The following is a 57,671-nucleotide window of genomic DNA, read 5'->3' as shown; positions in this document are numbered from 1 at the left end:
GGCGGGAGCGCGGAGGCCAGCAGGACGGCGGCCTGCCGGCGGACGACCTGCGGACCCCGCAGGGCGGTCCGCGCGAGCCGGAGCAGGCCGAGTGCGATGAACGCGTAGCTGTAGGCGGAGTGCGCGGCGAACAGCGGTCCGCCGATCATCTGCACCGCGCCGGCGGGCGCGGTGAGGTCGGTGCGGCCGAAGACCAGGTCGGTGGTCGCCGGCAGGCTGCTGCACACCGCCATCAGCAGCGGCTCGACGGCCACCAGGGCCACCGGCCAGCGACGCGGCCGCCACCCGGGGTCGGCCAGGACCCGGCTCAGCGCGAGGAAGCCGACGGCGGTGGCGCCCACGGCCAGGAAGATCGCCGGGAAGCCCACGGCCCGGACGGCCGGCGGGACGGGCGCCAGCACCAGCCCGACGGCCAGGCACCAGACGCTGACCCCGACGAGCACCAGGGCCAGGGCCCGGGCGGCGGGGTTGTCCCGGCGGCGTCGCCAGGCGACCAGGGCGACCGCGGCGGTGATGGTCGGGGCGAGGGCGAACACGAGCACCCAGACGGTCCCCCGCACCTGGCTCCCCCGTCCGCCGCCCGGTCGCGACGTCGGCCGGGGTCACCTCCTGCTTCGGCACCCCCGGGCCCGGCGGGGAGCCGGCGGTCGGCGGTCGTGACCCGGGCGGGTGAGGACCCGGGTCAGGGGCCGATCATGTCGTCGGTGACGACGGACTCGGTGTCCGGGATGCCCAGGTCCTTCGCGCGCTTGTCGGCCATCGCCAGCAGCCGTCGTATCCGGCCGGCCACGGCGTCCTTGGTCATCGGCGGGTCGGCCCGCTGGCCCAGCTCCTCCAGCGACGCCTGACCGTGCTCCAGGCGCAGCCGCCCGGCGACCAGCAGGTGCTCGGGGGCCTCGTCGGCCAGGATCTCCAGGGCCCGCTCGACCCGGGCGCTGGCCGCGACCGCGGCCCGCGCGGACCGGCGCAGGTTGGCGTCGTCGAAGTTGGCCAGCCGGTTGGCCGTCGCCCGGACCTCCCGGCGCATCCGCCGCTCCTCCCAGGTGAGCACGGCCTCGTGCGCGCCCATCCGGGTCAGCAGCGCGCTGATCGCGTCGCCGTCGCGGACGACCACCCGGTCGGCGCCGCGCACCTCCCGCGCCTTCGCCGCGATGCCCAGCCGGCGGGCGGCACCCACCAGCGCCATCGCCGCCTCGGGCCCCGGGCAGGTCACCTCCAGGGAGGAGGACCGGCCGGGCTCGGTGAGCGAGCCGTGGGCCAGGAACGCCCCGCGCCAGGCGGCCTCGGCGTCGTTGAGACCGCCGGAGACGACCGCCGGCGGCAGCCCGCGCACCGGCCGGCCCCGCTGGTCGACCAGGCCGGTCTGCCGGGCCAGGCCCTCGCCGTGCTTGGCGATGCGGACCAGGTAGCGGACGCCGCGGCGGATGTTGCCGCCGGCCAGCACGCTGACCCCGCTGGTGTAGCCGTAGACCTCGCTGATGTCGCGGCGCAGGCGGCGGGCCACGGAGCCGGTGTCCAGCTCGGCCTCGATGACCACCCGTCCGCCCACGATGTGCAGCCCGCCGGAGAAGCGCAGCAGCGCCGTCACCTCGGCCTTGCGCTCGGAGGTCTTCGTGCACTCCACCCGGGAGAGCTCGTCCTTCACCATCGCCGTCATCGCCATGCGCTGCCCCACTCCCCCTCGACCCGTCCGCCCCGCACCGGGCACGCGGGGTGCCTCGCGGTGGTGGCGGTGGGGACCGTCGATGTCCGATCCTGCCGCACCCGGGACCGGCGCGGCATCACCGGGCACCTGCTCCGGGAGCTCCGCGCAGCGCCGAGGCCAGCGCCCCGGTCAGCAGCTCCGGGTCGTGCCGGGGCGGTCCGTCCGCGGCCGCCACCGGCGCCAGCACCAAGGTCGCGCCGCATCCCTGCACAGCTGACAGCAGACCACGGCGGTCAACCACCGCATCCGCATCGGCGATGACCGTGTGCAACGGCACGCCCTGCAGGTGGTCCTGCAGCACCCGCAGGTGCTGCTCCGGGGAGAAGTCGTCCGTCTCGCCCGCCTGCGGTTCCAGGTTGAGCACGACCACCACCTGGGCCGAGCTCGCCGCCAGCGCGGCGCGCAGCCGCGGCACCAGCAGGTGCGGCAGGACGGAGGTGTACCAGGACCCCGGGCCCAGGCTGACGACGTCGGCGCGGGCGATGGCGGCCAGGACGTCGGGGTGCACCGGGGGGTCGGCGGGGGTGACCCGGATGGAGCGGACGCGGTCCGGGCTGGCCGCGATCGCCACCTGGCCGCGGATGTGCCGGGACCGCTGGGGGTCGTCGGGGTCCACGGTGTCCACGATCGCCACCAGGTCCAGCGGGACGTCGGCCATCGGCAGCACCCGTCCGCGGGCACCCAGGAGGTCGGCGAGGGTGTCCAGGGCCCGCACGGCGTCCCCGCCGTGCATCTCGGTCAGCCCGGTCAGCACCAGGTTGCCCACCGGGTGCCCGGCCAGCACGCCGCTGCCGCCCAGCCGGTGCTGCAGCAGGGTGGCCATCTCGCGGGTCCGGGGCTCGTCGCCGGCCAGCGCGGCCAGCGCCATCCGGAGGTCGCCGGGCGGCAGCACCGGCATCTCGCGCCGGATCCGCCCCGAGGAGCCGCCGTCGTCGGCCACGGTGACCACCGCGGTCAGCTCGCCGGCCAGCGGGCGCCAGGCGGCCAGCGCCGCCGCGAGGCCGTGCCCGCCGCCCAGCGCCACGACGGACGGCCCGGACGCCGTGGGTCCGGATGCCTCGGGGCCGGGCGCCGCAGCTCCCGGCGCGGCGGGTCCTGGCGCCGCAGGTCCCGGCCCGGTCGTCACTCGCGACCCAGGTCGCGGTGCCGGGCGTTGGCGGTGACGCCGTCGGCGGACAACCGCCGGGCGAACTCCTCGGCGATGGCCACCGACCGGTGCTTGCCGCCGGTGCAGCCGACCGCGAGGGTCAGGTACTTCTTGCCCTCCCGGCGGTACCCGGGCACCAGCAGCCGCAGCACGTCCAGGTAGCGGTCCAGGAACTCGGTGGCGTCGGCCGCACCGAGCACGTGGTCCCGGACGGCGGCGTCCTGGCCGGTCAGCGACCGGAGCTCGGGCACCCAGTGCGGGTTGGGCAGGAACCGGGCGTCCACGACCAGGTCGGCGTCCAGCGGCAGGCCGTACTTGAACCCGAAGCTGAGCACGGTGGCCGTCAGCTCCGGCACCGCGCCCTCGCTGAGGAAGGCCGCCTCCAGCGTGGCGCGCAGCTGGTGGACGTTCAGGTCGGAGGTGTCCACCCAGAGGTCGGCGTCCCCGGCGATGCCGGTCAGCAGCGCCCGCTCGGCGGCGATCCCGTCCGACAGCCGCCCGGAGCCCTGCAGCGGGTGCTCCCGCCGGTTGGACTCGTACCGGCGGACCAGCACCTCGTCCCGGGCGTGCACGTAGACCACCCGCGGCCGGTGGCCGGCGTCGGTCAGCGAGCGGATGGACTCGGCCAGGTCGCTGGAGAAGGCCCGGCTGCGCACGTCGACGACGGCGGCGAACCGGCGGACGTCGCCGCGGGCGCCCAGCTCCACCATCGGCGCCAGCAGGGCCGGCGGCAGGTTGTCCACCACGAAGAACCCGAGGTCCTCGAGCACCCGGCCGGCGCTGTTCTTGCCGGCGCCGGACAGGCCGGTGACCACGACGACCTCGAGCGGTCCCGCGGCGGCCGGGTCAGCGGGCGCGTCGGCGGCGGTCGGGGTGTCGGCGGCCGGGTCGGCGGCGGTCGGGTCGGCGTCCGCGGCGGGCAGCTCGGTCACGGGGCGGCTCCGGTGGTCTGCGGGACTGTCGAGCCGCCATCATCCCCAGTCGGGGTCGGGTCGGCGGCGGGGGGCTCCTCGCCCACCGCGGAGAGCACCGCCTCCGCCGTGCGCCGACCGATGCCGGGCACCCGGGTGAGGTCCTCGACGGAGGCGGCCCGCAGCCGCTTGAGCGACCCGAACTCCTTCATCAGCGCCTTCCGCCGGGTGTCGCCCAGCCCGGGCACGTCGTCGAGCAGCGACACCAGCATCCCGGCGGAGCGCTTCTGCCGGTGATACGTGATGGCGAACCGGTGGGCCTCGTCGCGGACGCGCTGCAGCAGGTACAGCGCCTCGGAGGTGCGCGGCAGGATGACCGGGTCGGGGTCGTCGGGGAGCCACACCTCCTCCATCCGCTTGGCCAGGCCGCAGACCGCGACGTCGGTGATGCCCAGCTCGGACATCGACCGCGCGGCGGCCGCCACCTGGGGCTGGCCGCCGTCGACGACCAGCAGGTTCGGCGGGTAGGCGAACCGGCGGGCCCGGCCCTCCTCGGCGGCGACGCCCTGCTCGTCGCGCCGGTCCTCCTCGTCCTTGAGGTGCCGGGCGAACCGGCGCCGGACGACCTCGGCCATGGCGGCGGTGTCGTCGGTGCCCTGCGCGACCTGGAACCGCCGGTAGTCGCTCTTCTTGGCCAGCCCGTCCTCGAACACGACCATGCTGGCGACCACGTTGGTGCCCTGCACGTGGCTGACGTCCATGCACTCGATGCGCAGCGGCGCGTCCGGCAGGTCGAGGGCCTCCTGCAGCTCGGACAGCGCCAGGGACCGGGCGGTGAGGTCGCCGGCGCGCTTGACCCGGTGCCGGGCGAAGGCCTCCTTGGCGTTGCGCTCGACGGTCTCCATCAGCGCCCGCTTGTCCCCGCGCTGGGGCACCCGCAGCGACACCCGGGACCCGCGCAGCTCGCTGAGCAGCTCGGCGTAGACGTCGGCCTCGGCCGGCAGCTCGGGCACCAGCACCTCGCGGGGCACCGCTTCGCCGGCCTCGCCGACCCCGGTCTGCTCGTCGACGCCGCCGTAGACCTGCAGCAGGAACTGCTCGACGAGCTCCCCGGTGCCGACGTCCTCGACCTTGTCCAGGATCCAGCCCCGCTGGCCGCGCACCCGGCCGCCGCGGACGTGGAACACCTGGACGGCGGCCTCCAGCTCGTCCTGGGCGAAGGCCACCACGTCGGCGTCCGTGCCGTCGCCGAGCACGACGGCCTGCTTCTCCAGGGCCCGGCGCAGCGCGCCCAGGTCGTCGCGCAGCCGGGCGGCGCGCTCGTACTCCATGTCCTCGGCCGCCTGCGCCATCTGCTTCTCCAGGCGGCGGGTGATCTGCTCGGTGCGGCCGCCCATGAAGTCGCAGAAGTCGTCGACGACGGCCCGGTGCTCCTCGGCGGTGACCTTGCCGACGCACGGCGCGGAGCACTTGCCGATATAGCCGAGCAGGCAGGGCCGGCCGATCTGGCCGTGCCGCTTGAAGACCCCGTTGCTGCAGGTGCGGGCGGGGAAGACCCGGGTCAGCGTGTCGAGGGTCTCGCGGATCGCCCAGGCGTGGGCGTAGGGGCCGAAGTAGCGGACGCCCTTGCGCTTGGGGCCGCGCATGACCTGCAGCCGGGGGTACTCCTCGTTGAGGGTGACCGCCAGCGAGGGGTAGCTCTTGTCGTCCCGGTAGCGGACGTTGAACCGGGGGTCGAACTCCTTGATCCAGTTGTACTCGAGCTGCAGCGCCTCGACCTCGGTGCCGACGACGGTCCACTCGACCGACGCCGCGGTGGTGACCATCTGCCGGGTGCGCGGGTGCAGCCCGGCGATGTCGGCGAAGTAGCTGTTCAGCCGCTGGCGGAGGCTCTTGGCCTTGCCGACGTAGATGACCCGCCCCGCGGGGTCGCGGAACTTGTAGACCCCCGGGGACTCCGGGATGCTGCCGACCGCCGGTCGGTACGTGGACGGGTCGGCCATGGCTCCAGGCTAGGTCGGGGGTCGGACATCGGTGGTGCTCCGCAGGCCCCCTCGGGGCCTGCGGAGCAGCGGGCCTCAGCCGACGACGACCTCGGTGACGGCGTCGGTCGCGGGCTGGGCGGCGGCGACCTTCTTGCGCGGCTTCTTCTTCGCGGCCGCCTCCATCCGCGCGGGGTCCAGGATGTTCGCGAGGAACTTCCCGGTGTGGCTCTCCGGGATGCCGGCGATGAGCTCGGGCGTGCCCTCGCCGACGACGGTGCCGCCGCGGAAGCCGCCCTCGGGACCCATGTCGATCAGCCAGTCGGCACTCTTGATCACGTCGAGGTTGTGCTCGATGACGATGACCGAGTTGCCCTTGTCGACCAGGCCCTGGATGACCAGCAGCAGCTTGCGGATGTCCTCGAAGTGCAGCCCGGTGGTCGGCTCGTCCAGGACGTAGATCGTGCGCCCGTTGGACCGCTTCTGCAGCTCGCTGGCGAGCTTGACCCGCTGGGCCTCGCCGCCGGAGAGGGTGGTGGCCGGCTGGCCGAGCCGGACGTAGCCCAGCCCGACCTCGGTCAGCGTGGTCAGGTACCGGGCGATGCTGTTGATCGGCGCGAAGAACTCCGCCGCCTCCTCGATGGGCATGTCGAGGACCTCGGCGACCGTCTTGCCCTTGTAGCGGACCTCGAGGGTCTCCCGGTTGAACCGGGCGCCCTTGCAGACCTCGCAGGGCACGTACACGTCGGGCAGGAAGTTCATCTCGATCTTCAGCGTCCCGTCGCCGGAGCACGCCTCGCAGCGGCCGCCCTTGACGTTGAAGCTGAACCGGCCGGGCTGGTAGCCGCGGACCTTGGCCTCCTCCGTGGAGGCGAACAGCTTGCGGATCGCGTCCCAGACGCCGGTGTAGGTCGCCGGGTTCGACCGCGGTGTGCGGCCGATCGGCGACTGGTCGACGCCCACGACCTTGTCCAGCTGCTCGAGGCCGGTGATGGTGCGGTGCCGGCCGGGGACCATGCGGGCGCGGTTGAGCTGGTTGGCCAGCACGGTGTAGAGGATGTCGTTGACCAGGCTGGACTTGCCCGACCCGGACACCCCGGTGACGGCGACCAGCATGCCCAGCGGGAAGGTGACGTCCACCCCGCGCAGGTTGTGCTCGCGGGCGCCCTTGACCACCAGCTCACGGCCCGGCGTGCGGGGTCGGCGCTGGGCCGGGATGACGATCTCCTTGCGACCGGACAGGTACTGGCCGGTGAGGGACCGCTCGCTGGCCAGCAGGTCCTCGTAGGTGCCCGAGACGACGACCTCGCCGCCGTGCTCGCCGGCCCCGGGACCGATGTCGACGATCCAGTCGGCCTGCTTGATGGTGTCCTCGTCGTGCTCGACGACGATCAGGGTGTTGCCCATGTCGCGCAGCCGGACCAGGGTCTCGATCAGCCGGACGTTGTCCCGCTGGTGCAGCCCGATGGAGGGCTCGTCGAGCACGTAGAGCACCCCGACCAGGCCAGAGCCGATCTGGGTGGCCAGCCGGATCCGCTGGGCCTCGCCGCCGGCCAGGGTCGCCGCGGGTCGGTCCAGGGAGAGGTAGTCCAGCCCCACGGAGACCAGGAACGAGAGCCGGGCCTGGATCTCCTTGAGCACGCGGTCGGCGATGGCCCGCTCGCGCTCGCCCAGCGTCAGGGCGGCCAGCCACTCGGACGCGTCGCCGATGGACAGGCCGGTGACCTCGGCGATCGACCGGCCGTCGAGCTTGACCGCCAGGATCTCGGGCTTCAGCCGGGTGCCGTGGCAGACCGGGCAGGGCACGTCGCGCATGTAGCCCTCGTACTTGTCCCGCATGAACTCGGAGTCGGTGTCCTCGTGCCGACGCTCCAGGAACGGCAGGACGCCCTCGAAGGCGGCGTAGTAGCTGCGCTCGCGGCCGTACCGGTTCTTGTAGCGGACGTGCACCTGCTCGGGGGAACCGTGCAGCACGGCCTTCTGCACCTTGGCCGGCAGCTTCTCCCACGGGTCCTTCATGGAGAAGCCGAGCTGGTCGGCGAGACCGCCGAGCAGCCGGGTGAAGTACTCATTGCTCATCGAGCCGGCCCAGGGCGCGATCGCGCCGTCGCCCAGGCTCTTCTCCGGGTCGGGCACGACCAGGTCGGGGTCGACCTCCTTGCGGGTGCCGATGCCGGTGCACTCGGCGCAGGCGCCGAACGGGGAGTTGAAGGAGAAGGAGCGAGGCTCCAGCGCCTCGAAGCTCAGGCCGTCGTCGATGCAGGCCAGGTGCTCGGAGTAGGTGCGCTCGCGGCCCGGGTCGTCCTCGTCGAGGTCGACGAAGTCCAGGAGCACCAGGCCGCCGGCCAGGCCCAGCGCGGTCTCGACCGAGTCGGTGAGCCGGCGCTTGGCGCTCTCCTTGACGGTGAGCCGGTCGACGATCACCTCGATCGTGTGCTTCTCCTGCTTCTTGAGCTTGGGCGGCTCGGTGAGGGAGTGCACGGTGCCGTCGACGCGCACGCGGGAGAAGCCCTGCGTCTGCAGCGAGGAGAAGAGGTCGACGTACTCGCCCTTGCGGGCGCGGATGACGGGGGCGAGCACCTGGAAGCGGGTGCCCTCGGTCATCTCCAGCACCTGGTCGACGATCTGCTGCGGGGTCTGCCGGGCGATCGGCTTGCCGCAGTTGGGGCAGTGCGGCTGGCCGGCGCGGGCGTAGAGGAGGCGCAGGTAGTCGTAGACCTCGGTGATCGTGCCTACGGTCGACCGGGGGTTGCGGTTGGTCGACTTCTGGTCGATGGACACCGCCGGGGACAGGCCCTCGATGAAGTCGACGTCTGGCTTGTCCATCTGGCCCAGGAACTGGCGGGCGTAGGCCGACAGCGACTCGACGTAGCGGCGCTGGCCCTCGGCGAAGATCGTGTCGAAGGCGAGGCTGGACTTGCCCGAGCCGGACAGCCCGGTGAACACGATCATCGCGTCCCGGGGCAGGTCCAGGTGGACGTCCTTGAGGTTGTGCTCGCGGGCGCCGCGGACGACGAGCCGGTCCATAGGGGTCCCTGTCTGTGTGGTCGCTGTCGGGGGGCGCAGCCGGAGCTGCCGTGCTGGCGCGGGCGAGGGCTCAGCCCGGGCCGGCGGGGTCGAAGACGGGGGCGTGCCGGCGCCAGGGATCGCGGCGCTCCAGCTCTGCCGCGAGCCAGAGTAGTCGCGTCTCGGCACCCGGGGGGCCGACGAACTGGACCGCCAGCGGGGTCCCACCGACCCGTCGCCCCGCCGGTAGGACAAGGGCCGGGAGGCCCGCCATGTTCCAGGCCGAGGTCCACGGCGCCCACCGCGCGTTGGCCGTCACGTTGGCCAGCCAGCCGCGTTCGTGCCAGGGCCGGGCGGCCAGCGGCGGGCCGGTGACGACCGGGGTGAGCAGCACGTCGACACCCGGGTCGGCGGACTCCGCCGAGCCGGCGAACCAGGCCGTCGACCGCTCCCGGAACGCCGCGGCGGTCGCCGGCCGGACCAGCCCGAGCCGGCGCACCAGCCGGCCCAGCCGGGCATGGGTGCGCGTCCGCGGTTCCAGGGCGTGCCGGTCGGCACCCAGGTGCTCGGCGTCGTCGGCGGCGCCGGCCACCCAACGGGCCAGGACGGCGAGCGCGGCCGCCGTCGGCACCGGCGGGTCCCGTCGGACGACGGTGTGGCCCAGGGCGCGCAGCTGCTCGACGACCGCCTCGACCGCGGCCCGGCCCTCGGCGTCCAGGCGGGTGCCGGGCACCGGGGACCGGGTGGAGACGGCGACCACCAGCGCGGCCCCGTCGTCGTCGACGGGCTCGGCGACCACGCCGTCGGCGAGCACCGCGTGCGCCACCGCCAGGTCGGCCACCGTGGTGGCCAGGGCGCCGTTCTCGGCCATGCCCGACCAGGAGTCGGCGCCGAGCCCGGCCGGCACCACCCCCGTCCCGGGCTTGAGGGTGACCAGCCCGCAGGCGGCGGCGGGCAGCCGGAGGGACCCCATGCCGTCGTTGCCGTGCGCCAGCGGCACCCCGCCGGAGGCCACGGCCGCGGCGCTCCCGCCCGACGAGCCGGCCGGCGACAGCGCGGTGTCCCACGGGTTGCGGGTGACCGTGCCGGGGCCGTCGGTGGCGGCGAACACGCAGAGCTCGGGCACCCGGGTGACCCCGACGACGACAGCACCGGCGGCCCGCAGCCGGGCGACCACGGGGTGGTCGGCCGGAGCGCCCACGGCCGGTGCCGCAGCGGTGCCGTCGGTCGCCGTCTCCCCCGCCACGGCCACGTTGTCCTTGACCGCCACCGGCACGCCGGCCAACGGCAGGCGCGCGCGGTCGGGCCGGGCGTCGACCTCGGCCGCCTCGGCCAGCGCCGCGTCGTGCCGGAGCACCCGGTAGGCACCGATCCGGGCCTCGACCGCGTCGATGTGCGCGAGGTGCGCCCGGACCACCTCGACAGCGCTCAGCTCGCCGCTGCGGACCCGGGCGGCGAGCTCGGTAGCGGGCAGCCCGACCAGCTGCCGGACGGGCTGCCCGGCGTCCGCGGGACCGGCCGTGGCAGAGGTGGCGTCCATGCGGTCGAACCTAGACGGGGGGTCCGACAATCCGCCGGGCCACCGACCGGCGCCCGGTCCGGCGGCCCCTCGACGTCCGCTACTCCTGCTGACCGCCCGCCGCGTCGTTAGCCTGGGCCGGCCCGCCGCACCGCCCGACCAGGAGGACTCCATGACCAGCGACTACACCGGCGACGTCGAGGTCGGCGGGCCCGCGCAGACCCGCGACCTGGGCGCGCTGACCGTCACCAAGCTCGCGGTCAGCGAGATGGCCAACAACGCCTACCTGCTCACCTGCACCGCCACCGGGGACGGCGTCCTGGTCGACGCCGCGGCCGAGCCCGACGCGCTGCGCGACCTGGTCGGCGACACCCGGCTGACCGCCGTGGTCACCACGCACGGCCACTGGGACCACCACCGCGCGCTGCCCGAGGTCGTCGCCGCCAGCGGTGCCGCGACCATGGCCCACCCGGCGGACGCGGCCGACCTGCCCGTGCCGGTCAGCCACCCCGTCGACCACGGCGACACGGTGGCCGTCGGCGACCAGGTGCTCGACGTCGTCCACCTGCGCGGGCACACCCCGGGCTCCATCGCCCTGGTCTGGCGCGGCGGCGAGGCCGGCACCCACGTGTTCACCGGCGACAGCCTCTTCCCCGGCGGCGTCGGCAACACGCAGAAGGACCCGGCGCGCTTCGCCCAGCTGCTGGACGACGTCGAGGCCCGGCTGTTCGGCACGCTGCCCGACGAGACCTGGGTCTACCCCGGGCACGGCAAGGACACCACCATCGGCGCCGAGCGCCCCCACCTCCCGGAGTGGCGCGAGCGCGGCTGGTGAACCGAGGCCGGGGCCGGCCGACGCCGGCCCCGGTCCGGCCTCAGCTGCGGTGCTGCAGGTACCAGTCGATGAGCGCCTTCGTGGAGGAGTCCTGGGACTCCAGCGCCGCGGCGTCGCCGGTGAGCGCCGGGGCGATCTGCAGCGCCAGCTGCTTGCCCAGCTCCACGCCCCACTGGTCGAAGCTGTCGATGCCCCACACCGCGCCCTGGGTGAAGGTGATGTGCTCGTAGAGCGCGATCAGCTGGCCGAGCACCGACGGGGTCAGCGACGGCGCCATGATCGAGGTGGTCGGCCGGTTGCCCGAGAACACCCGCGCCTGGACGACGTCCTCCGCGGTGCCCTCGGCCCGCACCTCCTCGGCGGTCTTGCCGAAGGCCAGCGCCTTGGTCTGGGCGAAGAAGTTCGCCATGAACAGCGCGTGCACGTCGGTGCCGCCGTCGGACAGCGGGTGCTGCGGCGTGGCGAAGGCCAGGAAGTCCGCCGGGATCAGCCGGGTGCCCTGGTGGATCAGCTGGTAGAACGCGTGCTGGCCGTTGGTGCCGGGCTCGCCCCAGAACACCTCGCCGGTGTCGGTGGTGACCGCCTCGCCGTCCCAGCGCACGGACTTGCCGTTGCTCTCCATCGTCAGCTGCTGCAGGTAGGCCGGGAACCGGTGCAGGTACTGGCTGTAGGGCAGCACCGCGTGGGTCTGCGCGCCCAGGAAGTTGACGTACCAGACGTTCAGCAGGCCCATCAGCAGCGGCACGTTGCGCTCGAGCGGGGTGGTGCGGGCGTGCTCGTCGACGGCGTGGAAGCCGGCCAGGAACTCGGCGAACCGCTCCGGCCCGATGGCCACGGCCAGCGAGGTCCCGATGGCCGAGTCGACCGAGTACCGGCCGCCCACCCAGTCCCAGAAGCCGAAGGCGTTCTCGGTGTCGATGCCGAAGTCGGCCACCTTCTCCAGCGCGGTGGAGACGGCGACGAAGTGTTTGGCGACGGCGGACCGGCGGGCCTCGTCGGCGTCCTCGACCGCGAGCCCGTCCCACAGCCACTGCCGGGCCAGCCGGGCGTTGGTCAGCGTCTCCAGCGTGCCGAAGGTCTTGGACGCCACGATGAACAGAGTGGTGGCCGGGTCCAGGTCCTTCGTGGTCTCGTCCAGGTCGGTCGGGTCGATGTTGGACACGAACCGGCAGGTCAGTCCGTCATGCACGTAGGCCTGCAGGGCCTCGTAGGCCATCACCGGGCCCAGGTCGGACCCGCCGATGCCGATGTTCACCACGGTCTCGATCCGCTGGCCGGTGACCCCGGTCCACTCCCCCGACCGGACCTTCTCCGCGAACGCGTAGACCTTGGCCAGCTCGGCCTGCACGTCGGCGTCGACGTCCTGGCCGTCGACGGTCAGCGGGTCCAGCCCGGCCGGCCGGCGCAGCGCGGTGTGCAGCACCGCCCGGTCCTCGGTGACGTTGATGTGCTCCCCGGCGAACATCGCCCGCAGCCGGTCCTGGACGCCGGTCTGCTCGGCCAGCTGGCGGAGCAGGTGCAGCGTCTCGTCGGTGACCAGGTTCTTCGACAGGTCGACGTGCAGGTCGGCGACGTCCAGGGTGAGCCGCTCGGCCCGGCCCGGGTCGGCGGCGAACCAGCCGCGCAGGTCGGGGGTCTGGGCGTCGCCGTGCGCCCCCAGCGCCGACCAGGCGGCGGTCGTGGTCGGGTCGTGCGAGGCGGCAGCCACGTCAGCTCCAGGGGGATCGGGGATCGTCGTCCCCGACGCTAGGGCAGGCCGGGATCAGCCGCGCGCGCGGCCGGAGCCCGACGCCGACCCGCGGCCGCCGGTGGCCGTGCGGAGGTCGCGCTGGATCTGCCGCAGCAGCTTCAGCTGCTCGTCCACGTCGGCGGCGAGCTCCTCCTGCTCCTCGTGCGTGAAGTCGTCGTGGGTGCGGATCACCACCGCCGCGATCCGCCCGACGATGACGCCGATGCCGATGATCCCGGCGAACATCGTGAGCACCGCGATGACCCGGCCCGGGATCGTGGCCGGGGACAGGTCCCCGTACCCCACGGTCGTGGTGGTCACGAAGGCCCACCACACCGAGTCGCCGAACCCCCAGTGCTCCAGCCGGCTGACGCCCACCGCCGAGGCCAGCACCGCGCCCAGGTACACCCCGATCGCCGACGGCGTGCGGTTGGCGCACGCGATCAGCCCGTCCACCATGCGGGTCATCCCGTTCCTCCTCATCCCTGGTACCCCTGCCGCATGTCCTCGACGACGAGCGGCTGGTCCAACGTGCTGGGCTCCAGGTCCTGGGGGGCGCGGTCGGGCGGGAAGACCCCCGCCGCGGCCAGCACGGCCTCGTCCAGGAACCGGGTCGCGGGGTGCCGGGCCGACAGCGCCAGCGGGGGGGCCGCGTCGCCGGCCTGGGCCAGCACGAACCCCCAGTCCCCGAAGCTGGGCACGTCGACGTGGTACGGCGTCCCGGCCAGCCCGGCGGCGTCCAGCGTGCTGGCCGTGCGCCAGAACGCGGCCGGGGTGGAGTACGGGCTGCCGGCCTGCACCGCCACCAGTCCCCCGGGCGCCAGCACGCTGCCGACCAGCCCGTAGAACTCCACGGAGTACAGCCGGCCCAGCGCCGGGGTGTCCGGGTCGGGCATGTCGACGACGACCGCGTCGAAGGCGCCGCCCGGCGGATCGCGCAGCCAGGTGAACGCATCGGCGACCTCGACGTCCACCCGCGGGTCGTCCAGGGCGTGCGCGTTGAGGTCGCCCAGCCGGGTGCGGGCCAGGTCGAGGACGACGGGGTCCAGCTCCACCTGCACGATCTCCTCGATCGACGGGTGGCGCAGCAGCTCGCGGGCGGCCAGCCCGTCCCCGCCGCCCAGCACCAGCACCCGGCGGGGGTCGCGGGCCAGCACCGGGTGCACCAGGGACTCGGTGTACCGGTGCTCGTCGACGCTGGAGAACTGCAGGTCGCCGTCCAGGTACAGCCGGACGTCGTCCCCGCGCTGGGTGACCACGACGTCCTGGTAGGACGACCGCTCGGCGGCGACCACCGGGTCGTCGTAGAGCCGCTGCCGGGCGTCGACCTCGATGTCGCGGGCCTGCACGAGCAGCACCCCGAGCAGGGCGGCCGCGGCCAGCAGCGCGGCGGTGGCCGAGCGGCGGGCGCGTGGTCCGAGCTGGGTGCGCAGCAGGACCCCGGCGACGACCGCGGCGGCGACCAGGTTGACCAGCCCGGTGAGCGCCGCGCCGCGCACCTGGCCGGCCAGCGGCAGCAGCAGGAACGGCCAGGCCAGCCCGCCCAGCAGCGCGCCCGCGTAGTCGGCGGCGTTCAGGTCGGCGAGGATGCGGCCGCTGCCCTCGGCGTCCACGCCGTCGCTGCCGCGCTGCAGCAGCGTCATCAGCAGCGGCACCTCGGCGCCGACCAGGACACCGATGAACGCGGTGGCCACCACCAGGACCCAGCCGCTGGCCCCGTAGAAGCTGAACGTCACGTAGAGGGTGACGGCGGACAGCCCGCCCACCACGCCGAGCAGGATCTCCACCGCCACGAACGTGGCCGCCGCGTGCCCGAGGAACGGCTTGACCAGCAGCGCCCCGGCGCCGAGCGCGGCGACGAAGCCGGCCACGATCAGCGAGGTCTGGGTGATCCCCCCGCCGGCGAGCGACGCGGACAGGGTGAGCAGGACGAGCTCGTAGACCAGCCCGCAGGCCGCGCAGACGGCGACCGCGGCCAGCAGCAGCGGCCGGTACCAGCGGACCCGCCGCGCCGTCGCCTGCTCGAGCACCGCCACCGGGTCAGGACAGGGCGGCGGCGTTGACCACGCCGATCGCGAGCAGGCTCGCCGCCACCGCCCAGGCCGCGCCGCTCATCCGCTCCTCGTCCACGATCGCCCGTAGGTGCCCGGGCACGAAGGCGTCGAGCACGCGCAGCGCGACGGCCTGCAGCACGACCCCGAGGACGCCGTAGACCGCGGAGTCCACCAGGCCCTGCAGCAGCGAGTCGGAGCTGGTCATGATCGCGGTGACCACGATGACGGCGAGCGCCAGGTGGTTGGCGGCCAGCAGGATCGCCGCGTTGGGCTTGCGGTCGGTGTAGACCTGCCGGCGCAGGTTGCCCGGGGTGAGCAGGTCCAGGGCCAGGAAGCCGAGCCCGAGCACGGCGACGCCGACCACGAAGTACAGCAGCGTGGCCACGACCCCGTCGCCGAGCTCGCTGCCGTCCAGGGTTCCGAAGGTCACGGGGCGCTCCAGGGCTGGGGGGTCGGGTGAGGGGTGGGGCTGGGGGTCACTTGCCGTCTCCGGGGCCGCCGTCGCCGCCGCCGGACGCGGGCGAGCCGGGGCGGAAGCCGGTGCCGAGGTAGGAGTAGTAGCCGCGGCTGTACCGGCCGTCGACGTCCTCGACGCGGACGGTGCTGCCCGAGGTCGACGCCGTCACGATCACGATGTCGTCGTCGTAGCGCAGGTACTCCGCACCCCCGTCGCTCTGCCGCGCGGCGGGCTTCGCCGCGGCGGCGATGTCGGCGCTGGTGGTGCCGACCGGGTCGGGCGAGGAGAAGCTCTCGCCGTCGCCGTCCCGGCCGGTGGAGCTGTAGGTGTCCCGGATGAAGTCCGTCGGGCTGCCCGAGCCGCAGCCGGTCAGCAGCAGGAGGGCGGCGAGCACGGCGGGGACGAGGCGTCGGGCGGTCATGCCGGGCTCCAGTCGCTGTGGGTGGTGACCAGGTCGCCGACCGGGCCGCCGGGGTACAGGTGCCAGGTCGTCCAGGTCCAGCCGGTCGCGGTGGCCGCACCGGTCACCGCGGTCAGGGCGGCGTCGTGGCCCGGGAACGCGGCGCACAGGCGGTCGGGGTGGCCGGCCGCCCACCCCCGCAGGCCGGCGGCACGGCGGTCCAGCTCGGCGGAGGTCAGCTGCTCGACGGTGGCGGTGAACCGGTACCCCGGACGCTCCGCCCGGGCCGGCAAGGGGTCACCGCCGGACCCGACCGCGTCGCAGGACACCTGCTCGGTGGTGCTGCGCCCACCGACGGACGCCGTGGCCACGTGGGAGGCACCGAGCACACCCAGCTCCAGCCGCCCGCCGTGCCGGCCGTGCAGCACCACGGCGGCCAGCGCCGGCGGCGCGGGGGCGTCGAGCACCAGACCCAGGGCGGCCGCGGCGACGTCCCGGGTGGGCACGGCCAGCTCCAGGGCGGTCACGAGCCGGGCTGGGCGTGGTAGACCGTCAGCTCCGCCGGCGTGACCCGGCGTCCGGTGGAGACCTCCCACGACTGGGTCGGCGCCCACTTCTCGAACGCCAGCAGCCCGGTCCTGTCCCGGCTCGCGTAGTCGGCGTACTCGACCGTGCCGGTCGGCGGGGTGCCGGTGGTGCCCTCGGAGCGGAACTCCGCCCGGCCGCGCTCGACCTGCCGGTGCACGACGTCGCCCACCACCACGTCGCCGTCCGGGGTGAGCCCGCTGCCCTCCAGCCGCTGCCACAGGGTCAGCTCGAGGTCGCCCTCGTCGTCCTCCACGGTCAGCCAGCGGCGGCCGGTGGAGCCGTCGAGCAGGTGCTCGTACCAGCTCATGCCGCCCTCGGTGAGGGTGATCGTGCCGCGGACGACGTGGTCGATGCCGGCGTAGGTGATCACGTCGGCGGGGCCGATCCGCATCGGGTCCCAGGTGTCGGGCTGCCCGGCGAGCGGGTCCACCCGGCCCGGGGCGGGACGGCGGGTCCGGCGGTTGCGCAGCACGAGGGCCACGACCACACCGACCAGGACGAGCACGGCCAGGACGAGCAGCAGCTCGGTCACCTACGGAACCTCCCGGTACTGGACGGCGGTCCGGTGGAAGGTATCGGGCGGTCCCCCGGCGCGCTCAGCGGGGTCACAGCGGCCGCACGGCCGGCCTCAGGCCTGCGCGACCGCCCGCGGCTCCTGCTCCTCGACGGCCTCCGGCGCCGGCTCCGACCCCGCCGGCAGCGCGGCGGCCGACGAGTTCTGCGGGGTCGGCAGCCAGCGCCCCCACCAGCGCAGCACGTGCGCCAACCGGGCCCGCCGGTGGCGCGGCCGCCCCGACCGGGACAGCTCGTGGCCCTCGCCGGGGAACAGCAGCAGCTCGGTGTGCACGCCGCGCCGCTTGAGCTCGACGAACAGCCGGGTGCCCTGCTCCAGGGGGCAGCGCCAGTCCTCCTCGGAGTGGATCACCAGGGTCGGGGTGGTGATCTGGTGCGCGCCGGCCATCGCCGACTGGGCCGCGATCCGCTCGGGGTCGGTGCCGAGGTACTGGTCGGCGAAGAAGAACCCGATGTCCGAGGACCCCACGAAGCTGACCGGGTCGTTGAACGCCCGCTCGCTGATCGCGGCGGCGAACCGCTGGGTGCGGCCGACCAGCAGGGTGGTCATGTAGCCGCCGTAGGAGCCGCCCATGACGCCGACCCGGGAGTCGTCGAGCTCCGGCTCCTGCAGGGCCTCGTCGAGGAACGCGAGGACGTCGTCGGCGTCCAGCTCGCCGAACCGCTCCTTGACCACGCGGCCGTGCTCCTGGCCGTAGCCGGAGGACCCCCGCGGGTTGCACTGCAGGACGGCGTAGCCGGCCGACACGTAGGCCTGGGTCTCGTCCAGCAGCGACCAGCCGTACTGGCTGAACGGCCCGCCGTGCACGGTGAGCAGGACCGGGTGCGGGCCGGGGCCGTCGGGGACGGTGATCCAGCCGTGCACCGGGTAGCCGTCCGGCGCGGTCGCGGTCTTCTCCCGCATCCGGTGCAGCCGGCCGGTGGCCTGCAGCGGGGCGCCGAAGCCGGTCAGCAGCCGGCGGCGCCCCGGGGTGATGGCGACCAGCTCGCCGGCGGACCGGTCGTGGGCCACCGTGCCGACGACGACGCCGCCGCCCACCCCGATCCCGCGGACGGTGTACGGGCCGTCGACCAGGGCCTCCGGCTCGCCGCCGGCCAGCGGCACCCGGACCAGCTCGACGGCGCCCTGCCGCTGCACGGCCACGAACGCGTTGCCGTCGGCCACCACGACCCGGCCGAAGTCGTGGCCCAGGTCGTTGCGCTCGGCGTCCAGCAGCGGCTGCGGGTGGCCGCCGGCTGCCTCGACCCGGCACAGCGTGGTGTTCCGGCCGACGAAGTCCAGGCCGTCGGGCCCGAGGTCGGGCTGGGCGGCCAGGTAGAGGGTGCGGCCCTCCAGGTCGTCGGGGTCGTAGGTGGGGGCCGAGCAGGACGAGCGGGACTCGGTGACCCGGCGCAGGTGTGACCCGTCGGGCCGGCAGGCGTAGAGGTCGGTGACCAGGTCGCGGTCGGCGCGGGGGTGCCGGGCGGAGACGAAGACCAGCTCGGTGCCGGCCGGGTGCCACGCCACGTCGCTGTCGTCGTGGTCCCCGGACGTCACCTGCACCGGGTCGGCCAGCGGCGCTGCGTCGTCCGCGGCGTCGGTGGGTAGGTCCAGCACGAAGACGTGCCGCCGCCGGTCAACGGTGAAGCCCAGGTCGTCGGACCGGTACTGCAGGGTGGTGATCAGCCGGGGTTCCTCGGCGTCGGGGCCGACCCCCTCGGCCGTGCCGTAGCGGCCCTCCTCGGGCACCCGGGCGGTGTAGGCGATCCGCCGCGAGTCCGGCGACCAGACCGGTGACCCGGCGCCCAGCGGGTGGTCGGTGAGCCGGCGGGCCTCGCCGCCGGCGGTGGGCAGCAGGTGCAGCTGCGGCTTGCCGCCGCTCTCCGCGCCCAGGAAGGCCAGCCACCGACCGTCCGGGGAGAACACCGGCGCAGAGTCCCGGTGGCCGTGGGTGAGCGGGCGGGCCGGCGCCGACGCGTCGGTGGGCACCGCCCAGAGCTGGCTGCGGTACTCGTCGGCCACCAGGTCCAGCCGGGTCACCGCGACCACGGCGGTCGACCCGTCCGGGGACACCGTGGCGGCGCCGGGGGTGCGCAGGGACGCGAGGTCGTCAGGCCGCATGGGCGCTGACGCTAGTCGAGCGGGCGCAGCCGGATGTGCTGAGCACCGCTAACGTCCCGCGCATGACGCGTGTGCTGTTCGCCGGAGGGTCCGTCGTCGACGGGACGGGGGCGCCCGCCGCGCCGGCCGACGTCCTGGTGGCCGACGGCCGCGTGGTGGACGTCGGCACCGGCCTGGACGGCGACGAGGTCGTCGACTGCACCGGGACGACGGTGCTGCCGGGTCTCTTCGACTGCCACGTGCACGTGCTGATGAGCGGCGTGGACACCCTGCGGCAGCTGCAGACGCCCTACAGCCAGGTCTACTTCGAGGCCGTCCCCAACCTGCGCCGGACGCTGGCGCTGGGCATCACGTCGGTCCGCGACGCCGCGGGGGCCGACCTGGGCGTGGCCGAGTCGGTGCGGTCGGGGCTGGTCCGCGGTCCGCGCATGCAGATCTCGTTGGCGATGATCAGCCAGACCGGTGGGCACGCCGACGACTGGCACGTCTGCGGCGCCGAGACACCCCTGCTGCCGCCGACGCCGGGCCGGCCCAGCGGGATCTGCGACGGCCCCGACGAGGTGCGCCGCGTCGTCCGGACGCTGGTGCGGGCCGGGGCCGACGTGCTCAAGGTGGCCACCAGCGGCGGCGTGCTGTCCCCGCGGGACGACCCGCGGCACCCGCACTTCCGGCCCGCCGAGCTCGCGGTGCTGGTCGAGGAGGCCACGGCCGCGGGGCTGACCGTGATGGCGCACGCCCAGGGCGCCGAGGGCATCAAGAACGCCGTGCGGGCCGGCATCCGGTCCATCGAGCACGGCATCTTCCTCGACGACGAGGCGATCGAGCTGATGCTCGAGCACGGCACCTGGCTGGTCCCGACGCTGTCCGCGCCGCGGGCGGTGCTGGCCGCGGTCGCCGCCGGGGCGTCCCTCCCCCGGGCCGTCGTGGACAAGGCGATCGCCGTGCAGGCCCAGCACGACGAGTCGGTGTCCCGGGCGCACCAGGCCGGGGTGCGGATCGCCATGGGCACCGACTCCGGCGTCGGGCCGCACGGGGAGAACCTGGGCGAGCTGCAGCTGATGGCCGACCGCGGCATGTCGGTCGAGGACGTCTGGCACGCCACGACGCTGTCCGCGGCCCGGCTGCTGCGGGTCGACGACGAGCTGGGCTCGCTGCAGCCGGGCAAGCGGGCCGACGTCGTGGTGCTGGACGGCGACGCGGCCGACCTGTCGGGGCTGGCCGGCCGCGTGCGCGAGGTGTGGGTCGACGGCGAGCAGGTCGTCGCCGGCGGCCGGGTCGCCGACCCGGCCGCCTGAGGCTCAGTCCTCCGCGCGGGCCCGGGCGGCGCGGTTCTCGGCCTCGAGGGACGCGCTGTGCTCACCGGGCTCGCCGGTGGGCTGGCCCTCCGGGTCGATTCCGGTGCCCTCGGCCGGGGCGAGCTGGCCCCGGGTCTTGAGCAGCGAGGCCACCGTGGCGATGACCAGCACGCCGAGGATGACCGCCAGCGACAACCAGATCGGGATCTCGGGGACGGCCTCGATCGGCTCGCCGCCGTTGATGAACGGCAGCGAGTTCTCGTGGACCGCCTCGAGCACGAGCTTGACCCCGATGAAGGCCAGGATGACCGCCAGGCCGTAGGACAGGTAGACCAGCCGCTTGAGCAGCCCGCCGAGCAGGAAGTACAGCTGGCGCAGGCCCATCAGGGCGAAGACGTTCGCGGTGAAGACGATGAACGCCTCGCGGGTGAGCCCGAAGATGGCCGGGATCGAGTCCAGCGCGAAGAGCAGGTCGGTGGTGCCCAGGGCGAGGAAGACCACGATCATCGGCGTCCAGAGCTTCTTGCCGCCCTTCTCGACGCGGATCCTGTTGCCGTGGAAGTCCGCCGTCATCGGCAGGACCTTCTTCAGCCGCCGGATGAGGGCGTTCTCCTCGTAGTCCTCGTCCTCGCCGTGGTTCCGGACCAGGTTGACGGCGGTGTAGACCAGGAACGCGCCGAAGATGTAGAAGACCCAGGTGAAGCGCTCGATCACCGCGGCGCCGAGCAGGATGAAGATGCCGCGCAGGACCAGCGCGATGATGATCCCGACCATCAGGACCTCTTGCTGCAGCTTCCTGGGCACCTTGAAGCGGGCCATGATGATCACGAAGACGAAGAGGTTGTCCACCGACAGCGAGTACTCGGTGAGCCAGCCCGCGTAGAACTGCGTGGCGAAGTCACCGTTGGTGACCGCCAGCAGCACCAGGCCGAAGACCAGGGCCAGCGCGATGTAGAAGGTCACCCAGATGCTGGCCTCGCGCACCGAGGGCTCGTGCGGGCGTCGGGCGACGAGCGCGAGGTCGGCGAGCAGCAGGACCGTGAGTGCGATGAACGTGCCGACTTCGAACCAGACCGGGAGCTCCACGTCGGCCCACACTACGGGCGGACCTGTGCGTCCGCCCTGCGCCGACGGGGGTGTCCTCGGCCACGCCCGGGGACGCAGCGAGCCCCGCCGGACCAGGTCCGGCGGGGCTCGCGGTGCGGTGGTGCGGTGGTGCGGGTGGTTCAGGCGTCGCGCTCGGTCACGCTCGCGGTGCGACCGCTGGCCGGCGCGTCGCCCCGGGCGCCGGCCGGGCTGCCGTCGCGGTTGCCCGGGCCCTCGGCGTGCAGACCGTCGCGGCCGGCACCCTTGTCCTCCACTCCGGTCGGGCTGGCGTGCCCAGCCTCGGCGTCCTTCTTGTTCTTCCGCAGGCTGAGCACCGTGGTGACGATCAGCGTGAGCAGGATGACCAGCAGGGACAGCCATGTCGGGATCTCCGGGACCACGGTGACGTGCTCGCCGCCGTTGACGAACGGCAGCTCGTTGGTCTGCAGCGCGTGGATGACCAGCTTGATGCCGATGAAGCCCAGGATCACGGCCAGGCCGTAGGCCAGGTAGACCAGGCGGTCCAGCAGGCCGTCGATGAGGAAGAAGAGCTGGCGCAGGCCCAGCAGCGAGAACGCGTTGGCAGCGAAGACCAGGTAGGTCTCCTGGGTCAGGCCGAAGATGGCCGGGATCGAGTCGACGGCGAAGATGATGTCGGCGGTGCCGATGGCGATCAGCGCGATCATCAGCGGGGTGATGAAGCGCTTGCCGTCGATCTTCGTCGTCATCTTGTCCGAGTGGTACTCGTCCGTGGTCGGCAGGACCTTGCGGACGAGCTTGAGGATCCCGTTCTCCTTGAACTCCTCCTCGTCGTCGTGGCCGCCGCTGCGGGCCTGGACGACGGCGGTGTAGATCAGGATCGCGCCGAAGAGGTAGAAGACCCAGCTGTAGTTCTCGATGGCCGCGGCGCCGATGAAGATGAAGATGGTGCGCAGGACCAGCGCGAAGGCGATGCCGAACAGCAGCACCTTCTGCTGCAGCTCACGCGGCACGCCGAAGCTGGCCATGATCAGCACGAAGACGAACAGGTTGTCGACGGACAGCGCCTTCTCGGTCACGTAGCCGGCGAAGTACTCACCGCCGAAGGTGCCGCCGGCGAAGACGAGCACGCCGAGGCCGAACAGGATGGCGATGCCGACGTAGACAGCCGACCAGGTGGCCGACTCCTTCAGCGAGGGGGCGTGCGGCGTGCGCACGTGGCCGACGAAGTCGAACACGATCATGGCGAGGATCGCGGCGACGGTCACGGCCCATACCCAGATGGGGACGTCCAAGGGTGGTTCCTCCGGTGTTCTGCTGACGGGCACCGGAGGTCTCTCCCGCTGACCCCGGGGGGTCAGCCGGCAGCGCCGGGGACCGATGGCGATCCCGTGTTGACGACAGCTGCCGCGGGGGATACTCCCCTCCACGCGAGTCCGTCGTGCGCCACACGGTGCGATTGCAAACGGCAACCAGTGGTCACGGGGACTCGATGGGGTGAACGAGCAGCACCCGCCCCGGGTTCCCGGTTCAGCCCGTGAGCGGTGTCACCGGCAGCCGCACCCGGAAGTGCGCGCCCCGGGCCGCGGGTTCGCAGCTGACCTCACCCCCGTGCGCCCGGGCCAGGGCCCGCGCGATCGGCAGCCCCAGCCCGGCGCCGCCGTCCCGGCCGCGGGCCGCGTCCAGCCGCACCAACCGGTCGAACACCCGCTCCCGCTGGTCGGCCGGGACGCCGGGCCCGTCGTCGGTCACGTCCACCTGCGCCTCCTCCCCCACCCGCCCGACCTGGACCCGGACGGCGCCGGCCGGACCGGCCGCGCGGACCGCGTTGCGCAGCAGGTTGTCCAGCACCTGGCCGACCCGGTCGGGGTCGACGTCGGCCGGGACCGGGCCCCCGGTCACCACGACCGGGCCGCCCACCCGGTCGGCGCTGCGCCGGGCCAGGTCCAGCAGGTCGCTCGTCCGCCGGTGCAGCGCGGGGGCGTCCCCGCTGTCCAGCCGGGCCACGTCGAGCAGGTCGCCCACCAGGCGGGCCGACCGCTGCAGCTCGCGGACCGCGCCGGCCAGCAGCTCCTCCCGCCGGTCCCGCGGCGGGTCGCTGCGCAGCACGGTCTCCACCGACGCCTGGACGGCGGCCAGCGGGGTGCGCAGCTCGTGCGCGGCGTCCCCCAGCAGGTCCCGCATGCCGGCCTCGGCCCGGCGGGCGGTCCGCTCGGCGCCCTCCAGCTCGTCGAGCATGTCGTCGAACGCGGCGGCGGTGCTGCCCAGCTCGGTGTGCGGCCGGTCGGGGCGCAGCCGCCGGCCGCGGTCCCCGGAGGTGATCGACCGCGCCAGGGCGGTCATCCGGCCCAGCGGCCGGAGACCGGACCCGACGGCGACGTTGACCAGCGCGGCGGCCAGCAGCAGCGTGACCGCCGAGCCGAGCAGGAGGATCCACCGCAGCTGGGTGACGGCGTCGGTGATCGGGCCCTGGTCGGCGACCAGGGTCAGCTGCGACCCGTCGGACAGCTCAGCGCTCAGCACGTAGGCGTCGCCGGTGTCGAGCACGGCGCCCGGCGTCGGCGCGGGCACACCGGGTCCGGGTCGCGGGCCCTGGCCGGGCGCCGGGGCCGCGGGCGGGTCGGCGATCTGGCCGACCTCCTCGCCGTCCGCGGTCTCCAGGCGGGCCTGCACGGTGTCCCCGGTGACCGCGCTGACCACCTCCTCGTCGGAGCGGCCCTGGTCGACCAGCGTCTGGGCGATCTCGGCGCGGTCGACCAGCCGCTGGCGCAGGTCGCTGCGCAGGTTCGCCCCGAGCACCAGGTCGACGGTGAACCCGAGCAGGACCAGCAGGACGGCGAGCAGGGCGAGGACCCGCAGGCCCAGCCGGCGGCGCAGCGACGCGGTCGCCAGACCGGGCTCGCTCACGCCCGCACCGTGTAGCCCAGCCCGCGCACGGTGTGCACCAGCCGGTCGCCGTGCACCTCGAGCTTGCGGCGCAGGGCGCTGACGTGGACCTCGACCAGGTTGGGGTCGTAGTCCCCGTAGCCCCAGACCTGGGTGAGGATCTGGGTCTTGGAGACCGTGCGGCCGCGGTTGCCGACCAGGTAGTCCAGCAGCCGCAGCTCGGTGGCCGTGAGGTCCAGCCGGGCACCGGCCCGGGTCGCCGTCCCGGCCGGCTCGTCCACCAGCAGGTCACCGACCTCCACCGCGCCCGGCCAGCAGCCCCGGCGGTTGAGCACCGCCCGGACCCGGGCGACCAGCTCGGCCATCGCGAACGGCTTCACCAGGTAGTCGTCGGCGCCGGCGGCGAAGCCGGCCAGCCGGTCGGGCACCGCGTCGCGGGCGGTGAGGACGACGATGCCCGCGTCCCCCGCCCGGCGGACGTCGGCGGCCAGCTCCAGGCCGTCCCGCCCGGGGAGCATGACGTCGAGCACGACCAGGTCGGGCCGGAAGCCCTCCAGGTCCGCGGCCAGCGTGCTGCCGTCGGCGCGGCCCTCGACCAGGCAGCCCTTGTCGGCCAGCGCGGTGACGACGCCGGCGCGGATCGCCGCCTCGTCCTCCACCACCAGCACCCGGGGCCTCGTCTCGCTCTGCACGGGAGCGATGGTGCACGCCCCGACCTGAAGCTGCGCTGAAGAAGTCGCCGGGAGCGCCCGGCTTCAGGGTGGGTTCAGGGTCGGCGCCCACGGTGGGGACACGCCGTCCCGCCCGGGACGGCCCCTGATCCAGGAGGACCCCGTGACCCGCTCCGCCCGCCCCACCCGCTCCCGCCGCTGGACCGCCGTCGTCGTCGGTGGTGCCGCGACCGGCGCCGTCCTGCTCGGCGGCGGCATCGCCCTGGCCGACGGCTCCGACTCCACCACCACCGCGCCGGACGCCCCGTCCGCTCCCTCGGCCCCGGCTGCCGGGGACCGGGTCGTCGGCACCGTCACCGCGGTGTCGGACTCCGCGGTCACCGTCACCGACGACACCGGGACCGAGCACGAGCTGACCCTGTCCGACGACACCCGCTTCGGCGGCGGTCCGGCCGGTGGTCCGGGTGGCGGCCCCGGTGCCGGTGGTCCCGCGGGCGGCCCGGCCCCGGCTGCCCCCGCCGACGGCAGCGCCCCCGAGGCGCCGGCCGGCGGCGAGCTCCCGGCTCCCCCGGCGGACGGCGAGACGCCGGCCGCCCCGGCCGAGGGCGACGCCCCCGCCGCACCAGCGGCCGGCTCCGTTGACGACCTCGCCGTCGGAGACCGGGTCGAGGTCCGGGTGTCCGACGGCGCCGCGCTGGAGGTGCGCGAGGTGGTCGCCACCGTCGACGGCACCGTGGTCTCCGTCGACGGCACCGACCTGACCGTCGTCACCACCCCCGGCCTGCGGGTCGACGTGGACGCCGCCTCGCTGTCCGCGCTCCCGGCGGTCGGCGACGACGTGCACCTGCACGGCACCGTGGCCGACGACGGCCGCTCCGTGGTCGCCGACGACACCGCCGACGGGCCGCGGTGACCACCGCGCTCTGGGTCGACCTGGCCCTCGTCCTGCTGCTGGCCGGCGGCGCCGTCGCCGGTTGGCGGCGGGGCGGGCTCCGGCTCGCCGGCTCGGTCGTCGGGCTCGTGGTCGGGCTGGCGGTCGGTGCGGCCGTCGTCCCGCTGCTGACCGGCTCGCTGCAGGGCACGACCCGCTGGGTGGTCACCCTGGTCGGGATCCTGGTCGCTGCCGCACTGGGGTCCGGGCTGGGTCGGGCGGCAGGTGGGCTGGTCGCCGCCGTGGTCGCCCGGCTGCACCTGTCGGTGCTGGACCGGGCCGCCGGCGCCGTCGGCGGTCTGCTGCTGACGTTCGTGGTGCTGGGCCTGGTGCTGTCGGTGCTCACCCTGGACCCGGGCGCCGGTGGCCAGTGGCTGGCGCCCGCGCGGAGCTCCCAGCTCGGCGCCCTGGCCTCCGGCGCGGCCGACCAGGCGTGGCAGGTCGTCGGCGGGCACACCGCCGGGCTGGACCTCTCGATCCCGGGAGGACCGCGATGAGCTGGCGGGACGGCGACACGGCCGAGTTCCCCGCCGTCCCGTCGACCTGCCGGGCGGTCGCCGACCCACCCACGTGGTCGGGCCGTGGGCGCTGGGCGTGCGCGACGCAGTGCCGACCGAGGAGGCCGGTCCGAGCACGGCACCTCCCGACGACGACGCACCCGCGGGACGCAGCTCCGGTGGGCGCCGGCGGGGTTGGTTCCTCGTCGGGGCCGCCGCGCTCGCGGTCGTCGGGGCCGTAGCCATGGGCGGCGTCGCCGTCGGGTCGGCGATCAGCGGGCCGTCGGCGGCCACCGCCGACGACGGGGCGATGTCGTCCGCCACGGACCCGGCCGCCGGGGACGGACCCGGCTCGACCGGCACCTCGTCCGACGGCGGCTCGTCGGCGGACACCTCGGCGAGCGACCCGGCGGGCTCGGCTGCCGACGTCCCGGCCGCCTCAGCCGCCGCCGTGGACGGCCCGGCCGGTGGACCGGCGGCAGTGGGCGGACCGGCAACAGGCGGCGGGCCGGCGACAGGTGCGGGACCCGCGAGCGGTGCCGGCCCGGTCGCCGACGGTCCCGGCGGCGGGCGACCCGCTGGTGGCCCCCAGGGATGAACCGCGTCCCGGTGGGGTCAGCCGCCGTCGACCGCGGCGTCCCCCACCAGACCGCGGCTCACCCCAAGGACCGGGCGTCCCACCGGCGGGCCCACCGCGCGACGGGGGGATGGTCCGCGGCCGGCCGCGGACCATCCCCCACCACGCCGGACCATCCCCCGCATGCCCGCGCCGACGCGGGTGCGGCGCCGGGGTCCGGCGCCGGGTTCAGCTGACCCCGGCGCCGCTGGGTCAGGCGTGCGCCTGGTCGAACTGGCGCAGCTCGCGCTTGAGCTCGTTGAGCTCGTCGCGCAGCCGGGCAGCCACCTCGAACTGCAGCTCCCGGGCAGCGGCCAGCATCTGGTCGTTCATCTCGGTGATCATGTCGGCCAGCGCAGCCCGCGGCAGACCCTCGACGTCGATCGCACCGGCCTTCTTGCCCTTGGCCTTCGACGACAGCCCGGGCACCGGGGCCTTGCCGCGGGACTGCTGCCGGCCCGACCCGCCGAACTCCTCGGTCGCCCGCTCGGCGTCCTCGCTGGCCTTGTAGATGCCGTCGAGGATGTCGACGATCTTCTTGCGCAGCGGCTGCGGGTCGACGCCCTTCTCCTTGTTGTAGGCGATCTGCTTCTCCCGCCGCCGACCGGTCTCGTCGATCGCCTGCGCCATCGACGGGGTGATCTTGTCGGCGTACATGTGCACCTGGCCGGACACGTTGCGCGCGGCGCGGCCGATGGTCTGGATCAGCGAGGTGCCCGACCGGAGGAAGCCCTCCTTGTCCGCGTCGAGGATCGCCACCAGCGACACCTCGGGCAGGTCCAGGCCTTCGCGCAGCAGGTTGATCCCGACCAGCACGTCGTACTCGCCCTGCCGCAGCTCGCGCAGCAGCTCCACCCGGCGCAGGGTGTCGACCTCGGAGTGCAGGTACCGCACCTTGATGCCCAGTTCGAGCAGGTAGTCGGTGAGGTCCTCGCTCATCTTCTTGGTCAGCGTGGTGACCAGGACCCGCTCGTCCTTCTCGGTGCGGGTGCGGATCTCGTGCACCAGGTCGTCGATCTGGCCCTTGGTCGGCTTGACCACGATCTCCGGGTCGACCAGACCGGTGGGCCGGATGACCTGCTCCACGAACTCGCCCTGGGTGCGGCCCAGCTCGTACTTGCCGGGGGTGGCCGACAGGTAGACGGCCTGGCCGATCCGGTCGGTGAACTCCTCCCACTTCAGCGGGCGGTTGTCCATCGCCGAGGGCAGCCGGAACCCGTGGTCGACCAGGGTGCGCTTGCGGCTCATGTCGCCCTCGTACATGCCGCCGATCTGCGGCACCGTCACGTGCGACTCGTCGATGACCAGCAGGAAGTCGTCGGGGAAGTAGTCGATGAGGCAGGCACCGGCCGAGCCGGCCGCCCGGCCGTCGATGTGCCGCGAGTAGTTCTCGATGCCCGAGCAGAACCCGACCTGGCGCATCATCTCGATGTCGTAGGTGGTCCGCATGCGCAGCCGCTGGGCCTCCAGCAGCTTGCCCTGCTTGTCCAGCTCCGCCAGCCGGGCCTCCAGTTCGGCCTCGATGCCGCCGATCGCCCGCTCCATGCGCTCGGGGCCGGCCACGTAGTGCGTCGCCGGGAAGACGAAGAGCTCCTCGACCTCGCGGACCACCTCGCCGGTGAGCGGGTGCAGGTAGTACAGCCGCTCCACCTCGTCGCCGAACATCTCGATCCGGACGGCGAGCTCCTCGTAGACCGGGAAGATCTCGATGGTGTCGCCGCGCACCCGGAAGGTGCCGCGGGTGAAGGCCAGGTCGTTGCGGGTGTACTGCTCGGTGACCAGCGTGCGCAGCAGCTCGTCCCGGTCGCGCTCCTGGCCCAGGGAGATCTTCAGCGCCCGGTCCACGTACTCCTGCGGGGTGCCCAGGCCGTAGATGCAGGACACCGTGGACACCACGACCACGTCGCGCCGGGTGAGCAGGCTCTGGGTGGTGGAGTGCCGCAGCCGCTCGACCTCCTCGTTGATCGAGGAGTCCTTCTCGATGTAGGTGTCCGTCTGCGGGACGTAGGCCTCGGGCTGGTAGTAGTCGTAGTAGGAGACGAAGTACTCGACCGCGTTGTTGGGCAGCAGTTCCTTGAACTCGTTGGCCAGCTGGGCGGCCAGGGTCTTGTTCGGCGCCATGACCAGCGTCGGGCGCTGCACCTGCTCGATCAGCCAGGCGGTCGTGGCCGACTTGCCGGTGCCGGTGGCGCCCAGCAGCACGGTGTCCTTCTGGCCCGCCTTCACCGCCGCCGACAGCTCCGCGATCGCCGTCGGCTGGTCGCCGGCGGGCTGGTACTCGCTGATCACCTCGAAGGTGCCGCGGGTGGGTCGGAGGTCGGTCGTGGCGGTCACCCATCGAATGTAGGACGGGGTACCGACAATTCCACCCGGCCGACGGGGACGACCCCGGGCACGGGTGGGACCACAGTGGCGTAACTACACGGATGTGACTTCCTCGGCCCAGGATCTTGCGCACGGCGAACGCCCTGCCTAGCGTGGGTGCCGCAGGACCGACGGAGACGTCGTCACCCGAGCCGCACGGCCCGCCCCGGCGGGGACCACGGACGGCCACGACGCTCCGGTACCACCCGGGTCACCCCGGGCACGGCCGGCTCCCGTCCCGCACCGCCCCGGCGACCTCGGTCGTCGGCCACGAAGCCCCTCCGGCCCGCGCCCGAGGGGCTTCGTCGCGTCCGGACCACCACACCCGGCGGACCCGGCCGGGCCACGGCAGACTCGTCCCGGGCCCGTCGTGACCCGATCGTCACCGGCCCCAGGTGTGGTGCCGGCGACCCGTGGGCACCGGCGCCCTGGCACGTCCGCTCCACCCGGCCCCGGACCCACCGCGGCCGCCCAGCGCAGGAGGAACACGACTTTCATGACCACCCAGGTCTGGCCAGGTACCGCCTACCCCCTCGGGGCGACCTACGACGGCACCGGCACGAACTTCGCGATCTTCAGCGAGGTGGCCGAGAAGGTCGAGCTGTGCCTGTTCGACGCCGACGGCACCGAGGAGCGCATCCGGCTGCCCGAGATGGACGCCTTCGTCTGGCACGCGTTCCTGCCCGGCGTCCAGCCCGGCCAGCGCTACGGCTTCCGCGTGCACGGCCCGTACGACCCCGAGCAGGGCCAGCGCTGCAACCCGAACAAGCTGCTGATGGACCCCTACGCGAAGGCCGTCGACGGCGGCATCGACTGGGACCCCTCGGTGTTCGGCTACGACTTCGAGACCAAGGAACGCAACGACGAGGACAGCGCGGCGCACATGCCCAAGTCCGTCGTCGTCAGCCCGTTCTTCGACTGGGGCAACGACCGGCTGCCGCGCATCCCGTACCACAAGTCGGTGATCTACGAGGCCCACGTCAAGGGCCTGACGATGACCCACCCGCGCATCCCCGAGGAGCTGCGCGGCACCTACGCCGGCATCGCGCACCCGGCGATCATCGAGCACCTCACCGACCTGGGCGTCACCGCCCTCGAGCTCATGCCCGTCCACGAGTTCGTGCAGGACGACACCCTGCAGCAGAAGGGCCTGCGCAACTACTGGGGCTACAACTCGATCGGGTTCTTCGCCCCGCACCACGAGTACGCCAGCAACCAGGACCCCGGCATGGCCGTGCAGGAGTTCAAGGGCATGGTCCGGGCCCTGCACGACGCCGGCATCGAGGTGATCCTCGACGTGGTCTACAACCACACCGCCGAGGGCAACCACAACGGCCCGACGCTGTCGTTCAAGGGCATCGACAACCAGGCCTACTACCGCCTGGTCGCCGACGACAAGCAGTTCTACATGGACACCACCGGCACCGGGAACTCGCTGAACGTCGCGAACCCGCAGTCGCTGCAGCTGATCATGGACTCGCTGCGCTACTGGGTCACCGAGATGCACGTCGACGGGTTCCGCTTCGACCTGGCCTCCACGCTGGCCCGTCAGTTCCACGAGGTCGACCGGCTGTCGGCGTTCTTCGACCTGGTGCACCAGGACCCGGTCGTCAGCCAGGTCAAGCTCATCGCCGAGCCCTGGGACATCGGCGACGGCGGCTACCAGGTCGGCAACTTCCCGTCGCTGTGGACGGAGTGGAACGGCAAGTACCGCGACACGGTCCGCGACTTCTGGCGCGGCGAGGACGCCACGGTCGGCGAGTTCGCCAGCCGGATCACCGGCTCGGCCGACCTCTACCAGCACTCGGGACGACGTCCGGTCGCCAGCATCAACTTCGTCACCGCCCACGACGGCTTCACCATCAACGACCTCGTCTCCTACAACGACAAGCACAACGAGGCCAACGGCGAGGACAACAACGACGGCGAGAGCCACAACCGCAGCTGGAACTGCGGCGTCGAGGGCGAGACCGACGACCCGGAGATCCTGGCCCTGCGCGCCCAGCAGCGCCGCAACTTCATCGCCACGCTGATGCTGAGCCAGGGCGTGCCGATGCTGCTGCACGGCGACGAGCTGGGCCGCAGCCAGGGCGGCAACAACAACGGCTACTGCCAGGACTCCGAGATCACCTGGATCGACTGGTCCGACGTGGACGAGGGCCTGGTCGAGTTCACCAAGCTGGTCACCCACCTGCGCCACGACCACCCGACCTTCCGCCGCCGCCGCTTCTTCAACGGCCGCCCGGTCGGCCGCGGCGAGGGCGACCCGGTGCCCGACATCGCCTGGCTGACCCCGGCCGGCGAGCTGATGACCGAGGAGGACTGGGACGCCCACTACGCCAAGAGCGTCGCGGTCTACCTCAACGGCAACGGGATCCGGTCCACCGACGAGCGCGGCGAGACCGTCACCGACGACTGCTTCATCCTCGCCTTCAACGCCTGGCACGAGGACATCGAGTTCACCCTGCCCAGCTCGGAGTACGCCCCGACCTGGACGGTCGTCGTCGACACCGCCGAGTTCGGCCCGGTCGAGCCCAACGAGAGCCAGGCCGGCGACGTCCTGACCGTCAAGGGCCGGGCCATGGTCGTCCTGCGCAGCGTCTCGTGACCACACCCACGGGGGACGCACGCCGGGGGGTGCCGTCGGGCACCTACCGCCTGCAGTTCCACGCCGACTTCACCCTGGACGACGGCGCCGCCGTGGTCGGCTACCTGGCCGACCTCGGGGTGAGCCACGCCTACGCCTCGCCGCTGCTGCGCTCGGCCGAGGGCTCCAACCACGGCTACGACACCACCGACCACGCGCACGTCGACGAGGCGCGCGGGGGCCGCCCGGCCCTCGAGCGCCTCGTCGCCGCGCTGCACGAGCGCGGCCTGGGCCTCGTGCTGGACCTGGTGCCCAACCACATGGGCGTGGACGACGCCCACGCCGCGCAGTGGTGGTGGTCGCTGCTCGAGCTGGGGCAGGACAGCCCGCACGCGCACGCCTTCGACGTCGACTGGGACTTCGGCGGCGGCCGGGTCCGGCTGCCGGTGCTGGGGTCGGCCGACGACCTGGCCGAGCTGTCGGTCTCCGACGGCGAGCTCCGCTACTACGAGCACCGCTTCCCGGTCGCCCCGGGCACCGACGGGGGCACCCCGCAGGAGGTGCACGACCGGCAGCACTACGAACTGGTCGACTGGCGCCGGGCCGACGCCGACCTGAACTACCGGCGGTTCTTCGCGATCAACACCCTGGCCGGGCTCCGGGTGGAGGACGAGCGGGTCTTCGAGGCCACCCACGCCCTGGTCCGCGAGATGCTGGCGGCCGGGTGGGTGGACGGGCTGCGGATCGACCACCCCGACGGCCTGGCCGACCCGGGGCAGTACCTGGACCGGCTGGCCGAGCTCAGCGGCCGCCGGTGGACCGTGGTGGAGAAGATCCTGGAGCCCGGCGAGGACCTGCCCGGGGGCTGGGCCACCGCCGGCACCACCGGCTACGACGCGCTGGCCGAGGTGGACGGCGTCCTGGTGGACCCGGCCGGGGAGCCGGCCCTCACCGCGCTGGACACCGAGGTCACCGGGCACCCGGTCGACTACGCCGAGCTCGTGCACGGCACCAAGCGCGAGGTCACCGACGGCATCCTCGGGTCCGAGGTCGCCCGGCTCGCGCGGCTGGTCGGTGACCTGCCCGGCGTCCCGGCCGAGCAGGTGAGCCAGGCGCTCGCCGAGCTGCTGGCCTGCTTCGACGTCTACCGCACCTACCTGCCCGCGGGCCGGGAACACCTGGACAGCACGGTCGCCGCCGTCCGGGAGCGCCGTCCCGACCTCACCGCCGCCGTCGACGGGCTGCACCCGCTGCTGGCCACCCCGCACACCGAGCTGGCCACCCGCTTCGAGCAGACGTCGGGCCCGGTCATGGCCAAGGGGGTGGAGGACAGCGCCTACTACCGCTGGTCCCGCTTCGTCGCGCTCAACGAGGTGGGCGGTGACCCCACCCGCTTCGGGTTGCCGGTCGCCGACTTCCACGCCGCGCAGGACCGGCGCGCGGAGCAGCGTGCGGCCTCGATGACGACGCTGTCCACCCACGACACCAAGCGCAGCGAGGACGTCCGGGCACGGCTGGCCGTGCTGGCCGAGCTGCCCGGTGAGTGGGCCGGTCTGGTGCGCGGCTGGCTGACCCGGCACCCGCTGGCCGACCGCCCGCTGGCCCACCAGGTCTGGCAGAACCTGGTCGGCGCGTGGCCGCTGACCCCCGAGCGGGCGCACGCCTACGCGGAGAAGGCGGCCCGCGAGGCCGGGACCTCGACCACCTACACCGCGGTCGACGAGGAGTTCGAGGCCTCGCTGCACGCGATGGTGGACGCCGCGTTCGAGGACCCGACGACCCGCGCCGAGATCGACGCCTTCGTCGAGCGGATCGCCCCGTACGGCTGGTCGAACTCGCTCGCCCAGAAGCTGCTGCAGCTGACCATGGCCGGCGTCCCGGACGTCTACCAGGGCACCGAGCTGTGGGACTTCTCCCTGGTGGACCCGGACAACCGCCGGCCGGTGGACTACGCGCAGCGTCGCGCGCTGCTCGCCGAGCTCGAGGCCGGCACCGTCCCGGCGGTCGACGCGACCGGCGCGGCCAAGCTGCTGGTGGTCTCGCGGGCGCTGCGGCACCGCCGGGACTCCCCCGAGGCGTTCGCCGGCTACACCGCGGTCGAGGTCGCCGGCCCGGCGGCCGACCACGCGGTGGCCTTCGACCGCGGCGGGGTCGTCACGGTCGCCACCCGGCTGCCGGTGCGGCTGGCCGCCGACGGCGGCTGGCGGGACACCGCGCTGCAGCTGCCGCACGGCGGCTGGCGCGACCTGCTCACCGGTACCCGGGTCGTCTCCGACGCCCGCGGCGCCCAGCTGGCCGAGGTGCTCGACGCACTCCCGGTCGCCCTCCTCGTGAAGGTCTGAAGAAGGACCATGAGCACCGAGCCGACCGAGTTCGCCGTCTGGGCGCCGCTGCCCCAGCAGGTCCGCCTGCAGCTGGACGGCGCCGTCCACGAGATGACCCGGGACGACGACGGGTGGTGGCGGGCGACCGTCCCCGCCGCGCCGGAGGCCGACTACGGCTTCCTGCTCGACGACACCACCCCCGCCCGACCGNACCCCCGGAGCCACCCCCAGCGCCGGGAGCCGTCCCGGCGCTGGGGGTGGCTCCGGGGGTCGTGGACCACGTCGTCCGCCCCGGGGCACCCGCGGTCGGCACGGCGGAGGCCGACCCGGCGTCATCCACGCCGTCGGGGACCCCGGGCCGCTGGGTCATCGCGCCGGGCTGCCGGGTGGCGTCGGCCAGCGCCCCCGGACCCTGCACGTCGGCGGCCCCGGCCGCGGGCGCACCGGCCGGACCCGGGGTGCCGGCGACGGCCAGCACCGCCAGCACCACGCCGACCGGCACGACGGCCACCGCTGCCCACCGGCCGCGGTGCCGGTGCACCGGGCGCGGGCCGACCAGCGGCCGGCGCGGGCCATCCAGCCGCGGGCCCACCAGCGGCGTGCCGATCGCCCGGTCGGGAGGGGGTGTGGCCATGCCTGCAGGTCCTCGTCGGTCGGGGTGGCCCGGTCGGGCCCGTCCAGCGCGAGGGTGCCACCGGGTGAGCACCCGGCGGCGGGATCAGGCCTGGTCAGAGCGGTCCCGGGCCCGCTCCGGGCCGGCGCGGCGGCGGTTCGTGACCCTTCGTGGTCGGTGGCCAGGTCGGATCGCCGCCGGGCTGCTTGACTGCTGCGGTGGACCTGCCCGTGAACCCGCCGGTCAAGCCGATGCTCGCCAAGGCCGCCAAGGAGGTGCCCGAGGGCGACTTCTTCTACGAGCCCAAGTGGGACGGCTTCCGCTGCATCGTCTTCCGCGACGGCGACGAGGTGGAGCTGGGCAGCCGCAACGAGCGGCCGCTGACCCGGTACTTCCCCGAGGTGGTCGAGGCGGTCAAGGCCCAGCTGCCGGAGCGGTGCGTGCTCGACGGCGAGATCGTCGTCCCCCGCGGGGACCGGCTGCACTTCGAGTCCCTGCTGCAGCGGATCCACCCCGCCAAGTCGCGGGTGGACAAGCTGGCCGCGGAGACCCCGGCGTCCTTCCTGGTCTTCGACGTCCTGGCGCTCGGCGACGAGTCGCTGGTCGACCTGCCCTTCCGGGACCGGCAGGCCCGGCTGCGCGAGGCACTGGCCCACGTGCAGGCACCGGTCTACGTCACCACGCTGACCACCGACGCCGCCGTCGCCCGGCGGTGGTTCGAGGAGTTCGAGGGCGCCGGCCTGGACGGCGTCGTCGCCAAGCCCGGCGACGCGCCCTACTCCCCCGACCAGCGCACGATGACCAAGGTCAAGCACGTGCGCACCGCCGACGTCGTGGTCGCCGGGTTCCGCTGGCACAAGACGTCCACCCCGGAGGCACCGCTGGTCGGCTCGCTGCTGCTGGGCCTGCACCGGGACGGCGAGCTGCAGCACATCGGGGTGGCCGCCTCGTTCACCACCAAGCGCCGCGCCGAGCTGGTCGAGGAGCTCGAGCCCTACCGGCTCACCGACCTCGACGCCCATCCCTGGGGCGCCTGGGCCAACGCGCAGGCGGAGTGGTCCGAGGGCCACCCCGGCCAACGGATGCCCGGTGCGCAGAGCCGGTGGAACGCCGGCAAGGACCTGTCCTGGGTGCCGCTGCGGCCCGAGCTGGTGGTGGAGATCCGGTACGACCAGCTCGAGGGCGAGCGGCTGCGGCACACCGGGCAGTTCCAGCGGTGGCGCCCGGACAAGGACGCCGCCGACTGCACCTACGACCAGCTCGACATCCCGGTCAGCTACGACCTCGGGGAGGTCCTCGGCGGTCGAGCGGAGGGGTGAGCGGAGGTTGAGAGCCTGACCACCTGGGGCTGCCGGGACGGGCGTGACGGCCCGGGCCCTCCTAGGGTGGTTCCCCGTGACCGCTGTCCCCCGTCGTCCCGCCGTCCTGGTGGCGCTGCTCTCCGTCGTCCTCGTCGTGCTGTCGGCCTGCTCCTCCGGCGACTCCGCCGACGAGGCCGCGACCAGCTCGTCGGCCGCCTCGGCCACCCCGACCGAGACCCCGGTGCAGCCGGTCGAGTGGACCGACTGCACCGCCGACATCGCGCCGATCATCGCCGGGCGCCCCGGTGCGGACCGGCCGCTGACCTTCGGCTGCGGGCAGATCGAGGTCCCGCTGAGCTATGACGACCCGACCGGCCCGACCCTGTCGCTGTTCGCCGTCCGTGCGGTCTCGGGCACCCAGACCGACCGGATCGGGTCGCTGGTGGTCAACCCCGGCGGGCCGGGCCTGTCGGCCACCGACGCGGCCGTGCAGTCCGCGCTGACGCTGCCCGACGCCGTCGTGGGCCGCTTCGACGTGGTCGGGGTGGACCCGCGCGGGGTGGGGCTGTCCCAGCCGGTGGAGTGCATCTCCGACGGCACCAAGGACGAGATCACCGCCGCCGAGCCCCGACCCAGCACCGCCGACGAGCTGGACGCCGCCTTCGCCCTCGCCGACGACGTCGCGCAGGGCTGCGCGGACACCTACGGCGCCGGGCTCGGTGCGTTCTCCACCGTCGACTCCGCCCGGGACCTCGACCGGGTGCGCCAGGCCGTCGGCGACACCCAGCTGACCTACCTGGGCTACAGCTACGGCACCACGCTGGGCTCCACCTACGCCGAGCTGTTCCCGGGCCAGGTGCGGGCGCTGGTGCTCGACGGCGCCGTGGACCCCGAGGCCGACCCCCAGGAGGCCGCCGAGGCGCAGGCGCAGGGCTTCGAGGCCGCCTTCGACGCCTTCGCGGCCAACTGCACGGCCCTGGTGGGCGGCTGCCCGGTCGGCGCTGACCCGCGCACGTTCGTCAACGACCTGCTCACCCAGGCCGAGACCACCCCGATCCCCAGCAGCCGGGAGGGCGAGACCCGGCAGGCGACGCCCGGCCTGGTGCTGGCCGCCGTCCGGTCCGCCCTCTACAACCCCGCCGCCTGGCCGCAGCTGGCCCAGTCGCTGGCCGCCGCGCAGGCCGGGGACGCAGCCGGCGTGCTGACCCTGGCCGACACCTTCACCGGGCGCGGCGAGGACGGCAGCTACACCAACACGATCGACGCCAACCTCACGGTCAGCTGCTCGGACACCGAGGAGACCTACTCCCAGGACGACGTCCGGGCGCTGGTCGCCGACTGGGGCACCCGCTACCCGCTGTTCGGCGCGGACTCGGCGCTGTCGCTCTACACCTGCACGCCGTGGGAGGCCCCGCGCACCCCGCTGCCCGAGCGCAACGCCGAGGGCGCCGCGCCGATCCTGGTCGTCGGCACGCAGGGCGACCCGGTCACCCCGCTGCCCGGCGCCGTCGACATGGCCGAGGACCTCACCTCGGGCGTGCTGCTGACCTGGCAGGGCAGCGGGCACACCGCCTACCCGAAGACCGAGTGCGTGACGACGGCCGTGGACTCCTACCTGGTGGACCTGGCCGCGCCGGCAGCCGACCTGACCTGCCCCGCCTGAGCCCCTAGGGTCGCGCCCATGGCCAGCAGCAAGGACGCCGTGGTGCTCGACGTGGACGGGCGGGAGATCCGGGTCTCCAGCCCGGGCCGGGTGGTCTACGACGCCACGGACACCACCCCGCAGGTGACCAAGCTGCAGGTGTGCGAGTACGTCGCCGCCGTCTCCGGCCCGATGCTCCGGGCGCTGGGCGACCGCCCCACGGCCATGGAGCGCTGGCCGGACGGCTGGCACGAGGGCATGCGGCTGGCCACCGGCCCGCGCGACCCGGACGCCGACGGCTTCTACCAGAAGCGGCTGCCCAAGGGCGCCCCCGACTGGATCGAGACGGCCCGGATCACCTTCCCCAGCGGCCGGACGGCGGACGAGCTGTGCCCCACCGAGGCGGCGCACCTGGTGTGGGCCGCCCAGATGGGCACGCTGACCTTCCACCCGTGGCCGGTGCGCCGTCCCGACGTCGACCACCCCGACGAGCTGCGGATCGACCTGGACCCGCAGCCGGGCACCACGTTCGCCGACGTCCGCCGGGTCGCCGACACCACCCGGGAGCTGCTGGCCGAGCTCGGGATCCGCGGCTACGCCAAGACCAGCGGCAACCGGGGCGTGCACGTCTACGTCCGGATCCGCCCCGAGCACTCCTTCGAGGACGTCCGGCACGCCGCCATCGGGCTGGGCCGCGAGCTCGAGCGCCGGGACGACGGCGTCACCACCGCCTGGTGGAAGGAGGAGCGCGGCGAGCGGGTGTTCGTGGACTTGAACCAGAACAACCGGGACCGCACCATCGCCGGCGCCTGGAGCCTGCGGGCCCGCCCGGGCGCCCCGGTCAGCACCCCGGTCACCTGGGCGCAGCTGGCCGAGGTGGACGACCCCGCCGTGCTCAACATCCACACCGTGCCCGAGCGGCTGGCCGACGGCGATCCCTGGGCCGACGTGGACGACGTCGCCCACGACCTCGCCCCGCTGCTGGAGCTGTGGGAGACCCTGCCCGGCGGGGAGCTGAACTTCCCGCCGGACTACCCGAAGATGCCCGGCGAGCCCCCGCGGGTGCAGCCCAGCAAGAAGGTCCAGGCCCACTGGGACGGCGACGGGAACCGCGTCACGGACCCCGCGGACGGTGCCGACACACCCGCGTGAGGGGTGCCGTGCTCGCGCCGCTGGACACGTGTGGTTAGTGTTCAGTCGTCGGGAAGGCTCTGTAAGTGGCAGGACCCCGACGTACGACCTCAGCTAGGAGCGAGCAATGCCCGAAGGAACAGTGAAGTGGTTCAACGCCGAGAAGGGGTTCGGCTTTGCCACCCCCGATGGCGGCGGCCCGGACGTCTTCGTCCACTACTCGGCGATTCAGACCAGCGGGTACCGCTCGCTCGATGAGGGCCAGCGCATCTCGTTCGACGTCGAGCAGGGCCAGAAGGGCCCGCAGGCTGCGAACGTCAACCCGGTCTGATCTCTGACCGGCGGCTGACCTCAGCCACCTGAACCACCGGCAGCGCCCCTCGACCTCCGGGTCGCGGGGCGCTGTCGCGTTCTCGCCTAGTGCGCCCGGGGGACGTAGCCGCCGATGAGCGCCGACATCAGCAGGGCACCGGCGTCGGGGCCCACCGCGGTCGCCGCGTCGGCCAGCGCCCGCCAGCGGTCCCGTTCCACCTCGGTGGCGGCCCCCGCTGCCCGGGCGGCCAGCTGCTCGCCGAGGCGCTCCCACTCCGACTGCGGGGTCGGCCAGAGCCCGGTCAGCCGGCGGGCCTCCCCGGAGATGCCGGTGATCCGGACGACGTCGCCGGCCACGTTCGTCAGCGCCGCCACGTAGCCGGTGTCTACCAGCCCGCGGACGGCGGCGACCACCTGCGGCCGGGGCAGGCCGCTGGCCGGGACGACCTGGCCGAGGTAGGGCGCTCCACCGTGCGCAGGGCTGTCCACGAGCCGGGCGACGGCACGCAGGACGGGCAGATCACGGGTGAACCAGGAGTCGGGCAGCAAGTCGGGCACCGGACCACGTTACGGGGTCCTGCTGTGCAACCCGGACCGTGAGCACCGGTCATGACCACGGCGAAGAAAGTCACCTGCTGTTCATGGACCCGGACACAGCGCGCTGACAGGATCGGCACATCCCCCGCTCGGCAACCGCCGCCCCCGTGCGGCCGCGAGGAGAACCGTGACCACGAGCAGAACGGCGCCGGTCCTCGGCGCCGCCGTGTGTGCCCTGGTGGTCGGTGGGCTGGCCACGGCCGCCCCGGCCGCCGCCGCGCCCACCGACGCCCGCATCACCGAGATCCACTACGACAACGCCGGTGACGACGTCGGGGAGGCCGTCGAGATCACCGCACCGGCCGCCGCCGACCTGACCGGCCTGTCGGTGGTCCTCTACAACGGCGGCTCCATCTCCGCCCAGGCGGCCGCCGCGGTCACCTACGGGTCCCCCGCCGCCGTCCCCGCGTCGTCCTCGGGCGTCGCGGTGGTCAGCTACCCCGCCAACGGGCTGCAGAACGGCTCCCCGGACGGCATCGCCCTCCTAGCCGCCGACGGCACCGTCCTCCAGTTCCTGTCCTACGAGGGCGTGCTGACCGCATCGAACGGCCCGGCCGCCGGTCTCACCAGCACCGACATCGGCGTCGCCGAGCCGTCGAGCACCCCGATCGGCCAGTCGCTCCAGCTCGTCGGGGGGACCTGGACCGGTCCGTCGACGTCCACCTTCGGCGGCGGCACCACCCCCGACCCCGAGCCCGAGCCGGAGGCGCCGGCCTGCGAGGCGACCGCGGTCCCCGTCGGCAGCGTGCAGGGCAACAGCGCCACCAGCCCGGTGGCCGGCAGCCCGGTCACCGTGCGCGGCACCGTCGTCGCCGACCTGCAGGACGGCGGGTTCCAGGGCTTCCACGTGCAGGACGCCGGGGACGGCGACCCCGCCACCTCCGACGCCGTCTTCGTCTACGCCCCCGGCGGCGATCCGGTCTCCCTCGGCGACGTCGTGACCGTCACCGGCACGGCGACCGAGTTCCCCGCCGCCGACCCGCTCTCGGTCACCCAGCTCGCCGACGCGGCCTACGCCGTCTGCGGCACCGCGGAGCTGCCCGCCCCGGCCACCCTGCCTATGCCCAGCACCGACGCCGAGCGCGAGGCCCTCGAGGGCATGCTCGTCGCCCCCGCCGACGACCTGACCGTCTCCGAGCTGTTCGACCTCACCAGCTTCGGCGAGGTGCTGCTGTCCTCGGGCGGCCGGCTGCTGTCCCCCACCCAGGCCGCCGAGCCCGGTGCCGCGGCCGCAGCGGTCGCCGCGGAGAACACCACCCGGTCGATCACCCTGGACGACGGGTCCTCCGCCCGCCTCGCCCAGGGCACCGTGCCGCCCTACCTCGCCCCCGGTGACCCGGTGCGGATCGGCGACACCGCCCAGCTCGGCCCGGTCGTGCTCGGCGCCGGGTTCGGCAGCTGGCGGCTGCAGCCGGCCGCCGGGGCGCCGGACACCACGTTCGCCCCGACCAACCCGCGCACCCCGGCGCCGGCCCCGGTCGGCGGCGACCTGCGGGTGGCCGACTACAACGTCCTGAACTACTTCGTCACCTTCGGCGGGGAGTCCCGCGGGGCCACCAGCCCGGCCGAGCTCGCCCAGCAGCAGGCCAAGATCGTCGCCGGCCTGCAGGCGTTGGACGCCGACGTGATCACCCTCCACGAGATCGAGAACTCGGCGGTCACCACGCCGGCGACGCCGTACGCGGCGGTGGAGACGCTGATCGCCGCCCTGGAGGCCGTGGACGGGCGCGACTGGGACTACGCCCGGGCGCACGAGGACGGCGACGTCATCACCAACGCGGTCATCCACCGCACCGACGTCGTCACCCCGGTCGGCGACCCGGTGGCCTACACCAGCCCGACCTTCGACAACGCCCGCAGCCCGATCGCGCAGACCTTCGCGACGGTCGAGGGCGGCGAGGTGTTCACGGTGGTGGCCAACCACCTGAAGTCCAAGGGCAGCGCCTGCGCGACCGGCAACGACACCTCGGTGGGCGGTCCGGGCAACTGCAACGCCGACCGGACGGCGCAGGCCACCGAGCTGGTCGCCTTCGCCCAGCAACTGGCTGCCAGCACCGGTGACCCGGACGTCCTGCTGACCGGGGACTTCAACTCCTACCGGTACGAGGACCCGCTGGACGTCGTCCGCGACGCCGGCTACACCGAGCTGGGCGAGAGCTTCGCCCCCGACGAGTACAGCTACGTCTTCGACGGCGGCTCGGGGTCCCTGGACCACGTCTTCGCCACCGCCTCGCTGGCCTCGCAGGTGACCGGGCTGACCGTGTGGGAGACCAACGCGGTCGAGTCCTTCGCCTACGAGTACGACTCCGGCGTCGACCCGCTGTACGCCGCGGACCCCTACCGGGCCAGCGACCACAACCCGACGGTCATCGGGCTGTCGCTGGACACCCCGGCCACCGCGGCGGTGTCGGAGCCTCGACCGTTCCGCGGTGACCGGGTGACCGTCAGCGGCACCGGGTTCGCCCCCGGCGAGCGGGTCTCGGTGACAATCGGCGGCCGGCAGGTCGGCACCGCCACCGCCGACGACACCGGCGCGGTCAGCCTCCGCCCGCGGGTGCCGGTGCTGCTCGGCGCCGGCGACCAGGCCGTCGTCCTGACCGGGACGTCCGGGGACACCGCCACGACGTCCATCACCCTGCGCACCCTCTGGCAGGAGCTGCTGGACCGCCTCCGGCAGCTGATCGGCTGACTCACCGACCGGGCCGGTCGTACCGTGGGGAGCATGACCCAGCACGTGGACAAGCAGCCCGCCGTCGTCAAGACCGACGAGGAATGGCGCGCCCAGCTCACCCCCGAGGAGTACGCGGTGCTCCGCCAGGCCGGCACCGAGCGGCCCTGGATCGGTGAGTACACCGACACCAAGACCGTCGGGGTCTACCACTGCCGGGCCTGCGGCGCGGAGCTCTTCCGCTCGGAGACCAAGTTCGACTCGCACTGCGGCTGGCCCTCGTTCTACGAGCCGACCAGCGCCGACAACGTGGTGCTGAAGACCGACCGGTCGCTGGGCATGTCCCGCACCGAGGTGCTGTGCGGCACCTGTCACAGCCACCTCGGCCACGTCTTCGAGGACGCGCCGCAGACCCCCACCGGCGACCGGTACTGCATCAACAGCGTCTCCATCAGCCTGGCCCCCGCCGAGGGCTGAGCACGACCTGAGCAGTTCTGCTCAGGTGCTGGACCGGGCGGTGCGCCAGGGTGACGGCCATGGGTCGCCTGCGCACCGCCGTCCTGCTCGCGCTGGTCGCCGCCGGGGTGGTCGGGTGCAGCACCCCCCGCTCGGAGGTCGACGCCGCGCAGCGGCAGTGGGACTCGATCCCCGACGAGGTCCGGGCCGCCCTCGGGCTCGGTGAGCCCGAGGGGTCGGCCTGGGGCAGCGTCGGCGAGCACTGGAAGATCGAGGCGCCGCTGGGCATCGCCGCGACCGGTGACCCGGCGGTGCTCGGCAGCGGCATCACCTCCGCCTGCCACGCCGTCGTCGACGCCCTCGCCGGCACCGATGTCCAGGCGTTCGGCGTCCTGCCCCTGGTGGACGGGGTGGTGCGCGCGACGCACGAGAGCTGCGACCGCGGGCTCGCGCTGGGCAGCTGGTCGACCGAGCTGGGCTCGGCGGACTCCCCCGGCCGGTGGACCGAGCTGGGCGACCTCGTGCTCGGCCGGGAGCGCGACGGCCGGGCCGAGATGCTCGGCCCGCGCCTGCAGCTGGCCGCGGGCATCGTGTCCACCAGCAGCACCACACCGCCGTGGACGTCGACGGTCATCCCGTTCGACCCCGCCGACTGGGACGACGCCCTGGCCGCGGCCAGCACCCCGCTGCCGCTGGTGGCCCCGGGCGAGGGCCAGGTCGTGCTCATCACCCCCGCCGGCACCGCCGTCACCGGCACCGCCGAGTGCGCCACCGGCGAGCGGGACACCGAGGTCACCGTCGCCTCACCCGTCTTCGTCGACGCGACGATCTCCTCGATCACGGTCAACGCGGTGCCCGACGGCGAGCCGGTGCCCGGCCGGGTCGGCTGCGGCCGGGGTCCGGCGGGCGCACCGATCCTGCCCACGCTGAGCTACACCACCGCCGCCGGCGAGGCCATCGACGTCGCGGTGGTCGCGATCGGCCGCCCGACCGTGTGGGGCTCCCGGCTCACCGCCTCGATCACCGCCGGCTGAGCCGCGGTACCGGGTGCAGCTGAGCAGTCCTGCTCAGGTGCACCCGGCCGGGACCGGGCACCGTCGTCGGCATGGACACCGCACCCCACCGCTCCGGTCCCGCCCTCGCGCTGGGGGTGGTCGCCGCCGCGCTGACCGCCCTGCCCGCCCTGGCGCTCGCGCCGTGGATGCTCGTCGGCATCTCGGCAGGGCTCGACGGCGGCGACCTGTCCTCGGGCGCGCCGGGACCCACCGACTGGGCGACGGTGGCCACGTGCTCGGTCGTCCTGCTCCTGTGCGTCGCCGTCCCGCTGCTCGTCGGGCGGGTCGTCGGCGGAGTGACCGACGCCGCGCTGCGCCGGTACCGCCGGTCCGCGCAGCGCCGGGTCCCCGGGTCGGCCTGACCGGCCTCAGGCCAGGCCGGCCACCAGCTCGGCCGCCGAGCGCCGGGCGCCGGTGTAGAACGGGATCTCCTCGCGGACGTGCCGGCGGGCGCGGGAGGCCCGCAGGTCGCGCATGAGGTCCACGATCCGGTGCAGCTCGTCGGCCTCGAAGGCCAGCATCCACTCGTAGTCGCCCAGCCCGAACGAGGCGACGGTGTTCGCCCGGACGTCGGGGTAGGGCCGGGCCTGCATGCCGTGCTCCTTGAGCATGTCGCGGCGCTCCTCGTCGGGCAGCAGGTACCACTCGTAGGACCGCACGAACGGGTAGACGCAGACCCAGGCCCGCGGCTCCTCGTCGGCCAGGAACGCCGGGATGTGCGACCGGTTGAACTCCGCCGGGCGGTGCAGCGCCATCTGCGACCAGACCGGCTCCAGCCGCTGGCCCAGCGCCGTGCGGCGCAACCGGGTGTAGGCCTCCTGCAGCGCCTCCGCGGTCTCCGCGTGCCACCAGACCATCAGGTCGGCGTCGGCCCGCAGACCCGCGACGTCGTACAGCCCGCGGACGACGACGTCCTTCCCGGCCAGCTCGTCGACCAGCGAGCCGAGCTCGTCGGCCGCCGCCTGGCGGGGGTCGTCGGCGAACGGGCGGGCCAGCCGGAACACCGACCACATCGTGTAGCGGATGGTGGCGTTGAGCTCGTTGGCCCGCTTGCCGATGCTCTTCTGCTCCGGTGCGGTCTCCGTGGGGCCCGTGGTCGCTGCAGGCGTCGCGTCGGTCATGCCCCCATTGTGGCGCGGCCGCAGCGGCCACCCGCGGGCCCGGTCGTGTGAGACCGGTCCCCCGGCCGTGGGTCAGCCCAGCCGGGCGACGGCGGTGCGGGCGCTGCGGATGCAGGCGGGGACGCCGACCCCGTCGTAGGCGGCCCCGGCGACGGCCAGCCCGGGCACCGCGGCCACGGCCTCCCGGACCTGCGCCACCCGGTCGACGTGGCCGACCAGGTACTGCGGCAGGCCCCCGCCCCAGCGCACCAGGTGGGTCTCCACCGGCTCGGGCCGGTCCAGGTCCAGCAGCTCGGCGACCTCGGCGACGACCGCGGCGGTCAGGTCCTCGTCGGAGCGCTGCAGCTGCTCCTCCTCCAGGTACCGGCCCACCGAGGACCGGACCCGCAGCAGACCGTCGGCGTCCAGGTGCGGCCACTTCTGCGAGGAGATCGTGACGCCCTTGACCAGCCGGCCGGTCACCGGCGGCACCAGCAGGCCCGAGCCGTTGGCCAGGTCCTGCCCGGGGAAGGCCATCGCCACCACGGCCATCGAGGCGTACGGGATGCCCTCGAGCGGCTCGACGGCGTCCGGCGCGACCTCGGCCAGCAGCCGGGCCGCCTTGCCCGCCGGCACGGCCAGCACCACGACGTCGGCGGTGAGCACCTCGCGGTCGGCGCCGACGCTCAGCTCGAACCCGGCCGCAGACCGGCGGAGGGTGTGCGCGGGTGTGCGCAGCCGCACCGTCCCGGCCGGCAGGGCGTCCACGAGCGCCTGCGGCAGCGAACCGACGCCCTCGGGGAGGGTGGCGAACACCGGGCCGTCGGACGTACCCGCGGCGGCCTCCCGGCTGCGCGCCCCGGCGTCCCGGGCCGCGGCCGCGGCGGCGAGCACCGAGTCGTGCCGCGGTAGCGAGGCGGCCAGGGCGGGCATGGTCGCGGCCACCGACAACCGGTCGGCCTGACCGGCGTACACGCCGCCGAGCAGCGGTTCCACCAGCCGGTCCACCACCTCGTCACCCAGCCGCTCGCGCAGCAGACCGCCCACGGTGCGGTCGGCGTCGAAGTGCAGTGGCTGCAACGAGCTCTCCGCCCGCACCCGGGCGACCCCCTCGGCCGACAGCAGCCCGTCCAGGCCCTCGGCCGAGGTCGGCACGCCCAGCAGGGTGCCGGCCGGCAGCCGGTGGCGGCCCGAAGGCAGCACCACCGAGGCCGACGTCGTCCGCGGGGCCAGCGTCTGCAGGCCGAGCTCGGCCATCAGGCCCACCGCGTCGGGCACCCGGGCCAGCACCGCCTCGGCGCCGGTGTCGTACCAGGCGCCGGCCAGCCGGACCCGGCCCAGCTTGCCGCCGACCCGGTCACCGGCCTCGAGCACCACGACCTCGTCCTCGGGGTGCCGGCGGTGCCGGTCGTACGCCGCCGTCAGCCCGGCGATCCCGGCCCCGACCACGACGCACCGGCTCATGCCTGCTGCGCTCCGAACTCCTCGGCTCCCGCCTCGGCGCTCAGCTGGTGAACCAGCTCCACCGCGTGGGTGATCGCGCCCGGGTCGGTGTCGGGCAGCACGCCGTGGCCCAGGTTGAAGATGTGCCCGCGGGCAGCCCGGCCCTGCCGCCACACCCGGCGCACCTCGGCCTCCAGCGTCGCCCGGTCGGCGAGCAGGACGGCGGGGTCCAGGTTGCCCTGCAGGGAGTAGCCCGGGCCGACCCGGCGGGCCGCCTCGTCCAGCGGCACCCGCCAGTCGACGCCGACCACGTCCGCGCCGGCGTCCCCGATCAGCGGCAGCAGCTCGCCGGTGCCGACCCCGAAGTGGATCCGGGGCACGTCGCGCTCGCCGGCGGACCGGTTGCCCAGGCCGTCGAAGACCGCGCGGGAGTGCGGGAGCACCCGGGTCGCGTAGTCCGTGGCCGACAGCACGCCCGCCCAGGAGTCGAACAGCTGGACGGCGGACACCCCGGCGTCGACCTGGGCGCGCAGGTAGACCGCCGCGGACAGCGACAGCTTGGCCAGCAGGCGCTGCCAGGCCTCCGGCTCGGCGTACATGAAGGCCTTGGTGCGGGCGTGCTCCTTGGAGGGCCCGCCCTCGATCAGGTAGGTGGCCAGGGTGAAGGGGGCGCCGGCGAACCCGATCAGCGGCGTCGCGCCCAGCTCGGCCACCAGCCGGCTGACCGAGGTGGTGAGGAAGTCCAGCTGGCCCGGGTCCAGGTCGGGCAGGGCGTCGACGTCGGCGACGCTGCGCACCGGCTCGGCGACGACCGGCCCCACGCCGGGCTTGATCTCGATGTCGACGCCGGCCACCACCAGGGGCAGCACGATGTCGGAGAAGAGGATCGCCGCGTCCACCCCGTGCCGGCGGACCGGCTGCAGGGTGATCTCGGTGACCAGGTCGGGATCCTGGCAGGCCTGCAGCATCGCGGTGCCGGCCCGCAGCTCGCGGTACTCCGGCAGCGACCGGCCGGCCTGGCGCATGAACCACACCGGGGTGCGCCCCACGGGCCCGCCCAGCGCGGCCCGGACGAGGTCCGAGTCGGCCGGCGAGGTGCTGCTGACGGTGTCCGCTCCTGCTGCTGTGCCCACGACCAGCCATCCTCCCAGACCCCCGCCACACCGTCCGGTGGGCACCGCGACGGCGTCCTGGAGGCACGCCGAGCTGGACACGCCGACCGCGCTCACTCTCCGTACATGATCGGTTGGCGCGTCGGAGGGGCGGGGTGTCGGTACAGCGACCTACCCTTCGGTCGTGGATCCCCAGCGCAGGCCAGGTCGCGGCCCGGGCGCAGACGGCGAACGCCCGCCTCCCCCGGCCGAGTTCCAGGCCGCCCTCGACGCCTTGGCCACCGTCCGGGCGCGCAGCGAGATCGTCCTCGAGCACATCCCCGCCCCGCAACGGCTCGCGCCCTGGTCGCACGCCATCGGCGCGCGGGTGGCCGAGCCGGGCGAGCTGGCCGGCGAGGACGACGTCGAGATCGCCAGCGGCCGGTTCATCGTGCTGCACGACCCGGCCGGCCACGAGGCCTGGGACGGCACCACCCGGTGCGTCGGCTACGTCTCCGCGATGACCGACGAGTCGATGGTCGACGACACCATGTTCTCCGACGTCGCCTGGAGCTGGCTGGTCGAGGCGCTGGCCGAGCACGGCGCGGCGCACCACTCGCTGGGCGGCACCGTCACCCGCACCGCCTCCACCCGCTTCGGCGACATCGCCGGCCCCGAGCACTCGGTCGACGTGGAGATCCGGGCCTCCTGGACCACGGCCGACACCGACCTCGACCGGCACCTCACCGCCTGGCTCGAGGTGCTGGGCAACGCCGCCGGTCTCCCCCCGCCGGGTGTGCACCTGCTGGGCTCGGTCGGCGGCATCCGGGCGACGGGCACCAGCACCTCCTAGAGTGAGCCGGTTGCTCCATCCGGAGCAGCGATGGAGGGGCCGACTGCGCAGACACGCCGTCGGCCGGAGCGCTGGAGCTGCCACCCCGTGACCCTGGGCCACCCGCGTGCCGACGGCGCGCTGCTGCCCCCGGACGCCACCGCCCTCGTCGTGGACCCGGCCCCGCTGGTCCGCGAGGCGCTGGCGGCCCGGCTGCGGGCACTGGGCGCCCGGGACGTCGAGGAGGCCGCGGGGCTCGAGGAGGCCCGGGTCCGCGCGCACGTCTCAGGTCCGCGGGCGCTGTGCGTGCTGGACGTCGACCTCCCCGACGGCGCCCCCGGCACCGACGGGTGCGGCCTGGACCTGCTGCCCGAGCTGCAGGCCGACGGCTGGCCCGTGGTGGTCGTGCTGACCGACGTCACCGCACCCGCCGTCGTCCGGTCGGCCTTCCTCGCCGGGGTGCAGGGCTACCTGCTCAAGTCCTCCCCGCTGGCCGTGCTGACCGAGGGGTTGCAGGTGGCCCTCGGCGGGGAGGTCTACGCCGACCCCGGCATCGCCAGCAGCCTGGCGCTCGGGCTCACCCGCGGCGCGTCCGACGACGGCCCCTCGCACCTGTCGGCCCGCGAGGTCGACATCCTCCGGCTCGTCGCCGAGGGACACACGAACAAGGAGATCGGTGACTTGGTGGATCTGTCCGCCCTCACGGTGAAGAGCCACCTGGCCCGCATCGCGCGCAAGCTGGGTACCGGCGACCGGGCGCACATGGTCGCCCTCGCGCTGCGCTCCGGGGTGATCTCGTGACCACGCCGGACACCACACCGGGCACCACGCCGGGCACGACGCCGGAGCCGGAGGCCCCGGTCGAGAGCACCGCGGTCCCCCTGCTGGCCCCGCGCGACGGCCTGCCGCCGGTCATCGAGACCTCGACCGCGCTGGTCGAGTACGCGCAGGCGCTGGCCGGGGGCACCGGACCGGTGGCCGTCGACGCCGAGCGCGCCTCGGGCTACCGGTACGGGCAGAAGGCCTACCTGGTGCAGCTGCGCCGGGCCGGCAGCGGCACCGGGCTGGTCGACCCCGTCCCGCTGCCGGACATGGGTCCGGTGCAGGCGGCGATCGGGGACGCCGAGTGGGTGCTGCACGCGGCCAACCAGGACCTGCCGTGCCTGGCCGAGATCGGCCTGGTCCCGACCCGGCTGTTCGACACCGAGCTCGCCGCCCGGCTGGCCGGCCTGCCGCGGGTCGGGCTGGGGGCGGTCGTGGAGTCCCTGCTGGGCTACAGCCTGCAGAAGGGCCACTCGGCCGCGGACTGGTCCACCCGCCCGCTGCCCACCGACTGGCTGGTCTACGCCGCGTTGGACGTCGAGGTGCTCGTCGAGCTGCGCGACGCCCTCGCCGGCATCCTCGAGGAGCAGGGCAAGACCGGGTGGGCCCAGCAGGAGTTCGCCGCGATCCTGGCCGCCGGACCGCCCGCACCGCGGGTCGACCCCTGGCGCCGGACGTCGGGCATGCACGGCCTGCGCAGCCGGCGGCAGCTCGCCGTCCTCCGGGCGCTGTGGGAGGCGCGCGACCTCCTCGCCCGGCGCCGGGACGTCGCCCCCGGCCGGGTGCTGCCCGACTCGGCCATGGTGGCCGCCGTGGCGGCGGACCCCGCGACCGCGGAGGCGCTGGCCGACCTGCCGGTCTTCCGCGGCCGGGCCAACCGCAAGATCGTCAGCACCTGGTTCGCCGCGCTGCAGAAGGGCCGCGCCGTGCCCGAGGGCCAGCTGCCCGCGCACAGCCTGCCCGGCGACGGCCCGCCGCCGGTCAACCGCTGGGCCGACCGCGACCCGGCGGCCGCCAAGCGCCTGCAGGTGGCCCGGGCCGGGCTGGCCGCCCTGGGCGAGCAGTGGTCGGTGCCGGTGGAGAACCTGCTGTCCCCCGACCTGGTCCGCCGGCTCATGTGGTCCCCGCCGGCCGAGGTCACCCCGGAGGCCGTCGCCGCGTTCCTGCGCGACGGCGGCGCCCGCCCGTGGCAGGTCGACCTGACCACCGACCTCCTCACCGCCGCCGCCGCCGCCGCCGGCGCCTGACCCACCTCCCCCGCTCCCGCTCACGCCGAGGCAAGGGATCCCTTCCGCAACGGTCCCGGCCACCGCGTTCGGCAAGGGCTCCCTTGCCTCGGCGGGGCCGGGCGCAGCAGGCGGCAGCGGCCAGGGCGGGGCAGGGCGCCGGGGTGAGGGTGGCTCGCGGGGTGTGGTTACCGGCGGGTAACTTGTTCGGCGACGCGGTCCGACGTCCGGCCGCGCCCCGTCCCTGCGGAGGTCCCGTTGTCCCGTTCCCTGCGCGAGGTCGTCTTCGTCGACGGCGTGCGCACCCCGTTCGGCAAGGCCGGCCCGAAGGGCATGTACGCCCAGACCCGCGCCGACGACCTGGTGGTGCGCTGCATCCGCGAGCTCATGCGCCGCAACCCCGGGCTGCCGCCCGAGCGCGTGGACGAGGTCGCGATCGCGGCGACCACCCAGATCGGCGACCAGGGCCTGACCATCGGCCGCACCGCGGCGCTGCTGGCCGGGCTGCCGACCTCGGTGCCCGGCTTCGCGATCGACCGCATGTGCGCCGGGGCGATGACCGCGGTGACCACGACCGCCTCGGGCATCGCGTTCGGCGCCTACGACGTCGCCATCGCCGGCGGCGTCGAGCACATGGGCCACCACCCGATGGGCGAGGGCGTGGACCCCAACCCGCGGTTCGTCAGCGAGAAGATCGTCGACTCCTCCGCGCTGGTCATGGGCTCCACCGCGGAGAACCTGCACGACCGCTTCCCGCACCTGACCAAGGAGCGCGCCGACGCCTTCGCCGTCGGCAGCCAGGACCGGTACGCCGCCGCGCTCGCCGCCGGCAAGATCGGCCCGGAGCTGGTGCCGGTGGCCGTCCGGTCGGCCGAGCAGGGCTGGGGCCTGGCCACCGAGGACGAGCCCCCGCGCCCCGGCACCACCGTCGAGGGCCTGGCCGGGCTGAAGACCCCGTTCCGCCCGCACGGCCACGTCACCGCCGGCAACGCCGCCGGGCTGAACGACGGCGCCACCGGTTGCCTGCTGGCCGCCGAGGACGTCGCCACCGAGCTCGGCCTGCAGATCGGCATGCGGCTGGTCGGCTTCGGCTTCGCCGGCGTCGAGCCCGAGGTCATGGGCGTCGGCCCGGTGCCCTCCACCCTCAAGGCCCTGGCGTCGACCGGGCTGACCATCGACGACATCGGGCTGTTCGAGCTCAACGAGGCCTTCGCCGTCCAGGTGCTGGCCTTCCTGGACCACTTCGGCATCGCCGACGACGACCCACGGGTCAACATGTGGGGCGGCGCCATCGCGGTGGGCCACCCGCTGGCGTCCTCCGGCGTCCGGCTGATGACCCAGCTGTCGCGGCAGTTCGCCGAGCGCCCCGACGTCCGGTACGGCCTCACCGCGATGTGCGTGGGGATCGGCATGGGCGGGACCGTCATCTGGGAGAACCCGGCCTGGGAGGGCGAGAAGTGAGCGAGCAGTTCCCCGACGAGGTCGTCACGCAGGCGCTGACCCGGCTGGTCACGCTGCCCGGGGTCGACAAGCCCTTGGCGCTGATCACCCTGGACAACGGGCACGACCACACCCGGCCCTCCACCTTCGGCCCGGGCGGGCTGGCGTCCCTCGAGGCAGCCCTCGACCAGGCGCTGGCCGCCGATGTCGCGGGCATCGCGGTGACCGGCAAGCCGTTCGTGTTCGCGGTGGGCGCGGATCTGTCCGGCGTGCCGCGGATCTCCTCCCGCGACGACGCGCTGGAGATCGCCCGGCAGGGCCACCGGGTGTTCGCCCGGCTGCGCGACGTCGCCGTCCCGACGTTCGCCTTCGTCAACGGCGCGGCGCTGGGCGGCGGCCTGGAGCTGGCGCTGCACGCGCAGCACCGGACCATCTCCGGCGGGGCGTTCGTCGCCTTCCCCGAGGTCTTCCTCGGCCTGGTGCCCGGCTGGGGCGGCACCCAACTGCTGCCCAACCTCATCGGCATCGACGCCGCGGTCTCGGTGATCGTGGAGAACGCGCTGTCCCAGAACCGGATGACCTCGGGCCCGCGGGCGGCGAAGCTCGGCATCGCCGACGCCGTGTTCGAGCCCGCGGACTTCCTGGAGCGCTCGCTGGAGTGGGCGGCCGGCGTCCTGACCGGCGCTGTCGCCGTCGACCGCCCGCCGGTCGACCGCAGCGCGTGGGACGACGCGATCGCCCGTGCCCGGCAGGTCGTGGCCGCCCGCACCCGCAACGCCTCGCCGGCCGCTGTCCGGGCGGTCGACCTGCTCGAGCTGGCCCGCGACGCGTCCTTCGCCGACGGGACGGCGGCCGAGGACGACGCACTCGCCGACCTGATCATGACCCCGGAGCTGCGGGCCTCGCTCTACGCCTTCGACCTGACCCAGAAGCGGGCCAAGCGGCCGGCCGGGGCGCCGGACAAGGCGCTGGCCCGCCCGGTGACCAAGGTGGGCGTGGTCGGCGCCGGGCTGATGGCCTCCCAGCTGGCACTGCTCCTCCTGCGCAAGCTGCAGGTGCCCGTGGTGCTCACCGACGTCGACCAGGCCCGGGTGGACAGGGGCGTGGGCTGGGTGCACGGCGAGCTGGACAAGCTGGCCGGCAAGGGCCGGCTGTCCCCCGACGCGCTCAACCGGCTGAAGGGCCTGGTCAGCGGGTCGCTGGAGAAGTCCGCGTTCGCCGACGCCGACCTGGTGATCGAGGCGGTGTTCGAGGAGCTCTCGGTGAAGAAGCAGGTCTTCGCCGAGGTCGAGGCGGTGGTGTCGGCGCAGTGCGTGCTGGCCACCAACACGTCCGCGCTGTCGATCACCGAGATGGCCGCCGACCTGCAGCACCCCGAGCGGGTCGTCGGCATGCACTTCTTCAACCCGGTCGCCGTGCTGCCGCTGTTGGAGGTGGTGCGCGCCGGGTCCACCGACGACGCCACCCTGGCCACCGCGTTCGCGGTGGGCAAGCAGCTCGGCAAGTCCTGCGTGCTGGTCGCGGATGCCCCGGCCTTCGTGGTCAACCGGCTGCTGACCCGGTTCCTCGGCGAGGTCACCGCCGCCGTCGACGCCGGCACCCCGGTCGACGTCGCCGAGCGGGCGCTGGACCCGCTGGGCCTGCCGATGACGCCGTTCGAGCTGCTGTCGCTGGTCGGCCCGGCCGTGGCGCTGCACGTCGCCGAGCGCATGCACGAGGCGTTCCCCGACCGGTTCGGCGTCGGCACCGGGCTGCGCCGGATGGTGGAGCTGGGCAAGACCACCGTGTTCAGCGAGCCCGGGGTCGTCGACCCCGAGCTGGCCGACGCGTTCACCTCCACCGGCACCGGGCCCACCGCCGAGGAGCTGCGGGCCAGCGCGGAGCGGGCGATGGCCGAGGAGATCAGCCTCATGCTCGACGAGGGCGTCGTGCAGGCGGTCGAGGACGTCGACCTGGCCATGCTGCTCGGCGCCGGCTGGCCGTTCTGGCTGGGCGGCATCAGCCCGTCCCTGCGGCGCCCCGGCGCCCTGGCCTGAGCTCGGCGTGGTCCCTGCGCACTCCCCCCCCGGGGTGCGCGGGGACCACGCCATGCTGGGCGTGTGGACGTCGAGGTGAACGCGCTGGCCCTGAACGTGACCATCCCCGAGCAGCTGCGGTGGACCGACGTCCGGCGGGACCAGGAGTTCACCCTGCAGACCCTCACCGTCCGGCTGCTGCCCGACGGCACGACGGCGGCCAAGGCCTACGGCCGGCCCACCGCCGGCGGTCGGGGCGCGTACGTGTCGTTCCCGGTGCCCGACCGCCCCGAGCTGGTGGAGCTGGTGGCCGCCGCGACGGCGCGGGCCGCGCAGCTGTGGGCGGCGAGCCGGACCTAGCGGAACTTGCCGGTCAGGCTGTCCATCGTGCGGTCGACCTCGGCGATCTTCACGTGGCTGATGCCGGCCGTGGCACCGGCGGCCAGCATGGCCTCGTGCGCGGCGCGCAGGGTCGCCCAGACCTCGTCGGCCGAGCCCTCCAGCGTGGTGCCCAGCGCGCCGACCTCGTAGCGGAGGCCGGACGCCTGGATCACCGCGATCGCGGCCTCCACGTGGGCGTGCGGGTCCTCGGGCGTGCCCGGCGGGGACGGCGCGACCTGGATCTCAGCGATCAGCATGGTTCTCCTCGGCCTGGGCGGTGCGGTCGGCGATCCGGGCGGCCCACTCGACGATCCGGCGGGCGACGTCCTGCTCGGTCAGCCCGTGGTCGGCCAGCACCTCGGTGCGGGTGCCGTGCTCCAGGAAGACCTGCGGCAGCCCGATGCAGCGCACCGGGACGTCGAGCTCGGCCTCGCGCATCGCCGCGGCGAGGGTCTCCCCCACCCCGCCCGAGCGGCCGCCGTCCTCCAGCGTGACGACCAGCTTGTGACCGGCGCACATGTGCACCAGCTCCGGGGAGGCGGGCAGCACCCACCGCGGGTCGACGACGGTGACCTCGATGCCCTGCTGGGCGGCGCGCTCGGCGGCGGCCAGCCCGGCCGGGACCAGCGAGCCGCAGGCCACCAGCAGCACCTCCGGCGCCGCCCCCCGGCGCAGCACGTCGACCGGCCCGACCCGCTCGACCGCCGGCAGCGAGGCCAGCACGGAGCCCTTGGGGAAGCGCAGCACGGTGGGGCCGTCGGTGACCGCCACCGCCTCGCGCAGGGCCTCCTTGAGGGTCGCCTCGTCGCGCGGCATCGCCATCCGGAGCCCGGGGACGACGGCGCAGAGCGAGGTGTCCCACATGCCGTTGTGCGAGGCACCGTCGGAGCCGGTCACCCCGGCCCGGTCCAGGACGACGGTGACAGGCTGGCGGTGCAGCGCGACGTCCATCAGCAGCTGGTCGAAGGCCCGGTTGAGGAAGGTGGAGTAGATCGCGACGACCGGGTGCAGGCCGGCCATGGCCAGGCCCGCGGCCGAGGTGAGCGCGTGCTGCTCGGCGATGCCGACGTCGAAGGTGCGCTCGGGGAACCGCTCGGCGAACGGGGCCAGCCCGGTGGGGTGCAGCATCGCCGCGGTGATCGCCACGACGTCGGAGCGCTCGGCGCCGATCGCGACCAGCTCGTCGGAGAAGGCCGTCGTCCAGTCCCGGCCGGCGCTGGCCGGGCTGACCCCGGAGTCGGGGTCGAAGGCGCCGGTGGCGTGCCAGGCGTCGATCGTGTCGCTCTGCGCCGGGGCGTAGCCGAAGCCCTTGGTGGTGACGGCGTGCACGATCACCGGCCCGCCGAAGGCGCGGGCCCGGCGCAGGGCGGACTCCATGCCGGCGACGTCGTGCCCGTCGACCGGGCCGACGTACTTCATGCCGAGGTCCTCGAACATGCCCTGCGGGGACAGGACGTCCTTGAGGCCCTTCTTGATCGCGTGCAGCGCGTCGTAGAGCGCGGTGCCCACGACCGGGGCCCGGGTGACCGACTGCCGGACGGCGAGCAACGCCTGCTCGTAGCCCGGGCGCAGCCGGAGGGTGGCCAGCGCGTCGGCCACCCCGCCGATGGTCGGTGAGTAGGAGCGGCCGTTGTCGTTGACCACGATGACCACCGGCCGGTCCCCTGCTGCGGCGATGTTGTTCAGCGCCTCCCAGGCCATGCCGCCGGTGAGCGCGCCGTCGCCGATGACCGCCACCACCGGGCGGACGTCGCCGCGGACGGCGAAGGCCTTGGCCAGCCCGTCGGCGTAGGACAGCGAGGTCGAGGCGTGGCTGTTCTCGACCCAGTCGTGCTCGCTCTCGGTGCGCGAGGGGTAGCCGGAGAGGCCGCCGCGCTGGCGCAGGCCCGGGAAGCCCTCGAGCCGGCCGGTGAGCAGCTTGTGCACGTAGGACTGGTGGCCGGTGTCGAAGACGACCGGCTCGCGCGGGGAGTCGAAGACCCGGTGCACCGCGATGGTCAGCTCGACGGCGCCCAGGTTGGGCCCGAGGTGCCCACCGGTCTTGGCGACGCTGGTGACCAGCGCGTCCCGGATCTCCGCGGCCAGCACCGGGAGCTGCTCGGGCGCCAGCGCCCGCAGGTCGGCGGGCCCGGTGAGGGAGCGGAGCAGCGACACGGCGGGGCAGGGTCCTCTCGAGCTGAGGTGGGGACCCCGAGGGTAGTCGCGGCGGCCGACCCCGACCCGGTCGGAGCCCTCGGAGCAGCCGGGGTCACATCCGCGGCACCCAGCGCTCCCCCCGCAGCGCGCCGCCCACGAGCTCCACCGCGCGGGCTGCGGCGGCCAGCCGGGCGCCCTCCCGCTCGTAGGCGGCCATCGCGGCCTCCATGGCCTCCGGGGGCAGCTCGTCGGCCAGCTCGACCCGCACCGTCCGCCACCCGGCGCGGGCCGCCTCGAGCCCGGCGCTGACGTGGTCGGCGGCGAACCGGGCCAGCAGCACCGGGTAGCGCCGCAGCACCTCGTGCGACCGGTACTCCGGGGGCACCAGGTCGTACAGCCAGCCGACGGCGGTGCGCTCCCAGTCCGGCGCGCCGGGGGGCCGGACCTCCTCGGGCCACCCGGGGGGCAGCACCCCGTCCCGACCGGACGCGGACGGCGGGACGGCGGGCACGTCAGCCAGTCTGCCCCGCGGGTCCGACACCCGACGGGTGCAGCAGCGCCTCGTGCAGGGCCACCCCGATCTGCGCGGCGGCGGCCCCGCTCGGGTGGACGCCGTCCAGCGTGGCGCCGTCGCGGTAGTCACCGTCCTCGTCGCGCACCTCGGTCATCGGGTCCACGTACTGCCAGCCCTCCCGCGCGGCCAGCTCGGCCAGGTCGGCGTCCATCGCCAGGGTCTCGGGCCCCAGCCCGTCCTCGGGCGCGACGGCGGACAGCACCACCCGCGGCACCGCCGCGGCGGCGGCGATCTGCACCAGGCGGTCCAGCACGTCCTCGGTGGGCAGGGCCAGGTCGAGGTCGTTGTTGCCGGCCATCAGCACCAGGGCGTCGGCGTCCATCGGCCCGTCGGCGGCGACGCCGTCCAGCATGTCCTCGGTCGTGGCGCCCGAGTGCGCCCAGCCGCCGGTCACGTCCACCCCCCGGCCGGTGGCCCACCACGCCCACGACCCCTGGCCGAGGACGCCGGCGTCGAAGTCGGGGCAGTCCATCTCGGTGATGGAGTCCCCGACGACCACCACGCGCAGCGGGGCAGCGGACGCGGTGCCGGGTGCGGGCGCCGCCTGCGCGGGTGGGCCGGCGCACCCGGCCAGGACCACCACCGCACCCAGC

Annotated in this window: 48 protein-coding genes and 1 pseudogene (1 of these 49 running past the window's edge); 21 read left to right on the top strand and 28 right to left on the bottom strand. The window is 74.4% G+C overall.

What is annotated here, in order from left to right; translation table 11 throughout:
* The 7 genes and pseudogenes from LFA75_RS24180 to LFA75_RS20270 form a co-directional block, all read right to left on the bottom strand.
* Positions 1-536: pseudogene (locus tag LFA75_RS24180) on the bottom strand (histidine kinase N-terminal 7TM domain-containing protein) (its annotated part extends 124 nt beyond the left edge of the window); the annotation flags it as partial.
* Positions 537-682: 146 nt separating this feature from the next.
* Positions 683-1,663 carry a DNA-binding protein WhiA gene (whiA, locus tag LFA75_RS20295; protein WP_091248156.1) on the bottom strand — a complete coding sequence of 327 codons (981 nt, stop codon included), beginning with the start codon at positions 1,661-1,663 and terminating at the stop codon, positions 683-685.
* A 118-nt stretch (positions 1,664-1,781) separates the two neighbouring features.
* Complete coding sequence (locus LFA75_RS20290) at positions 1,782-2,729, bottom strand: gluconeogenesis factor YvcK family protein (protein WP_225235401.1); 948 nt, start codon at positions 2,727-2,729, stop codon at positions 1,782-1,784.
* Positions 2,730-2,827: 98 nt separating this feature from the next.
* Positions 2,828-3,784, bottom strand: coding sequence for an RNase adapter RapZ (gene rapZ / locus LFA75_RS20285; RefSeq protein ID WP_225235400.1), 957 nt, complete (start codon positions 3,782-3,784; stop codon positions 2,828-2,830).
* Positions 3,781-5,766, bottom strand: coding sequence for an excinuclease ABC subunit UvrC (gene uvrC, locus LFA75_RS20280; RefSeq protein ID WP_225235399.1), 1,986 nt, complete (start codon positions 5,764-5,766; stop codon positions 3,781-3,783). Before uvrC ends, rapZ begins: the two co-directional genes overlap by 4 nt.
* A 75-nt stretch (positions 5,767-5,841) precedes the next feature.
* Entirely contained in the window at positions 5,842-8,772 is a 2,931-nt protein-coding gene (gene uvrA / locus LFA75_RS20275; RefSeq protein ID WP_225235398.1) for an excinuclease ABC subunit UvrA, read from the bottom strand.
* Positions 8,773-8,842: 70 nt separating this feature from the next.
* Positions 8,843-10,291 (bottom strand): amidase, encoded by a 1,449-nt coding sequence (locus LFA75_RS20270; protein WP_225235397.1) that lies wholly within the window; start codon positions 10,289-10,291, stop codon positions 8,843-8,845.
* A 151-nt stretch (positions 10,292-10,442) separates the two neighbouring features.
* Between LFA75_RS20270 and LFA75_RS20265 the strand changes: the two genes are divergently transcribed.
* Positions 10,443-11,105, top strand: coding sequence for an MBL fold metallo-hydrolase (locus tag LFA75_RS20265; RefSeq protein WP_225235396.1), 663 nt, complete (start codon positions 10,443-10,445; stop codon positions 11,103-11,105).
* 40 nt (positions 11,106-11,145) lie between these two features.
* Here the strand turns inward: LFA75_RS20265 and pgi are convergent, their stop codons facing one another.
* From pgi to LFA75_RS20225, 8 genes are all read right to left on the bottom strand, one after another.
* Positions 11,146-12,813 carry a glucose-6-phosphate isomerase gene (gene pgi, locus LFA75_RS20260; RefSeq protein ID WP_225235395.1) on the bottom strand — a complete coding sequence of 556 codons (1,668 nt, stop codon included), beginning with the start codon at positions 12,811-12,813 and terminating at the stop codon, positions 11,146-11,148.
* Positions 12,814-12,867: 54 nt separating this feature from the next.
* Positions 12,868-13,302 (bottom strand): potassium channel family protein, encoded by a 435-nt coding sequence (locus tag LFA75_RS20255; protein WP_225235394.1) that lies wholly within the window; start codon positions 13,300-13,302, stop codon positions 12,868-12,870.
* A gap of 11 nt (positions 13,303-13,313) precedes the next feature.
* Positions 13,314-14,870 (bottom strand): polyamine aminopropyltransferase, encoded by a 1,557-nt coding sequence (locus LFA75_RS20250; protein WP_225235393.1) that lies wholly within the window; start codon positions 14,868-14,870, stop codon positions 13,314-13,316.
* Between the two features lie 4 nt (positions 14,871-14,874).
* On the bottom strand, positions 14,875-15,318 hold the full coding sequence (locus tag LFA75_RS20245) for a DUF350 domain-containing protein (RefSeq protein WP_225235392.1): 444 nt from the start codon (positions 15,316-15,318) through the stop codon (positions 14,875-14,877).
* A 46-nt stretch (positions 15,319-15,364) separates the two neighbouring features.
* Positions 15,365-15,766 carry a DUF4247 domain-containing protein gene (locus LFA75_RS20240; protein WP_225235391.1) on the bottom strand — a complete coding sequence of 134 codons (402 nt, stop codon included), beginning with the start codon at positions 15,764-15,766 and terminating at the stop codon, positions 15,365-15,367.
* Entirely contained in the window at positions 15,763-16,272 is a 510-nt protein-coding gene (locus LFA75_RS20235) for a DUF2617 family protein (protein ID WP_225235390.1), read from the bottom strand. Before LFA75_RS20235 ends, LFA75_RS20240 begins: the two co-directional genes overlap by 4 nt.
* Positions 16,269-16,865 carry a DUF4178 domain-containing protein gene (locus LFA75_RS20230; RefSeq protein ID WP_225235389.1) on the bottom strand — a complete coding sequence of 199 codons (597 nt, stop codon included), beginning with the start codon at positions 16,863-16,865 and terminating at the stop codon, positions 16,269-16,271. The genes LFA75_RS20235 and LFA75_RS20230 overlap by 4 nt, the downstream gene beginning before the upstream one ends.
* 96 nt (positions 16,866-16,961) lie before the next feature.
* Positions 16,962-19,007 (bottom strand): S9 family peptidase, encoded by a 2,046-nt coding sequence (locus LFA75_RS20225; protein WP_225235388.1) that lies wholly within the window; start codon positions 19,005-19,007, stop codon positions 16,962-16,964.
* A 62-nt stretch (positions 19,008-19,069) separates the two neighbouring features.
* Between LFA75_RS20225 and LFA75_RS20220 the strand changes: the two genes are divergently transcribed.
* The gene (locus tag LFA75_RS20220) at positions 19,070-20,302 is read left to right on the top strand and encodes a metal-dependent hydrolase family protein (RefSeq protein ID WP_225235387.1); all 1,233 of its coding nucleotides are present in this window, start codon (positions 19,070-19,072) and stop codon (positions 20,300-20,302) included.
* Positions 20,303-20,305: 3 nt separating this feature from the next.
* Here LFA75_RS20220 and LFA75_RS20215 read toward each other — a convergent pair whose 3' ends face one another.
* The 4 genes from LFA75_RS20215 to LFA75_RS20200 all read right to left on the bottom strand — a co-directional run bounded on the left by LFA75_RS20215 (position 20,306) and on the right by LFA75_RS20200 (position 24,945).
* The gene (locus LFA75_RS20215; protein ID WP_225235386.1) at positions 20,306-21,388 is read right to left on the bottom strand and encodes a TerC family protein; all 1,083 of its coding nucleotides are present in this window, start codon (positions 21,386-21,388) and stop codon (positions 20,306-20,308) included.
* A gap of 140 nt (positions 21,389-21,528) precedes the next feature.
* A complete protein-coding gene (locus tag LFA75_RS20210) occupies positions 21,529-22,662 on the bottom strand; it encodes a TerC family protein (RefSeq protein ID WP_225235385.1) in 1,134 nt (377 codons plus the stop codon).
* 235 nt (positions 22,663-22,897) lie between these two features.
* A complete protein-coding gene (locus LFA75_RS20205; protein ID WP_225235384.1) occupies positions 22,898-24,274 on the bottom strand; it encodes a HAMP domain-containing sensor histidine kinase in 1,377 nt (458 codons plus the stop codon).
* Complete coding sequence (locus LFA75_RS20200) at positions 24,271-24,945, bottom strand: response regulator transcription factor (protein ID WP_225235383.1); 675 nt, start codon at positions 24,943-24,945, stop codon at positions 24,271-24,273. The genes LFA75_RS20205 and LFA75_RS20200 overlap by 4 nt, the downstream gene beginning before the upstream one ends.
* Before the next feature lie 142 nt (positions 24,946-25,087).
* On the opposite strand from LFA75_RS20200, the gene LFA75_RS20195 reads away from it, so the two are divergent.
* On the top strand, positions 25,088-25,837 hold the full coding sequence (locus LFA75_RS20195) for a hypothetical protein (protein WP_225235382.1): 750 nt from the start codon (positions 25,088-25,090) through the stop codon (positions 25,835-25,837).
* Positions 25,834-26,352, top strand: coding sequence for a CvpA family protein (locus LFA75_RS20190; protein WP_225235381.1), 519 nt, complete (start codon positions 25,834-25,836; stop codon positions 26,350-26,352). Before LFA75_RS20195 ends, LFA75_RS20190 begins: the two co-directional genes overlap by 4 nt.
* A gap of 829 nt (positions 26,353-27,181) precedes the next feature.
* On the opposite strand, the gene uvrB is transcribed toward LFA75_RS20190, so the two are convergent.
* Positions 27,182-29,302 carry an excinuclease ABC subunit UvrB gene (gene uvrB / locus LFA75_RS20185; RefSeq protein ID WP_225235380.1) on the bottom strand — a complete coding sequence of 707 codons (2,121 nt, stop codon included), beginning with the start codon at positions 29,300-29,302 and terminating at the stop codon, positions 27,182-27,184.
* Positions 29,303-29,828: 526 nt separating this feature from the next.
* Here uvrB and glgX point away from each other — a divergent pair.
* The 7 genes from glgX to LFA75_RS20150 all read left to right on the top strand — a co-directional run bounded on the left by glgX (position 29,829) and on the right by LFA75_RS20150 (position 39,261).
* Positions 29,829-31,940, top strand: coding sequence for a glycogen debranching protein GlgX (glgX, locus tag LFA75_RS20180; protein ID WP_225235379.1), 2,112 nt, complete (start codon positions 29,829-29,831; stop codon positions 31,938-31,940).
* Entirely contained in the window at positions 31,937-34,261 is a 2,325-nt protein-coding gene (gene treY, locus LFA75_RS20175; RefSeq protein ID WP_225235378.1) for a malto-oligosyltrehalose synthase, read from the top strand. Before glgX ends, treY begins: the two co-directional genes overlap by 4 nt.
* A gap of 9 nt (positions 34,262-34,270) precedes the next feature.
* On the top strand, positions 34,271-34,945 hold the full coding sequence (locus LFA75_RS20170) for a hypothetical protein (protein ID WP_225235377.1): 675 nt from the start codon (positions 34,271-34,273) through the stop codon (positions 34,943-34,945).
* A 129-nt stretch (positions 34,946-35,074) separates the two neighbouring features.
* Complete coding sequence (locus LFA75_RS20165) at positions 35,075-36,175, top strand: ATP-dependent DNA ligase (protein ID WP_225235376.1); 1,101 nt, start codon at positions 35,075-35,077, stop codon at positions 36,173-36,175.
* A 76-nt stretch (positions 36,176-36,251) separates the two neighbouring features.
* Complete coding sequence (locus tag LFA75_RS20160; protein ID WP_225235375.1) at positions 36,252-37,820, top strand: alpha/beta hydrolase; 1,569 nt, start codon at positions 36,252-36,254, stop codon at positions 37,818-37,820.
* 18 nt (positions 37,821-37,838) lie between these two features.
* Positions 37,839-38,951 (top strand): DNA polymerase domain-containing protein, encoded by a 1,113-nt coding sequence (locus LFA75_RS20155; protein ID WP_225235374.1) that lies wholly within the window; start codon positions 37,839-37,841, stop codon positions 38,949-38,951.
* 106 nt (positions 38,952-39,057) lie between these two features.
* Positions 39,058-39,261, top strand: coding sequence for a cold-shock protein (locus LFA75_RS20150; RefSeq protein WP_055766945.1), 204 nt, complete (start codon positions 39,058-39,060; stop codon positions 39,259-39,261).
* Positions 39,262-39,347: 86 nt separating this feature from the next.
* Here LFA75_RS20150 and LFA75_RS20145 read toward each other — a convergent pair whose 3' ends face one another.
* Complete coding sequence (locus LFA75_RS20145; RefSeq protein WP_225235373.1) at positions 39,348-39,800, bottom strand: hypothetical protein; 453 nt, start codon at positions 39,798-39,800, stop codon at positions 39,348-39,350.
* A 166-nt stretch (positions 39,801-39,966) separates the two neighbouring features.
* Here LFA75_RS20145 and LFA75_RS20140 point away from each other — a divergent pair, with 166 nt between their 5' ends.
* The 4 genes from LFA75_RS20140 to LFA75_RS20125 all read left to right on the top strand — a co-directional run bounded on the left by LFA75_RS20140 (position 39,967) and on the right by LFA75_RS20125 (position 44,380).
* Positions 39,967-42,528, top strand: coding sequence for an ExeM/NucH family extracellular endonuclease (locus tag LFA75_RS20140; RefSeq protein ID WP_225235372.1), 2,562 nt, complete (start codon positions 39,967-39,969; stop codon positions 42,526-42,528).
* A 33-nt stretch (positions 42,529-42,561) separates the two neighbouring features.
* Positions 42,562-42,984 (top strand): peptide-methionine (R)-S-oxide reductase MsrB, encoded by a 423-nt coding sequence (msrB, locus tag LFA75_RS20135; protein ID WP_225235371.1) that lies wholly within the window; start codon positions 42,562-42,564, stop codon positions 42,982-42,984.
* A gap of 59 nt (positions 42,985-43,043) precedes the next feature.
* Positions 43,044-43,997: a hypothetical protein gene (locus LFA75_RS20130; RefSeq protein WP_225235370.1), complete on the top strand. Its 954-nt coding sequence runs from the start codon at positions 43,044-43,046 to the stop codon at positions 43,995-43,997.
* 71 nt (positions 43,998-44,068) lie between these two features.
* On the top strand, positions 44,069-44,380 hold the full coding sequence (locus tag LFA75_RS20125; protein WP_225235369.1) for a hypothetical protein: 312 nt from the start codon (positions 44,069-44,071) through the stop codon (positions 44,378-44,380).
* A gap of 6 nt (positions 44,381-44,386) precedes the next feature.
* Here the strand turns inward: LFA75_RS20125 and hemQ are convergent, their stop codons facing one another.
* The 3 genes from hemQ to hemE form a co-directional block, all read right to left on the bottom strand.
* A complete protein-coding gene (gene hemQ / locus LFA75_RS20120) occupies positions 44,387-45,139 on the bottom strand; it encodes a hydrogen peroxide-dependent heme synthase (protein WP_225235368.1) in 753 nt (250 codons plus the stop codon).
* 72 nt (positions 45,140-45,211) lie between these two features.
* Positions 45,212-46,582, bottom strand: coding sequence for a protoporphyrinogen oxidase (gene hemG / locus LFA75_RS20115; RefSeq protein WP_225235367.1), 1,371 nt, complete (start codon positions 46,580-46,582; stop codon positions 45,212-45,214).
* The gene (gene hemE, locus LFA75_RS20110) at positions 46,579-47,694 is read right to left on the bottom strand and encodes a uroporphyrinogen decarboxylase (RefSeq protein ID WP_225235366.1); all 1,116 of its coding nucleotides are present in this window, start codon (positions 47,692-47,694) and stop codon (positions 46,579-46,581) included. Before hemE ends, hemG begins: the two co-directional genes overlap by 4 nt.
* Before the next feature lie 163 nt (positions 47,695-47,857).
* Here hemE and LFA75_RS20105 point away from each other — a divergent pair, with 163 nt between their 5' ends.
* The 6 genes from LFA75_RS20105 to LFA75_RS20080 all read left to right on the top strand — a co-directional run bounded on the left by LFA75_RS20105 (position 47,858) and on the right by LFA75_RS20080 (position 54,347).
* On the top strand, positions 47,858-48,505 hold the full coding sequence (locus tag LFA75_RS20105) for a DUF3000 domain-containing protein (protein ID WP_225235365.1): 648 nt from the start codon (positions 47,858-47,860) through the stop codon (positions 48,503-48,505).
* An 87-nt stretch (positions 48,506-48,592) separates the two neighbouring features.
* A complete protein-coding gene (locus LFA75_RS20100) occupies positions 48,593-49,285 on the top strand; it encodes a response regulator transcription factor (protein ID WP_225235364.1) in 693 nt (230 codons plus the stop codon).
* Positions 49,282-50,553: an HRDC domain-containing protein gene (locus tag LFA75_RS20095; protein ID WP_225235363.1), complete on the top strand. Its 1,272-nt coding sequence runs from the start codon at positions 49,282-49,284 to the stop codon at positions 50,551-50,553. The genes LFA75_RS20100 and LFA75_RS20095 overlap by 4 nt, the downstream gene beginning before the upstream one ends.
* 237 nt (positions 50,554-50,790) lie before the next feature.
* Positions 50,791-51,993, top strand: coding sequence for a thiolase family protein (locus LFA75_RS20090; protein WP_225235362.1), 1,203 nt, complete (start codon positions 50,791-50,793; stop codon positions 51,991-51,993).
* The gene (locus tag LFA75_RS20085; protein ID WP_225235361.1) at positions 51,990-54,008 is read left to right on the top strand and encodes a 3-hydroxyacyl-CoA dehydrogenase NAD-binding domain-containing protein; all 2,019 of its coding nucleotides are present in this window, start codon (positions 51,990-51,992) and stop codon (positions 54,006-54,008) included. Before LFA75_RS20090 ends, LFA75_RS20085 begins: the two co-directional genes overlap by 4 nt.
* Positions 54,009-54,071: 63 nt before the next feature.
* Positions 54,072-54,347 carry a hypothetical protein gene (locus LFA75_RS20080; protein WP_225235360.1) on the top strand — a complete coding sequence of 92 codons (276 nt, stop codon included), beginning with the start codon at positions 54,072-54,074 and terminating at the stop codon, positions 54,345-54,347.
* Here the strand turns inward: LFA75_RS20080 and LFA75_RS20075 are convergent.
* The 4 genes from LFA75_RS20075 to LFA75_RS20060 all read right to left on the bottom strand — a co-directional run.
* Positions 54,344-54,625, bottom strand: coding sequence for a thiamine-binding protein (locus tag LFA75_RS20075; RefSeq protein WP_225235359.1), 282 nt, complete (start codon positions 54,623-54,625; stop codon positions 54,344-54,346). The genes LFA75_RS20080 and LFA75_RS20075 overlap by 4 nt on opposite strands.
* The gene (gene dxs / locus LFA75_RS20070; RefSeq protein ID WP_225235358.1) at positions 54,612-56,522 is read right to left on the bottom strand and encodes a 1-deoxy-D-xylulose-5-phosphate synthase; all 1,911 of its coding nucleotides are present in this window, start codon (positions 56,520-56,522) and stop codon (positions 54,612-54,614) included. Before dxs ends, LFA75_RS20075 begins: the two co-directional genes overlap by 14 nt.
* 94 nt (positions 56,523-56,616) lie before the next feature.
* Complete coding sequence (locus LFA75_RS20065) at positions 56,617-57,015, bottom strand: hypothetical protein (RefSeq protein WP_225235357.1); 399 nt, start codon at positions 57,013-57,015, stop codon at positions 56,617-56,619.
* A gap of 1 nt (position 57,016) precedes the next feature.
* The coding region (locus tag LFA75_RS20060; protein ID WP_225235356.1) for an SGNH/GDSL hydrolase family protein at positions 57,017-57,671 on the bottom strand (655 nt) is incomplete at its 5' end.

The organism is Klenkia terrae, from assembly GCF_900491935.1.
GTDB classification, from domain to species: Bacteria; Actinomycetota; Actinomycetes; order Mycobacteriales; family Geodermatophilaceae; genus Klenkia; species Klenkia terrae.
This window is presented reverse-complemented; position numbering and strand designations above follow the sequence as displayed.

Coding starts and splice junctions, on each gene's coding strand:
- whiA (WP_091248156.1), bottom strand. CDS start 1,663: ATGGCGATGACGGCGATGGTGAAGGACGAGCTCTCCCGGGTGGAGTGC.
- uvrC (WP_225235399.1), bottom strand. CDS start 5,766: ATGGCCGACCCGTCCACGTACCGACCGGCGGTCGGCAGCATCCCGGAG.
- uvrA (WP_225235398.1), bottom strand. CDS start 8,772: ATGGACCGGCTCGTCGTCCGCGGCGCCCGCGAGCACAACCTCAAGGAC.
- LFA75_RS20270 (WP_225235397.1), bottom strand. CDS start 10,291: ATGGACGCCACCTCTGCCACGGCCGGTCCCGCGGACGCCGGGCAGCCC.
- LFA75_RS20265 (WP_225235396.1), top strand. CDS start 10,443: ATGACCAGCGACTACACCGGCGACGTCGAGGTCGGCGGGCCCGCGCAG.
- LFA75_RS20255 (WP_225235394.1), bottom strand. CDS start 13,302: ATGACCCGCATGGTGGACGGGCTGATCGCGTGCGCCAACCGCACGCCG.
- LFA75_RS20240 (WP_225235391.1), bottom strand. CDS start 15,766: ATGACCGCCCGACGCCTCGTCCCCGCCGTGCTCGCCGCCCTCCTGCTG.
- LFA75_RS20225 (WP_225235388.1), bottom strand. CDS start 19,007: ATGCGGCCTGACGACCTCGCGTCCCTGCGCACCCCCGGCGCCGCCACG.
- LFA75_RS20220 (WP_225235387.1), top strand. CDS start 19,070: ATGACGCGTGTGCTGTTCGCCGGAGGGTCCGTCGTCGACGGGACGGGG.
- glgX (WP_225235379.1), top strand. CDS start 29,829: ATGACCACCCAGGTCTGGCCAGGTACCGCCTACCCCCTCGGGGCGACC.
- LFA75_RS20155 (WP_225235374.1), top strand. CDS start 37,839: ATGGCCAGCAGCAAGGACGCCGTGGTGCTCGACGTGGACGGGCGGGAG.
- LFA75_RS20150 (WP_055766945.1), top strand. CDS start 39,058: ATGCCCGAAGGAACAGTGAAGTGGTTCAACGCCGAGAAGGGGTTCGGC.
- msrB (WP_225235371.1), top strand. CDS start 42,562: ATGACCCAGCACGTGGACAAGCAGCCCGCCGTCGTCAAGACCGACGAG.
- LFA75_RS20130 (WP_225235370.1), top strand. CDS start 43,044: ATGGGTCGCCTGCGCACCGCCGTCCTGCTCGCGCTGGTCGCCGCCGGG.
- LFA75_RS20125 (WP_225235369.1), top strand. CDS start 44,069: ATGGACACCGCACCCCACCGCTCCGGTCCCGCCCTCGCGCTGGGGGTG.
- hemQ (WP_225235368.1), bottom strand. CDS start 45,139: ATGACCGACGCGACGCCTGCAGCGACCACGGGCCCCACGGAGACCGCA.
- hemG (WP_225235367.1), bottom strand. CDS start 46,582: ATGAGCCGGTGCGTCGTGGTCGGGGCCGGGATCGCCGGGCTGACGGCG.
- LFA75_RS20075 (WP_225235359.1), bottom strand. CDS start 54,625: ATGCTGATCGCTGAGATCCAGGTCGCGCCGTCCCCGCCGGGCACGCCC.